We start from the raw sequence: 57,425 nt of genomic DNA, 5'->3' as shown, positions 1-57,425 counted from the left end.
ACCTTCCAAAGCTATGCCAAGATCATGCCCCGGATTGAAGCGATCATCCGCACGGTCGAGGCGCGCATCCGCCCGGTGTTGATGACTACCATCACCACCATGGCCGGCCTGACCCCGATGATGCTGGGGATCAGCCTTGATTTCGCCAATGGCGGCTACAGCGTCGACAGCCCGACGGCGCTGTGGTGGAAGCAATTGGCCACCGCCGTGGTGTTCGGCCTTGGCGTGGCGACCATCCTGACGCTTTTGCTGACGCCCGCGTTGCTGGCGCTGCGTGTCTGGATCGAGAAGGGCGCCTATCGCGGCGCGCTGGGCCTGCGCTGGCTGCTTTCGAAGCGTGGCAGCGCCGCGCGGCGGGACCGGGCGCTGGAGAAGAAGCTGTCGGGCATTCGCGATACCGAACTGATCTGGGATGCGGGCCTGCCACCGCTGCGCCCTGCGCCCGATCTGCAACCCGAACTGCCGCTGCGCGCGGCGGAATAGGGAACTGGCCGCGCCCGCTCAGGTCGCGGCCAGTTTCGCAATCAGCAGCCCGGCAGCGGCAAGGCCGCCCAACCCCAGCCCGGCGATCAGCCCGTCGCGGACCAAAAGCGCGCTGGCCATCAGGCTGATGACAATCGCCAGCGACGTGGCCGAGAAGGGGATCAGCTCGAAGAAGGGCATGATAAGCCCGCAGACCATGCAGATCAGCAAAAGCAACTGACGCCCCGGAAATCCGAATACCCATTCCGCCCGCGTGACGGTCTTGCGGTCGATAAAGGCGGCGGCGCCATCCAGCTTGGAAATGGACCATTCCAGCCGCGCGGTCGAAAACTCGCGCCGCAGGATGAAACCGGGCAGCCAGATCGTGCCACGCCCCAAAAGCATCTGTGCCGCGATCAAGGCAACCGTCAGCCCGCCCAACGAAGACAGGCCCGGAATACCACTGAGCGGCGAGACAAGGATAAGCGCCGGCATCAGCAGCAGCACAGGTTGACCGCCTTGGTCCATGGCGCGCAGGATCTCGGCGAAACTGACCTTGGGCGCGTCGGTCACATCGCGCAACCGGTCCAGAATTTCCTGCAACGGGCGGTGTGCAAGGGGGTCGGCGGCGGCGATGGCCTTGGCGGAATCGTTCCGTGCGGGGTCCATTTGGTCCGGTCTTTCGGGTTGGTCGAACATGTCGCGCCGGTCTTTCCGTGTAATGCGCGGAAAGCCCGCATGAAACTGATTGCCGTTAAGGCACTATCCAATGGGATATGGGGGCAAAATGCTGCAAAGCAAAGGCGATAGTGAAGCGAGTTCGGCTTGGGTCACGCCGTCTTGAACAGCGTGGCAACAACTGCCCTTTGCCCCTTGCATCAAATCTCGCGCAGGAAAACCGGGCGATCCGGGGTCGATTGCTCTGGGTCATAGGCGTAGCCGCCCGTGTCGAACTCGCGCAACTCTGCCGGGTCGGTCAGGCGGCGTTCAAGGATGAACCGCGCCATCGCGCCGCGCGCTTTCTTGGCGTAGAAGCTGATGACCTTCGGCTCTGCCCCGTCCTTGCTGTCCAGAAATTGCGGCGTAATCACGCGCGGGCGCAGGGCACCCAGATCCACCGCGCCGAAATATTCCTGAGAGGCGCAATTGACGATCACTTCCGCCCCCGCATCCTTGGCCGCGTCATTCAAAGCCATGGAAATACGGTCGCCCCAGTAATCATACAGCGATTTGCCGCGCTCCGTCGCCAAACGGCTGCCCATTTCCAGCCGGTAGGGCTGCATCGCGTCAAAGGGCCGCAGCAGGCCATAGAGGCCCGACAGGATGCGCAGATGCCCCTTGGCCCAGTCCAGCGCATCCGCATCCAGCGACCTTGCGTCCAGCCCCGTATAGGTGTCGCCCGCAAAGGCGTGGATGGCGGGGCGGGTGGCCTCTGGTTCCGGGTCGGCCGCAAAATTCTCGAACCGTTCAAGGTTCAGGTCCGCCAGCTTGTCGCTGATATGCATCAGCTTCTTCAGCCCCGGCGCGCCCAGATCCTTGGCCACATCCGCCAGCGCCACCGCATCCGCCTGAAAATCGGGGCGGGTGGTGGCATCGGGGCGGGCGGTCCAGTCCAGTTTCTTGGCGGGCGAGAGGATAACGAGCATCGGTCAATCTGTCCTGTTTGGGCTTGCCCCTTACCTAGCGATTGTGCCGCCCGTGTCCAGATGGGCGAAATGGTTGCCCTTGCCCGCGCCCGCCCTTAGATATTGGGCAACCCAACACGAAAAGGCCCAAGATGCTGTCGATCCTTCAGATACTTTTGCTTGTGCTGAACGTGGCGCAATTCATCATCATCATTCATATCATCCTGAGCTGGCTGATTAATTTCAACGTGCTCAGCCTGCGCTCGCCGATGGTGGCGTCGATCTGGGACGGGATGAACCGGCTGGTCGAACCCGTCTATCGCCGCATTCGCCAGTTCCTGCCCGATCTGGGCGGGATCGACCTTGCGCCGCTGGTGGCCCTGCTGGCCATCTATGCCCTTCAGATCGTCATCACCAACAATGCAGCCATCTTCCTCTGACGAGGCGGACCCGCATGCGATCCTGAAACAGGTTTTCGGCTTTGACGGGTTTCGCCCCGGTCAGGCCGAGATCGTCGCCTCTGTCGCGGCGGGGCAGGACACGCTTGCGCTGATGCCCACGGGCGGCGGCAAGTCGCTGTGCTTCCAACTGCCCGCCTTGTGCCGCGAGGGGCTGACGGTCGTCATCTCGCCCCTGATTGCGCTGATGCGCGACCAAGTCCGCGGCTTGCAGGAATTGGGCGTGGCCGCGGGCGCGCTGACATCCGGCAATACCGAGGCAGAGCGCGACGCGGTATTTGATGCCATCGACCGGCGGGAATTGAAGCTTCTCTATATCGCGCCAGAGCGGCTGGCGTCGTCGGGGACGGTGGACCTTTTGCGCCGCGCGCGCTGCACCCTGATCGCGGTGGACGAGGCGCATTGCGTCAGCCAATGGGGCCATGATTTCCGCCCCGATTACCTGCGCATTGGCGATTTGCGCCGCACGCTGAACGTGCCGATGGCGGCGTTTACCGCCACCGCCGACGCGGAAACCCGCGCCGAAATCCTGAAACGGCTGTTTGATGGGCGAAGCCCCAATATCTTTCTGCGCGGCTTCGATCGTCCGAACATCACGCTGAACTTCACGGTCAAGGACAGCCCGCGCAAGCAAATCCTGTCATATGCCGCCGCCCGGCGCGGGCAGTCCGGCATCGTTTATTGCGCCACTCGTGCCCGGACCGAAGCGCTTGCCCAAGGTCTGCGCGACGCGGGCCACAATGCCCGCGCCTATCACGGCGGGATGGAGGCCGACACCCGCCGCGCCGTCGAGGAGTTGTTCCAGCGCGAGGATGACCTGATCGTGGTCGCGACCGTGGCGTTCGGCATGGGGATAGACAAGCCCGATATCCGCTGGGTCGCGCATGCGGATTTGCCGAAATCCATCGAAGCTTATTACCAGGAAATCGGTCGCGCGGGGCGCGATGGCGCGCCCGCCGACACCTTCACGCTATATGGCCCCGACGACATTCGCCTGCGCCGCGCGCAGATAGACGAAAGCCTTGCCCCCCCCGAGCGGCGCGAAGCCGACCATGTGCGGTTGAACGCGCTTCTGGGGCTGGCAGAGGCCACGGCCTGCCGCCGGCAAGTGCTGCTATCCTATTTTGGCGAGGCGTCGGACCCCTGCGGCAACTGCGATCTATGTGCGCGGCCGGTCAAGCTGTTCGACGCGACAACCCCCGTGCGCAAGGCGCTGTCGGCCATGTTGCGCACGGATGAGCGTTTCGGCGTGGGTCATCTGGTCGACATTCTGACCGGCAATGCCACGGAAAAGGTCCGTGCACGCGGGCATGACCACCTGCCCACCTTCGCCGTGGGGCGCGAGCTGAGCCGCGCCAAGTGGCAGGCGGTGTTTCGCCAGATGATGGGGCGCGATCTGGTGCGCCCGGATGCCGAGCGCCACGGGGCCTTGCGCATGACCGAAGCCGCCCGCCCCATCCTGCGCGGAGAGGCCGAGATCACCTTGCGCGAGGACACGATCACCACCGCCCGCGACGGGCCAGCGGTCAAGGCGCTGGTGTCGGACGAAGATGCGCCGCTTCTGTCGGCGTTGAAAGCCAAGCGCCGCGCATTGGCCGAAGCGGCGCGCGTGCCTGCCTATGTCATCTTCACCGACCGCACCTTGATCGAGATGGCGGAAACCCGCCCCGACAGCATGGACGCGATGGCGCGCATCTCTGGCGTTGGGGCGACGAAGCTGGACCGCTACGGGGCCGAATTTCTGGCCGTTATCACCGGGGCCACGCCCGACGCCCAACACCCCCAGCGCCGCAAGCTGGCCGGACGTGAGGCGGGTGCCTTGTTCGATGAATTGGCCGAGCTTGCGCGCGGGTTGGAACGTGGCGACGATGGCACCGGCAAACTGCTGACGCTCTCGCCCGCGACCCTGCGCGCGATTGCCGAGCGGCGGCCTGCCACCGAGGGCGAGCTGGCCCGCATCAAGGGCATGGATGACGCGCGCCTAGACCGGTTCGGCGCGGCGATCCTGACCTGTCTGCACAGCCTATGACGTCGGGGCGGGGCTTGACCCTGCCGCCCAAGCGCGCGACGCAAGGCGTTGAAAGGACAGCCCATGTATCCCATCCTGCGCTTTGCCGCCCAAATGCTGAAATACCGCAACGCCCCGCGTTTGGGATTGCTAGACACGCATGTCTCGCACCATCGGTGCTGGCCGTGGGATCTGGACCCGTGGATCGAGTTGAACAATGGCCGCACGCTGACGCTGTATGATCTGGGCCGCATCCCGATGGCCATGCGCACCGGGCTGGGCGATGTGCTGCGCGCGCAAGGCTGGGGTATTACGGTTGCGGGCAATTCCACGCGCTACCGCAAGCGCATCCGCGCGTTCGAGCGGTTCGAGATGCGCAGCCGCTGCATCGGCTGGGACGCGCGATTTATCTACACCGAGCAATCCATGTGGAAAGGCGAGGACTGCGCCAACCACATCCTGATCCGGTCCGCCGTCACAAGCTCCAAGGGGATCGTGCCGCCCGCGCAGGTGCTGGAGGCGCTTGGATATGACGGCCCTACGCCCGATTTGCCCGATTGGGTGCAGGCCTGGATCGCGGCGGATGCCACCCGCCCATGGCCGCCAAAGCCCTGAGAAATGATGCATCAGAGTTGATTGATTTACAATCATTCTAAAACTTGATCTGGGTCAAGGCTGCTCACGACTCCTCACATTATGGTGATCTCAGACGCGCGAAAGTTTTGCGGCAGGTGCCGCAGAACCGTCAGGAGATGACCGTTAATGGAGGCCAACATGACCCCCCGCACTCTTCCCCGGCTTGGTGCCACGGCACTTGCACTGGTGCTTGGCGCAACTGCCGTTCATGCCGAGGATATTGCCGAATACATGGATTTCTTCGAGCCGCTACCCTACCTGCCGCCAATTCCGGCAGATAACAGCATGGATCAGGCCCGGATCGACCTGGGCCAGATGCTGTTTTTCGAGCCGCGGATTTCCGCGTCGGGCGTGATTAGCTGCGCAACCTGCCACAACCCCGCGCTGGGTTGGACCGACCGGATCGACCGCGCCGTGGGCCATGCGGGCCAGGTCGGCAACCGCAACACGCCGACCGTTCTGAATTCGGGCTTTCTTGGTGCGCAATTCTGGGATGGGCGCGAGCCTGATCTGGAAGGCCAGTCGCTTGGCCCCATTCAGGCCGATGTGGAAATGAACATGTCGCTGGAAGAAGCGATCCAGCGCCTGAAGGAATTCGAGGTCTACCAACAGCATTTCGCCGCTGCTTTCCCGGAGGACGCCGACCCGATCCGCGCCGAGAACGTGGCCCTGTCCATCGCCGCTTTCGAGCGCACGCTGAACACGCCCAATTCGCCGCTGGACCGCTTCCTGCGCGGCGATGTGCAGGCCATGACCGACCAGCAGGTCGAGGGTATGAAGCTGTTTGTCGATGCCGGTTGCGTGGCCTGCCATAACGGCCCGGCCTTTACCGACAGCAATTATTACCGGTTCGAGTTGCCCAGCTCGAAGGACGAGGGCCGCTTCCTTGTCACCGGCGACGAGGCCGACAAATTTGCCTTCCGCACCCCGACCCTGCGCAACGTGGCCGTGACCTATCCGTATTTCAACAACGGGTCAGTCGACAACCTGCACGACGCGGTGAACCTGATGGCAGAGCAGATGCTGGGTCAGGAATTCACCGAGGAAGAGAACGACGCGATCGTGGCCTTCCTGAATGCGCTGACGGGCGAGATGCCCGAAGTGGAAATTCCTGCGCTGCCATAAGGCGCAGGTGCTTACCGGGTGCGCCGTCTCCCAGCGGCGCGCCCATGTCTTCCAAAACCTCCGACCGCCCTTCGCGTCCTCCCACGCGGGGGCGGTTTCTTACAAAAGCGGGCTCGCCAGCGCGATCACGTTGTTGCGCAGCCGCCGCCAGAGCGGCCAGCCTGCCACATCGGCGCGGGTGATCGGATGTGCCCTGTCGATATAGGTCTGCTGTCGCGCATCCAGCTCGGCGGTGACATCGGGGCAGGCCAGCAGCAGCGAGTTTTCATAGTTCAGGTCAAAGCTGCGATGGTCCAGGTTTGCCGTGCCCAGCATGGCGAATTGTCCGTCCACCGTCACGATCTTGGAATGGATCAGGCCGGGATGAAACAGGTGCACGCGCACGCCCGCGTGCAGCAATTCGGGCAGCAGGCTTTCGCTGGCCGCGCCCACGATGGCGCTGTCATTGCGCGCGGGCAGAATAAGGTCCACCGCAACCCCGCGCTCTGCCGCCGAGCAGATGGCCACATGCAGTGCCTGGTCGGGGACGTAATAGGGCGTCGTCATCACCAGCCGGTCGGTAGCTGCATAGAGCATGGCACATAGCGCGTCAGAGGGCGTCGTTTGCACGTCATCCGGCCCGGACGAGATGACCTGAGCCGTCACCGTGCCGCTTGGATCGGGGGGCATCGGTTCGGTCAGGACCGCGCTCAGGTCTTCGGCGTGGTGGGTCATCCAGTCATGCACGAACACGGCTTGTTGCTGGCGCACGACCGGCCCTTCCAGCCGCACCAGAATATCCACCCATGGGGCGAACCGCCGCTTGATGGCAAAGGCCGCATCGGCGCAATTGCGGCTGCCAACCCATGACAGGCGATTGTCCACGACCACGATCTTGCGGTGATTGCGCAGGTCGATGCGACCGAAGAGCAGGCTTATCAGCGGGTTGCCCAAGGGTGCTGCACGGTCCAGCGCCACACCGGCCGCCCCCATCTGCCGCCACAGGGCCGAGCGGATCATCCGCCGCGCGCCATGGTCATCGACCAGCACACGGCAGGCCACCCCACGCCGCGCCGCCGCGCAAAGCGCCTGTGCCATGCGGGTGCCGGTGTCATCGGGAAGCCAGATGTAATAGAGCACATGCACATGGTGCTGTGCCGCCTCGATGGCCGCGATGATGTCATCCATCATTGCATCGCCTTCGGGCAACAGGGTCAGCCGGTTGCCGCCCACGGGAGGGAACTGGCTGGTGGCGTGCCCGGCGGCAAAGGCGGGCCGCGCGGGGCCGCTGGGCTGCACGAGCGGGCCGCCTTGCCCGATCTGCGCGGCGTTCAGGCGGTTGCGAATCTCTCGGATACGTTCGCGCTGGGCGCGCGCCATGCGGATTTCGCCAAACAGTGCATAGGCCGCAAGGCCCACCACCGGCAGCGCGAGGATGATCGTCACCCATGCCAGCCGCGCCGAGGGCGTCAGCCCCGGACGCAGCAGCGCACGCACGACGAAAGCCGCCTGCGCGATGAACATCAATATGACCCAGACAGAGGGCATGACCGCTCCAGGTTGAGGACCAGCGCCCCCGGTTTCGCTTGAAGCCGAACCCAAGGGGCTATCTACTGTCAAAATATAGGATTGTTTTCACCCGGATGGACAGGGCACATGCCGTTTTCGCAAGCGCAGGACCGATATATCGCACCCGCAAGGCTGCGCCCGCAACTGTGGCGGCTGGTGCTGGGGGTCGGCTTGATCCTTGTGATCTATCTTGCATGGATGGCCGCGATCGGCTTCGCGGTGACGCTCGCCGTGGGTCTTGACGATGCGCCGCTTGTCATGGGGCAGGTCGGGCTTGGGGCGACGCCGCCCTCGATCATGGTGCTGTTGTTCACCTTCGCGGGGCTGGTGCTGGGCACCTTCGCGGCGGTGCGCTGGGTGCATAAACGCCCTGTCGCCAGCCTGTTCGGCCCGCGCGACGTGCTACTTCGCGATTTCGCCGTGGCGCTTGGCCTGTTTCTGGCTGTGTCGGTGCCGGGGGTTGTCTGGGTTTTCGCGTCGGGCACGCTGTCGCCGGGGGTGCCGGTGCAGGTCTGGGCGATCTACGCGATCCCGGTCCTGCTGGGCCTGATCGTGCAGACCGGTGCCGAGGAGATCGTCTTTCGTGGCTATCTGCAACAACAACTGGCGGCACGCTTTGCCGCGCGCTGGGTGTCCTTCGTGATCCCGTCCGTGCTGTTCGGCCTGTTGCATTACGCGCCCGACCAGATGGGCCAAGGCGCGTGGCTGTTGGTGGGGCTGACCGGCTTTTTCGGGCTTCTGATGGCGGATCTGACGGCGCGCAGCGGCTCTCTTGGCATGGCCTGGGGGCTGCATTTCGGCAACAACACGCTAGCGATCCTGATCTTCACCACCGGAGAGGCGCTGGACGGTGTCGCCCTTTTCCGGTTGCCCTATTCGCTGGCTGACCCGTCCAGCCTGCTGGGCCTGCTGCTGGTGGACCTGTTGGGCCTCGTTCTGATCTGGGCGCTGTTGCGTCGCTGGTTGCGGGGTCGCTGATTGCATTTGCCGAGGGCTTTGCTTATTTCAGGCGCAAAGCGCCCTCGCAGGATTGCCCGATGAACTGGATCACCAACTACGTTCGCCCCACGCTCAACTCGTTCTTCACCAAGCGCGAGATGCCGGAAAACCTGTGGGAGAAATGCCCGTCCTGCGGCACGATGCTGTTTCACCGCGAACTGACCGACAATCAGCAGGTCTGCACCAGTTGCGGCCACCACATGGCGCTGACCCCGCGCGCTCGTTTTGCTGCCTTTTTCGACGGGGGCTTGTATCAGGAACTGGACGTGCCGGCGCCGGTGGCTGACCCGCTGCAATTCCGCGACCAGAAGAAATATCCCGACCGGATGAAGACCGCCCAGAAAAACACGGGCGAGAAGGAAGCGATGCTTGTCGCCGAGGGCGAGGTGCTGCGCACCCGGCTGGTGGCCGTCGCGCAGGATTTCAGCTTCATGGGCGGGTCCATGGGCATGTATGTGGGCAACGCGATCATCGCGGCTTGCGAACACGCGGTCGCGCGCAAACTGCCGCTTGTGCTGTTTTCCGCCGCGGGCGGCGCGCGGATGCAAGAGGGTATCCTGTCACTCATGCAGATGCCGCGCACCACTGTCGCCATCGACATGCTGCGCGAGGCCGGTCTGCCCTATATCGTGGTCCTGACCGACCCGACCACGGGCGGCGTGACCGCAAGTTATGCCATGCTGGGCGATGTGCAGATCGCAGAGCCGGGCGCGCTGATCTGCTTTGCCGGGCCGCGCGTGATTGAACAGACCATCCGCGAAACCCTGCCAGAGGGGTTCCAGCGCGCCGAATACCTGCTGGAACATGGCATGTTGGACCGCGTGACCCCGCGCAAGGAACAGCGGGCAGAGATCGCGACCATCCTGCGGATGCTGACCGGGCAAAGCGCCGTGGTGCATGGCGATCTACCGCCGCCGGACGCGCCTGTGCAGGCTGGCTGAGATGAGCGCAGGCTCGGACGCGCTTTTGGCGCGGATGATGGAATTCCATCCCAAGATCATTGACCTGACGCTGGACCGTGTCTGGCGTCTGCTGGCGGCGCTTGACCATCCCGAACGCCGCTTGCCCCCGGTGATCCATATCGCCGGAACCAATGGCAAGGGCAGCACGCAAGCCATGATACGCGCGGGGCTGGAAGGGGCGGGCCTGTCGGTCCATGCGTATACCAGCCCGCATCTCGCGCGGTTTCACGAACGCATTCGGCTGGCGGGCAATTTGATTGACGAAGCGGCACTTAGCGATGTGCTGGACGAATGCCTGCGCGCCAATGGCGAGGGCGCGATCACCTATTTCGAGATCACGACCTGCGCGGCGCTTCTGGCATTCGCGCGCACGCCTGCTGATTACACGCTGTTGGAAGTGGGCCTTGGCGGGCGGCTGGACGCCACGAATGTGGTCGATGCGCCCGCGCTGACCGTCATCACGCCCGTCAGCATGGACCATGAGCAATATCTGGGCACAACCTTGGCCGCGATTGCAGGCGAAAAGGCCGGGATCATTAAGCGCGGCGTGCCTTGCGTGGTGGCTGGGCAGGCCGATGACGCGCTGGAGGTGATCGAACACCGCGCCGCGCGTCTGGGTGCGCCGCTTCTGGTGCAGGGCCAGCATTGGCATGTGGCGAGCGAAGCAGGGCGGCTGGTCTATCAAGACGAAACCGGGCTTCTGGACCTGCCGCTGCCGCGCCTCGCCGGGCCGCATCAGGTGCAGAACGCGGGCACGGCGATTGCCGCGCTTCGGGCTCTGGGCCATGGCGCCGGGGCCGAGGCGGCTGTCACCCGCGCCGAATGGCCCGCGCGGATGCAACGCTTGCGCCACGGGCCGCTGGTCGAGGCACTGCCCGGCGGCACGCTGTGGCTGGATGGCGGGCATAACCCGGCGGCGGGGCAGGCGATTGCCGCAACGCTTGCGGAACGCGGCGATCGCCCGCTGTGGATGATCTGCGGAATGCTGAACACCAAGGATGTGACGGGGTTCATGCAACCGCTCGCGCCGCATGCGCGCAAGCTGTTCGCGGTGTCCATTCCGGGCGAAGCAGCCACGCTCAGCGCCGAGGCGACGGCCAATGCCGCGCGCAAGGCAGGGATTGACGCGGTCGAGGCGGAAAGCGTTCTGCAAGCGCTGCGTACCATTGCCGCCGAGGACGCGACGGCGCAGGTGTTGATCTGCGGCTCGCTTTACCTGGCCGGGCAGATCCTGCGCGACAACGGCTGATCCGGCATTTTCGCCGGACATGAAAAAAGGGGCCGTGGCGGCCCCTTTTCCATGTGAATTTATCGCGGCTTACTGGGCGCCGAACTGGGCCAGGTAAGCATAGATGTTCTCGGCGGATCCGCGCAGACGGTGGTTCATGTTCGACCGCGCGCGTGCATCGCCGGTCACTTCGCGCAGGTAGCCGGTCGGGTCATTCACATAGGCGACGAAGTTTTCTTCAGTCCAGGTGATCCCGGCTTCGCCTGCGGCCTGCATGGCCGACGAGTAACGGCTGTAGCCGTCATAAGAGCCGGCAACACGGCCAGCCACGCCCCACAGGTTGGGGCCGGTGGGGGCGACGCGGTGGATCACATCGCCATCGGGCGAGGCAATGCCATGGCAGCTTGTGCACTGGCGGAATTCGGATTCGCCAGCAGCGGCATCGCCGGTGGCTTGGGCGTTCGCCCCAAGAGGCAGGGCGCAAAGGGCAACAATCGTGGCGGCTTTCAGCTTCATCGGGTTCTCTTTCCTCGTTGGCTTTAAGTCGTCGGGATACGGTTGAATACCGAACAACCACCGCACCATACCCGACAATTCCGGTTTCACAATCCACTAAATATAAAATTATGAATATACCTTTTGCGCCGCGCGTCCGGTTCCGTCGCAGATGCGCGCTGGAAACTCTGCTGTCCAGCCTGTATCGGTTCACATGTGCAACAAGCCGACAGAAGGGGCCGGGCATGGATATTCGCGCGCTGATGATGGGGCTGGCCTTCGCCTTCATGTGGTCCTCGGCCTTTGCCTCGGCGCGGATTATCGTGCAGGCCGCGCCGCCGCTGATGGCGCTGTCGCTGCGTTTCCTGATCTCTGGCCTGATCGGCATCCTGATCGCGCGGGCGCTGGGACAGACTTGGCACCTGACGCGGGCGCAATGGCGGGCGATCTTCATCTTCGGCCTGTCGCAGAACGCGCTCTATCTGGGGCTGAACTTCGTGGCCATGCAGACGGTCGAGGCGTCCTTGGCCGCGATCATCGCATCCTCTATGCCGCTACTCGTGGCCTTTGCCGGATGGGCCTTTGCCGGTGAGCGCCTGCGCCCTATGGCCGTTGCCGGGCTTGCCGCCGGGTTCGGCGGCGTCGCGCTTATCATGGGCGCGCGGCTTGGCGGCGGGGTGGACCTGTATGGCGTGGCGCTCTGTGTCATCGGGGCAATTGCCCTGACAGTGGCCACATTGTCGGTGCGTGGGGCATCGGCGGGGGGCGGCAACCTGCTGATGATCGTCGGGCTGCAAATGCTGGTTGGTGCTGCGCTATTGGCTGGCCCCGCTTTAGCGCTAGAGACTTTCGACGTGGCCTGGTCCTGGCAGCTTGGCGCGGCCTTCAGCTACACGGTGCTGATCCCCGGATTGGCCGCGACATGGGTCTGGTTCCTGCTGGTGGGCCGCATCGGCGCGGTGCGCGCCGCGACCTTCCACTTCCTGAACCCGTTCTTCGGGGTGGCCGTGGCGGCAGTGCTGCTGGGCGAAAGCCTTGGGTTGTATGACGTGCTGGGCGTGGCCATCATCATGGCGGGCATCTTGGCGGTTCAGCGCGCGCGGGTGGCCGAAAAGCTGGGTTAGGGTCGCGCCACGCTGCAATCCATGCCCCGCGCCGACAGGCGGGCACAGGCGCGGTCGGCCTCGCCCTCTGTCAGGCCTGCGAAGCTTGCCTCAAACCGCCCACTGGTCTGGCGAATCCGGCTGATCCCGCTCGACAGCGCCTGCGCTTCCGCCATCTTCACGGTAATCAGGCTGCGCTCCGCGTCGTGACGGCTGTTGAATGCGCCCAGAGAGATGCCCCATAGCCGCGCATCGTCCGAGGTCGAGACCCGGCTGATGATCTGGGTCGCAGGCGCGTGGAACGATTCGGCGATGACGGCGGTGTGAAACTCTTCATCCGTCGCTTCAGAGCGGGTCAGGATAATGCCCGACTCCTCGATCACAGGGGGCGCGACCGTCACGTCCAGATCCACGTTCATGTCCAGCGCACTGTCGGTTGCGCCGGGCAGGAAGGATTCGGGCGCGCCGGTCCACAGCATGTCTGCCGGTGGGCCTTCGTTCTGGGCGACGATCAGGGGCGCGGGGGCGGTGGCCTCTGCCAAGGGCGCGGTTTCGAGCAAGATCGCTTCGGTCTGGACAGGTTCGGACGCTTCCGCGACGCGCGTTGCCGCCGCTTCCGGGGCTGGGTCCGGTTCGGGCAAGGGGGCGGCTTCGGCCAAGAAGACCGGGATCTCTTCGGCGCTCTCTTCGGGCTGGGCCGCGGCCTCTGCCTCGGCAAGGTCCATGGCGGCGGCGTCCGCGTCTTCCAGCGCGTCCAGATCGGCGGGGTCGGCAATACCGAAACCCGCAGCTTCGGCCACGCTCAGGTCAATCGCCTCTGCGACCGCTTCGGGGCGTGGCGGGGGGCTGATGTCCAGCTCTTCCGGGGCCAGCTCTGTCAGGGTCAACTCTTCCGCCGTTTGCGACACCGACAGGTCCACCCCCTCGACCACGGCGACCAGCACCTCTTCGGGCACTTGCGGAGCGGGGCGGGCGCGGGGGCGCAAACTGGTGCGCACGGCGGTGACAATGCGAATCGTCTTGGCACCGGCATTGGGGTCGTCATCGCCGTTGCGCGGTTTCTCGGCCACCAGCGTGGCGCGGCCCTGATAGGCCGGGGTCGCGGGCGGACGCACGGCTACGCGCGATTTCGCACGGCTGAACCCCAGATCCATCAATTCCGCCACGCGGGCGTTGCGCGCGGCGGTCGAACTGCCGCCGAACATCGTGGTGATGATATGCTTGGACCCGCGCTGTGCCGAAGCGGTCAGGTTGAACCCCGCCGCGCGGGTGTATCCCGTCTTGATCCCGTTTGCACCTTGATAAGCGTCCAGAAAGCGGCGGTTGGTGTTGGGCACGTTGGCCACGCCCGCGAAATCGGACCGGCGCGAGAAGATGTTGAAATATTGCGGATAGTCGAAGAACAGCTGACGGCCCAGGATGGTCATGTCGCGCGCGGTCGACATATGGCCGGCTTGTGTCAGACCATGAGGGTTCTTGAAGGTGGAGTTGTTCATACCCATCGCGCGGGCCGTGCGGGTCATGCGTTCGGCAAACGCCTCGACGCTGCCGGAAATCCCCTCGGCGATGACGACAGCCGCGTCATTGGCCGAGCGTAGCGCGGCGGCACGGATCAGGTAGCGCAACGAGATGGTTTGCCCCTCGCGCAGCCCAAGGCAGACGCATTCCGTACGCGTGGCGCGGCGGCTGACCTTGAACTTCGTATCCAGCCCGACTTCGCCGTGTTTCACCGCCTCGAAGGCAATGTAGAGCGTCATCATCTTGGTCAGCGACGCCGGGTGCAGCCGTGTGTCATGGTTGCGGGCATGGATCACCTCGCCATTGCGGGCATCCATCACCATTGCCGCATAAGGTGCTGCATGGAGGGGTGCTAGGGAAACCCACAACACCCAACCCAGCACCAAAATGCCAAGCCCGACACGTCGCATGAACTGCGCCTGCATCTCGTTGCCTCTGTCGTTTTGTCCCGCTGGTTTTAAGGATGCGGGTTATTTTCTGCTCATGTTAAGCGTAGCACGAACGCCACGCAGGGAAAAGGTTGTTTATTCAACGCCTTTCGCTGTGTTCTTAATGCAAGCTTGTGGCAGGTTTAGGGGCATGTTGGCTTGCGCCCGCAATATTCTGCGTCAGCAGCCGTCGATCCAGCCCACCAGCTCGGGCAACTCGCCCAAATGTCGCAGGGTCCGAAACCGATCATGATCGAAGGGGGGCTCTGCCTGTTCGATCTCCCATTCCAGCCCATGGGGCACATGCACGCCCCACGCGCCTGCCATGATCGGCGCGACCACGTCCGAGCGCATCGAATTCCCGGCCATCAGCGCGCGTTCGGCCCCATCGCCATGGCGCGCGAAAATGCGGGCATAGGTGTCGGGCGTCTTTTCCGACACGATTTCGATGGCGTCGAACAGGTCGCCCAGACCCGATTGCGCCAGCTTGCGTTCCTGGTCCAGCAAATCGCCCTTGGTTATCAGCACCAAACGATGCGACGGCGCAAGCGCGCGAATGCTTGCTTCGGCATGGGGCAGCAATTCGATCGGGTGTCGCAGCATCTCTTGCCCGGCACTCAGGATGTCGGAAATCACCGAAGCCGGCACGCGTCCATCCGTCACCTCGATGGCGGTTTCGATCATCGACAGCATGAAGCCCTTGATGCCATAGCCATAGCGCGCAAGGTTGCGGCGTTCGGCGTCCAGCAGGCGCGCCATGAGGGTCTCGCGCTCGGTATACGCGGCCAGAAGCCCCGCGAAATGGTCCTGCGTCAGGCGAAAGAAACGCTCGTTATGCCAAAGCGTGTCATCCGCGTCGAAGCCGATGGTTGTGATCCTGTCCATGTCGGTGCCTGATCGGTTCCTGCGCAGCGCGGGGTTTTCAGAGGGGTGACTCGGTCTATATTGGCCGCTATATCAGCCTGCACAAACCTAGCGGAAGAGCCCGATGCATATTGCACCGACCATGACAGATGGCGATGGCGTCGAAAATGATGGCGCGGTCGTCACCAAGACCAAGACGCGCACGCAACGCCCGCCGATGTACAAGGTCATGCTGCTGAACGACGATTACACGCCCATGGAATTCGTCGTGCATGTGCTGGAGCGCTTCTTTGGCATGTCGCACGCCATGGCCTTCGACATCATGCTGACCGTGCATAAGAAGGGTGTTGCGGTGGTGGGCGTCTTCTCGCATGAGGTGGCGGAAACCAAGGTGGCGCAGGTGATGGATTTCGCGCGCCGCCACCAGCACCCGCTGCAATGCACGCTCGAGAAAGAATAAATCCGCTTGTTGCCTCATAACCCCGTGACATTGGCCACACCGGCCCCGCGCGCCGACCGACTGGTGCGCGCGGTGGAAGATGGCCTGATCCTGCCCGACGGCCCCGTGACCGTTCTGCGCCCCGCCGCGGGCGAGCGGTTCGACCCGATCGACCCCGCGCGCCTGCGCATAGTGCAGGGCTACCGGCCCGATCATGACGCGTTGGTGCAGGCGGGCTACAGCGTTGGAACCGTCGCGGAACCTGCGCCCAGTGTGCTGGTCTGCCTACCACGCGCGAAGGACCACGCCCATTTGCTGATCGCGCAGGCCGCCAGCCTTGCGGGGCAGATGGTGCTGGTCGATGGGCAAAAGACCGACGGGATCGATTCGATCCTGAAAGCGCTTCGTGCGCGGGTGGCGGTCGAAAGCCTGTCGAAATCGCATGGCAAGCTGGTCTGGTTCGACCCGCGCGGCGTGGATTTTTCCGATTGGGCCTTGGGCGCGCAAAGCGTGCAGACCCGGTTCGGCCCGATGGCAACCGCGCCGGGCCTGTTTTCGGCGGATGCGGTCGACCCCGCATCAGAGATGCTGGCCGAAGTGCTGCCGGCGGATTTGCCCGCGCGGATGGCCGATTTCGGGGCGGGGTGGGGGTATCTGTCCGCCGCGATCCTGTCGCGCAACGGGCCAGAGGTGCTGCACCTGGTAGAGGCAGAGGCCGACGCCCTCGCCGCCGCACGCGCCAACATCACCGACCCCCGCGCGCAATTCCATTGGGCCGACGCGACCGCGTTCAGCCTGCCCGACTCGCTTGGCGGCATTGTCATGAACCCACCCTTCCATGTCGGGCGCGATGCGCGGCCAGAGCTGGGTTTGGCGTTTATTTCGGCAGCGGCGCGGGCGCTGGGCACGCGCGGGCAGTTATGGCTGGTTGCGAACCGCCATTTGCCCTATGCACAAATGCTGGAAGAGCGGTTCGCGCATCTGTCGGTTCTGGCCGAAGACACCCGCTTCCGCGTCTGGCACGCCAAGCAACCGCGCAGGGGAAAACGATGAGCTTCTCGATTGCCGGCAAGACCGCGATCATCACCGGATCGGCCAATGGCGTGGGTCTGGCGATTGCCCGCCATTTCATCGACCAGGGCGCGAATGTCGTCATGGCCGACCGTGACGAGGCGAAGCTGAAATCCGAAGTGGCCAAGCTGTCGGGCACGGATGAGCAGGCGATCTTCTTCGCGGGCGACCTGCGCGAACGTCTGACCATCGCCAATCTGCTATCGGCCACGGTCGATGCCTTCGACCGGGTGGATATTCTGGTCAATGCCACGCGTCAGTGCATGTCTTGCGACCCGCTGGACGACCAGAGCGACACGGTCGAGGAAGCGCTTCAGCAAAACCTGTTGGCCAGCCTGAAGCTAAGCCAGCTTGTTGCCAAACGCATGATCGCGCAGGCCGAAGAGGTCGAGGATAAAAACCGGATGGCCGGGTCCATCGTCAACCTGTCCTCCATCGCCGCGCGGCGCACCCAGCCCGAATTGATGTCTTACTCCATCGCCTCTGCCGCGCTGGACCAGATGACACGGTCGCTGGCGGTGGCGCTGGCCTCTGCGCGCATCCGGGTGAATGGCGTGGCGCTCGGGTCGGTCATGAGTGCCAATCTGAAAGAGCAGATGAGCACCAATGACGATTACCGCGACAGGATTTTGCGGCAAACGCCCATGGGCCGCATCGGTGCCGCGTCAGAGGCGGCGGAAGCGGTGCAATTCCTGTCCTCGGACGCGGCGGCCTTCATGACCGGGCAGATCGTGACCATCGACGGCGGGCGCACGCTGCTGGACCCGGTCGCGGTGCCTGCGCATTAATTGCTTTCCCATGCGATGAAACTGACAAGCTGGTTGCAGGCCTCTTGTCGGCTGATCCAAACGGCGGTCGTGTCAAAGGTCGTTTGCACCGCCTTCCGCGCCCGGTCGAGATCGGCATCTGTCGCGCCGAGGTTGCGGGCCAGCGTGACGTTTCGGTTGGCGTCTTGGCGCATTTTCTGCGCGCCATCGTAGCCGCCTGCATAGCCCGCACATTGGCGTGCAGCGATTTCGGCACCGGCTGCAAGCCTTGCATGTCTTTCCATGGGGTTAGCTGGCGGTGGCGGCGCACATGCGACAAGTGCAAGACAGCAAATAACCAAACCCGAAATCCTGTAAAACGGCACCATGCCCATCCCCATCAGTTACACTGCACGTTCTGTGTGGTGCAAAATGGTTAAGGAACCGTTTCTTTCGGCACAGATGGCCGTCAGCCGTCCAGGCGGGGGTTTTCCGGGAGTGCCGTTGCCGGGTCGACGGCGATGCGCGACAGCGGCCATGTCAGGTCGACCAGCGCGCCATGCAATTCCGGCGCGCCGGGAAGGGTCTTTATCACCCCGTCGCAATTCAGGAATTCCAGCCTTGCGCCGGTGCGCTCCAGCAAGGTCTTGGCGATGAACATGCCAAGACCCATGCCCGAATAGCCGGGGCGGCGCTTGAAGCGGTTCGGGTCGCGCCCGCGCCCGATGAACGGCTCGCCGATGCTGCCCAGAACCTGCGGCGAAAACCCCGGTCCGTCATCGACGATCCGGATGCGCAAGGTCTGCTTGGTCCAGCTTGCATCGACCCAGACCTGGTCTGTCGCGAAATCGACCGCGTTCTGGATCAGGTTGCGCAGCCCGTGGATCAGCTCTGGCTGGCGCTGGATCAGCGGTTGCGTCTGGCTGCCCCCGGCACCGGGTTGCACAAGGAAATGCACCGTTTTGCCGCGGTTCATATGCGGCTCTGCGGCCTCTGCCAAAAGCGCCTCCAGCGGCGCGCGGCGCATCAGCGTGTCATCCTTGCCGCTGCGCCCCATGGAATGCAGGATTACCCGGCAGCGCTCGGCCTGTTCAACCAGCAGGCGCGCATCTTCGGCCAGTTCCGGGCGGTCTGCCAGATCGTCGGCCAATTCGGCGCTTACCAGTTTGATAGTGGCAAGGGGCGTGCCCAACTCATGCGCGGTCGCAGCCACCACACCGCCAAGGTCGGTCAGCTTCTGCTCGCGCGAGAGCGCCATCTGCGCGGCCAGAAGCGCGTCGGCCATGGAATTGGCCTCTGCCGCGACGCGCTGGGCGTAAAAGGTCTGAAAGGCAATGCCGATCACGATTGCCACCCAATGCCCGAAGGTCAGGATGAAAGACACGTCCAGCACCGTGCCATCGGCAAATCGCAAGGGCCGGTAGCTGACGCTGACAAGCGTAATCAGCGCAATCGCCACCAGCGACAACAGCAAAGTGGACCGAAGCCGCAGCGCCATCGCCGCCACCGCAACGGGGGCCATGATGAGCAGCGCGAACGGGTTGGTGATCCCGCCCGTCAGGTATAGCAGCAGCGACAATTGGGCGATGTCGAACAGAAAGGTCAACGAGGCCTCTGTGTCGGTCAGGCGCTTTGCCGCCGGGTATAGAAACAGCGACAACAGCACCGTGACCCCCGCCGCGCCGATGACCAGCGCCACCAGCCCGTTGTCGAACCGCAGCCCGAAGGCAAGCTGGCCGACCACCAGCGCGCCGACCTGCCCCACCAGCGCCAACAGCCGCACATAGGCCAGCGTGCGCAGCCGGACCCATTCGGTGCGGGTGTCTTGGGTGATCTCTCCGAAGGTGGGGTCCATGGGGGCGCGATGTCACATATTGGGGAAAGGGGATTGTTACGCGGCGCGGGCTTTGGCATCAAGCGGCAGAGTTGCAAACGGGGTAGTCCATGCTGAAACGGTATTCGCTGATGGCCGCGGGGTTTCTGGCCCTTGTGCTTGGGGGTTTGGGCGGCATGGTGTTGTTCGCGCCGGACGACACGCAGTTCGGGCAGTGCCGCGAAACCTCTGTCGCGGGCGGCAGTGGCGCGATCGGTGGGCCGTTCAGCCTGACCGACCACACCGGCCAGCCGGTGACAGAAGCCGATTTCGCGGATCGCCCGGTGCTTTTGTATTTCGGCTACACGTTCTGCCCCGATGTCTGCCCCTATGACAACGCCCGCAACGCCGAGGCCGTCAACATCCTGGAAGAGCGCGGCTATGACGTGACGCCGGTCTTCGTGTCCGTGGATCATGGCCGCGACACGCTCGAGGCCTTGGCCGAGTTCGTCAGCTTCATGCACCCCAAGATGGTGGGCCTGACGGGCACCGAACAGCAATTGCGCGACGCGGCGCGCGCTTATCGCGCCTATTTCGCGGTGCAGGATACGGATGAGGAATTCTACCTCATCGACCATTCGACCTTCACCTATCTGAACCTGCCGGGCCATGGCTTTGTCGAGTTGTTCCGCCGCGAGGTAACGCCGGACCAGATGGCCGACCGGGTGGCCTGCTTCATCGACAACGCGTGAGCGGGTGCGCGGGGCGCGCGGGTATCACGCGCGCCCCGTGTGCAGTTCAAATTGACCTTTTGCGCGTCGCAGCCTAACTATCTGGTAGCCCAAAGGGGAACCAGATGACCGAAGCTGCTGAACTTGACCTTGGCCCGGACCCGTCGCTGCTGATCGTCGATGATGACGAGGTGTTCCTGAAACGCCTTGCGCGCGCGATGGAAAAGCGCGGTTTCGCGGTGGAAACCGCCGAATCCGTGGCTGCTGGCAAAGCCATCGCGACAGCCCGTCCGCCCGCCTATGCCGTGATCGACCTGCGGCTGGACGACGGCAATGGTCTGGACGTGGTCGAAGTGCTGCGTGCGCGGCGCGAAGATGCGCGGATCGTGGTTCTGACCGGCTACGGCGCGATTGCCACCGCCGTGGCGGCGGTCAAGATCGGGGCGACCGATTACCTGTCCAAGCCCGCCGACGCGGCTGAAGTGGTGCGCGCGCTCCTGTCCTCGGAAGAGGTATTGCCGGAACCCCCGGAAAACCCTATGTCCGCGGACCGCGTCCGCTGGGAGCATATTCAGCGCGTCTATGAGCAATGCGACCGCAACGTGTCCGAAACCGCGCGGCGGCTGAGTATGCACCGCCGCACGCTTCAGCGCATTCTGGCCAAACGCTCGCCCCGCTGACATTGCTTGCCGCAGGTCGCGAACTACTCTTGACGGCAGACTGGCCGCAAGGACTGACATGACGCGATTGGCGCTTGAAGATATTCGCAAAAGCTTTGCCAGTGCAGAAGGGGCGGTGCCCGTGCTGCAAGGTGTCTCGCTTGCCGTGGACGGGGGCGAGGTGGTGGCGCTGACGGGCGAAAGCGGCAGCGGCAAATCCACGCTTCTGCACATCGCCGCCGGGCTGGAAGCACCCGATGCGGGCCGCGTTCTGGTGGCTGGCCAAGACATGGCATCCTTGCCCGATGCGGGCCGCGCGCGGCTCCGGCGCGGGACGGTGGGGCTGGTCTTTCAGCAGTTCAACCTTGTGCCCTCGCTGAGCGTGGGCGCAAACCTTGCCTTTCAGGCGCGGCTGGCCGGGGTGCATGACCCAGCCTTTTGCGCCGATCTTGCGGCCCGCCTTGGCCTGACGGAGTATCTGCGCCGCTATCCCGAACAGCTTTCGGGCGGCCAGCAGCAGCGCGTGGCCATCGGCCGGGCCTTGGCCGCAAAGCCCAAGGTGTTGCTGGCGGATGAGCCAACCGGCAATCTGGACGAAGCTACGGGCGACGCTGTCTTTGTCCTGATGCTGGAGCTTGCCCGCGCGCAAGGCACGGCGCTTTTGCTGGTCACGCATTCGGCGCGGCTGGCGGGCCAATGCGACCGCAACCTGCATCTGCGCGCGGGGCGTCTGGCATGACCTTGGCCGCCCTTTTGTCGCATTGGATGCGCAACAAGGTGCAACTTGCAATGTTGCTGGCGGGGCTGATGCTGGCCACCGCGCTGTGGTCAGGGGTGCAAGCCTTGAACGCGCAGGCGCGCGGGGCCTATGCCACGGCGGCCGCTCTTATGTCCGAGGATGGTGCCGCGAGCCTTGTCGCGCCCTCGGGCCAGATGGATCAGGCAGTGTTTGCACAGTTGCGGGGGCAGGGTGTGCTGGTCTCTCCGGTTGTCGAGGGGCGGTTGCGGCTGGGGGATACCCGCCTGACCCTGCTGGGGATAGAGCCGCTGACCGCGCCCCAAGGCACCGCTGCCGCGCTGGCCGATGGCGATTTGCAGGCCTTCTTCGCGGGTGCGGGTTTTGCCCATCCTGAAACGCTGGCGGACCTTGGCGATCCGCCCCTGCCGCTCAGCCCGTCAAGCGCCGTGCCGGTGGGCACGCTTCTGGTCGATATTGGCACCGCGCAACGCTTGTTGGGGATGGAGGGGCAGATCAGCCGCCTGCTGCTGACCGGCCCCGCGCCCCGGCCCCTGCCCGAAGGCTTGCAGCTTGCGCAGGCCAGCGAAGGGGCCGAATTGGCCGGCCTGACCGACAGCTTCCACCTGAACCTGACCGCATTCGGCGCGCTTGCCTTTGCCGTGGGTCTGTTCATCGTGCATTCCGCCGTGGGGTTGGCATTCGAGCAGCGGCGCGGCCTGTTTCGCACGCTGCGCAGCCTTGGCGTGCCCTTGCGCGCTCTGACACTGGCCTTGGCGCTGGAACTGGCGCTGATGGCGTTGGTCGCGGGCTTGGCGGGGCTGGCGCTGGGCTATGTGCTGGCCGCAGCCCTTTTGCCCGATGTCGCTGCCACCCTGCGCGGCCTGTATGGCGCACCGGTGCCCGGCAGCCTGCAATTCAGCCCTGCTTGGGCGCTGGCAGGTCTGGGGATGGCTTTTGCCGGGGCCGCTTTGGCGGGTGCGCAGGCACTCTGGCGGCTGTGGCACATGCCCGTGCTTGCCCCCGCGCAGCCGCGCGCTTGGGCGATGGCCACGGGCCGCGCGATGCGCTGGCAAGTGGCGGGGGCGCTGGGCTTGGGCGGCTTGGCGGTGGCGCTGGCCTTGCTGGGCGATGGCCTGTTCGCGGGCTTCGCGCTTTTGGCCGCAGCCCTTTTGGCAGCGGCCTTGCTGACGCCACCGCTTCTGGCGCTTGGCCTGCGTGGGGCATCGCGCTTGGCGCAAGCCCCGGTCGTGCAATGGTTCTGGGCCGATAGCCGCCAGAACCTGCCGCGCCTGTCGCTGGCACTGATGGCGCTGATGCTGGCGCTTGCGGCGAATATCGGCGTGGGCACCATGGTCGCAAGCTTTCGCGCGACGTTTATAGACTGGCTGGACCAGCGCCTTGTGGCCGAGATGACCATCACCCCCCGTGACGCGGCAGAGGCGCAGACGCTCGAGGCCTTCATCGCCCCGCGCGTGCAGGCCGTTCTGCCCCTGCGCCGGGTCGATGCCACGCTTGTAGGCCAGCCCGGTGCTGTCTACGCCATGCGCGACCACGCCACCTTTCGCGACAACTGGCCGCTGATCGCCCAAGTGCCAAATGTCTGGGACCGGCTGGCGACAGAGGAGGGCGCGCTCATCAACGAACAACTCGCCCGCCGCGCGGGTCTTTGGCCCGGCGACAGCATAGCCCTGCCCGGTGCGGGCGATGTGCCCATTCTTGGCGTCTATCCCGATTACGGCAACCCGCTGACCCAAGCCATCGTGACAGAGAGCTGGTTCGACCGACTGTTCCCCGGCACGCCCACGCGGCAACTGGCCATCCGCACGGATAACCCCGCAGGCACGCGCGCGGCGCTGCTGGACGAGTTCGGGCTGAGCGCGCAGGCCATCACCGACCAAGCGCAGGCCAAGCAGCTTTCGCTGGCCATATTCGAGCGCACCTTTCTAATCACTGGCGCGCTGAACGTGCTGACCCTGTCTGTCGCGGCGCTGGCGCTGTTTGCCACGTTGGTCACTCTGTCGGGTCTGCGGCTGGTGCAGCTTGCCCCCTTGTGGGCTATGGGCCTGACCTTGCGCCAATTGGCGGGGCTGGAACTGGCCCGCGCGCTTATGCTGGCCGGTCTGACGATGGTTCTGGCCCTGCCTGTGGGGCTGATGCTGGCGCAGGTGCTGTTGGCGGTCATCAACGTGCAGGCCTTTGGCTGGCGTTTGCCCTTGCAAGTCTTCCCGGCCGATTGGGCGCAGCTTGCGCTTTGGGCCGGGCTTGCGATGCTGGCGGCAGCCGCTTGGCCCGCATGGCGGCTATGGCGCGGGGGCGGCGGGCCGTTGCTGAGGGTGTTTGCCTATGAACGTTAAGGCCCTTCTCCTTGCGCTCTGCCTTGCCTCGCCCGCCCTTGCCCAAGGTTTCGCGGGCCTTGGCACCGATGCGAGTGGTTTCGCAGTCCCAGAGCAGGATCGCACGCTTGAATTTCCGCGCGACCATGGCGCGCACCCGCAATACCGCATTGAATGGTGGTATCTGACGATGACTTTGCAAGGCGCGGATGGCCGGGATTACGGCGCGCAATGGACGCTCTTTCGTTCAGCCCTTGCCCCTGAAGAGCGCGAGGGCTGGGCCAGCCCGCAGGTCTGGATGGGCCATGCGGGCCTGACCACGCCCGACACCCATTTCGCCGCAGAACGTTTCGGACGCGGCGGTGTGGGGCAGGCGGGGGCACAGGCCGCGCCGTTTCGCGCCTATATCGACGACTGGCATATGACCAGCACCGCGCCCTCGGGCGCAGATGCCCTGTCCGCCCTTTCGGTCGCAGCCACTGGCCCCGATTTCGCGTATTCTTTCGACCTGACGGCGCAAGGGCCGCTCGTCCTGCACGGCGACAAGGGCTATTCCGTCAAATCCGCCGCCGGGCAGGCGAGCTATTACTACTCGCAACCCTTCTACACCGTGACCGGCACGCTTGACTTGCCCACCGGCCCGGTCGAGGTGACAGGCCAAGGCTGGCTGGATCGCGAGTGGTCAAGCCAGCCCTTGGCCAGCGACCAGGAAGGGTGGGACTGGGTGTCGATCACGCTCGATGACGGGCATCGCCTGATGGGGTTTCAGCTGCGCGGGGCCGACATTTTCACCGCCGGCACATGGATCACGCCCGATGGCAGCGCCACGTCCCTGCCCGATGGCGCGCTGCAATTCACGCCCCTTGGCACAGCGACGGTCGCAGGCCGCGAGGTGCCGGTGCGCTGGCAGATCGACTGGCCCGCCCGCGACATGCGCCTGGTGACAGAGCCGGTGAACCCACAGGCCTGGATGGACCTGACCGTCAGCTACTGGGAGGGGCCGATCCGCGTCAATGGCACCCACACCGGGCGCGGCTATCTGGAAATGACGGGCTACTGACGGGCCTGATTGCGCGCAAGACAGCCTTGACGCCGCGTTGCGCTGGACCAAGCGCCCTTCGCGCGGCTAGGGTTTCGCACCAGTCGGAGGAACCCCCATGTCGTCCTATCCCCATATGCTCGCGCCGCTCGATCTGGGCCACACCACGCTGAAAAACCGCGTGCTGATGGGGTCCATGCACACTGGGCTGGAAGAACGCGGCGATTGGGGTCGCGTGGCCGAGTATTACGCCGAACGCGCGCGCGGCGGGGTGGGGTTGATCGTGACCGGCGGCATGGCGCCGAATGCCGAGGGTGGGGTCTTTCCCGGCGCGGCGGGGCTGTTCACGCCGCAGGACATCGCCAACCACCGTCTTGTCACCGACCGCGTCCATAGCGAAGGCGGCAAGATCGCGATGCAGATCCTGCACGCGGGCCGCTATGCCTATAGCCCCGATTGCGTCGCGCCCTCTGCAATCAAATCGCCCATCAGCCCGTTCAAGCCGCGCGAGCTGGACGAGGCAGGCATCGAGAAACAGATCGCCGACATCGCCACCGCAGCCGCCCGCGCGCGCGAGGCTGGCTATGACGGGGTAGAGGTGATGGGGTCCGAGGGCTATTTCCTCAACCAGTTCCTCTGTGCCGCCACCAACCAGCGCACCGACCGTTGGGGCGGTGCCTATGAAAACCGGATGCGCTTGCCTGTCGAGGTCGTCAAACGCGTGCGCGAAGCCGTCGGCCCCGATTTCATCGTGATCTACCGCATTTCGCTGATTGACCTTGTGCCGGGTGGGCAAAGCTTTGACGAGGTCGTGCAACTGGCCGACGCGATCGAGCGCGCGGGGGCGAGCATCCTGAACACCGGCATCGGCTGGCACGAGGCACGCGTGCCCACCATTGCCACCTCGGTGCCGCGGGCCGGTTGGGCATGGGTCACGCGCAAGCTGATGGGGCAGGTGGGGATACCTGTCATCACCTCGAACCGGATCAACACGCCAGAGATGGCCGAGGAACTGTTGGCGGGCGGGGCAGCCGACATGGTGTCGATGGCGCGCCCATTCTTGGCCGATCCCGATTTCGTCGCCAAGGCCGCCGCAGGGCGCGCGCGTGAAATTGCCCCCTGTATCGCCTGCAACCAAGCCTGCCTGGACCACACCTTCCAAGGCAAGATTTCCAGCTGCTTGGTCAACCCGCGCGCCTGCCATGAGACAGAGCTGCGCTACACCCCAACCGATGCCCCCAAACGCGTGGCGGTCGTGGGTGCTGGTCCGGCCGGGTTAATGGCGGCGCTGGTGGCGGATCAGCGCGGCCATGACGTAACGCTTTACGATTCAGACGCCCAGATCGGCGGGCAGTTGAACATGGCGCGCGTCATCCCCGGCAAAGAGGAATTCCACGGGTTGGTCGACTGGTTCCAGACCATGCTCGACGCCTCGCGCATCGACCTGCACCTGAACACCCGCGCCACGCCCCAGATGTTGGCAGGCTATGACGAGGTCATCATTGCCACCGGCGTCACCCCGCGCGATCCGCAGATCGCGGGCCAGGACGCCCCCCATGTGCTGCGCTATATCGACGTGCTGCGCGGGCAAGCGCCGGTGGGCGCGCGGGTGGTCGTGGTCGGTGCGGGCGGCATCGGGTTTGATGTGGCGGAATACTTGGCGCATCAGGGGCCGAGCGCCGCTCTGGACCTTGGCCTGTGGCAACGCGAATGGGGCGTGACCGATCCGGCCAAGGCCCCCGGCGGGCTTGCGCCCGACGGCCCGCAACCTACGCCACCCGCGCGCCAGATCACGCTGGTACAGCGCAAACCCGGCAAACCCGGTAAGGGCTTGGGCAAAACCACGGGCTGGATTCACCGCGCAAGCCTTGCGGCCAAGGGTGTGACCATGCTGGGCGGCATGAGCTATAAGCGCATCACGTCCGAGGGGCTGGTGGTGGAAAGCGACGGGGCAGAGAAAACGATCCCCGCCGACACCATCGTTCTGTGCACCGGCCAAGACCCGTTGCGCGACCTGGCCGATGCCTTGCCCGATGCCCATATCATCGGCGGCGCGGATGTGGCCGCCGAACTGGACGCGAAACGCGCGATTGACCAAGGCGCGCGGCTGGCGGCAAGGCTCTGAGCTACATCTTCATCTTGCCATAAACGCGCATTGCTCTGCGCGGCCTAGCGCAATTCCAGCTCGACCCGCGCCGCGCGGCCTGTTGCGTCGACCACCGACAGGGTGACGTAGCCGGGGCCGGTCACGGGAAGATGCGCCTCTCGCTCGAAACTGCGGGTCAGGACAGGCGCGCCATTGGCGAACCATGTAAAAGGGGCGCGGCCCCGGTCCACACGTGCCATCACCCGCCCGGCCACCGGGCGCAGCGCGGCGCCTGCGGGCGGGAAGGCCAGCTGCGGCGCGTCAGCATCCGTCGCCAGTTGCGGGCCGAAGCGGCGCAGGGGCGGCGGCAGGTCGACATGGGCCACGTCCAACGTTCCGGGCGGCGCGGGCGGCAGTGGCGCGGGGCGCGGGCCAAGCCGGGCGAACGTTTCGAACAGCACCGGCGCGGCCGCATCCAGCCCGAAAGTTCCCGGCAGGGGCGTGCCGTCTGCGCGTCCGATCCAGACGCCCGCCACATGCTGCCCGTCGAACCCCACCGCCCAGGCGTCGCGGTGGCCGTAGGACGTGCCTGTCTTGAACGCCAAGGGCCAGCCCGGCAGATGCGCGGGGCGCGGCGCGCGCGCAAGGATTTGGCCAAGATGCCATGCGGCCTCTGGGCGGATAACCTGCGCACCTTGGGCCACCGGGCCGGGGGCGGTCGTAAGTGTGACCGCTTCGCCCCTGCGCGCGATACCCGCGTAAAGCTGCACCAGCCCTTCAAGCGAAACGCCCACGCCCCCCAAGGCCACCGCCAGCCCCGGCTGGCCATCAAGCGCGGTGTCCACCCCGGCGGAGCGCAAGGCACTCATCAGGCGGGCGGGGCCGAGGGAGTTGGTCATCTCGACCACGGGCAGGTTCAGCGACAGTTGCAGCGCCTCGCGCACCGTCACGGGGCCGCGAAACCGCCCGTCGAAATTCTGCGGGGCATAGCCGCCGAAACTGGCGGGCCGGTCATTGACCAGTGTTTCAGGGTGCGCCAACCCGTCCGAGAAGGCCAGCCCATAGACCAGCGGTTTCAAGGCCGATCCGGGCGAGCGCATGGCGCGGGTCATATCGTTGAACCCCCCGCGCGCATCGTCGCCATAGGCCCCGCCGATATGCGCGCGGATGCGGCCGGTTTGCGCATCGGCTACCACAAGCGCAAGGCCCGCGCGCGGGGGCAAGTCGCGCAGCGTGTCGCGGGCCAGTTCCTCTAGCGCGGTTTGCAGGGAGGCATTTAGCGTGGTGCGGTGCAGCTTTTGTGCCGGGAGCGCGGCCACAAGGCGGTCCGCCAAGTGCGGGGCGAGCGCGGGGAAGGGGCGGCGCGCGGTCGGGATTGCCTCGCGCTTGGCCGCCTCTGCTTCGGCGCGGGTCAGCACGCGGGCAGTGACGGCGCGGTCGAGCACGCGGTCGCGGGCCATGCGTGCGGCGGCGGCATCGCGGTCGGGGCTGCGGCGGGCAGGGGATTGCGGCAAAGCGACAAGCAGCGCGGCCTGCGCGGGCGTCAGGCGTGCGGGGTCTTTGCCGAACCACGCGAAGCTGCCCGCGCGCAGCCCCTCCAGATTGCCGCCCATGGGTGCCAGGTGCAGGTAAAGCGACAGGATCGCGTCCTTGTGCAACTGCCGCTCCAGCGCCAGCGCCACCCGGATTTGTCGCGCTTTGCCCGCCCATGTGCCGGTTGGCCCGTCTTCCAGCAGACGCGCGACCTGCATGGTCAGGGTGGATCCGCCCGATACCATGCGCCCGGCGCGCGCCGATTGCCAAAAGGCACGCACCATCGCCACCGGGTCCACACCCGGATGGGTATGGAAGCGGCGGTCCTCATAAGCCAGCAGAAGCGCCAGATAGGTCTGATCCACGCGCGCGGGGTCTACCGCCAGCCGCCAGCGGCCATCGGCCACGGTATAGGCGCGCAGAAGGGTGCCGTCTTCGGCCAGAACCTCTGCCCCCGTTTCCGGGGTCAGGGGCGGCAGGTCGGTTGCATCCACCCAAGCCTCCAGCGCGAGCCAGCCCGCGACGGCAGAAGCGGCAACAAGGCCAAGCACCCATCTCATGGTGCGATGGTCAGACGGCCCGTGCCGGTTATCGCGCGCAGGCTGGGGCGATACATGTCCTCGACCTGCGCCGCCGGGTGATGGAACTCGCCCGGCGACACCGCGCGCACCGCATAGGCCAGCCGCAAGGTGGTGTCCGATGTCCAGTCCACGGCGGCCAGAAAGCGGTCGCTGCGGGCTTCGGTCATTTCGGCAAAGCCATGCAGGTTCAGCCAATCCAAGGCGCGGATATCCCCCTCGCGCAGCAGGTTCGGATTGTCGATCTCTAGGCCCGCCGGCAGCGCGTCATCCACCATCAGCCGTCCACCGCTGATGCCCCGGTCTGGGCGCACTTCCAGCACCGCAATCAGACGGTCGCCCACGCGCAAGTCGTTCAGGCTGGCGGGATCGCCTTCGGGGGTGAAGTAGCTGCGCGCGATGGTGTAGCCGTTGCCTTGGGCGGGCGGGGCCACATCCGGCACCCCGAAGGCCGTGATGGTCACGGTGGTCGCCGCTTGCCCTGTATTGGTGATGGTCCGCGCGCTGCCATCGTATAGCTGCACCACGTTGCCCGCGACCGCGCGCCCGTCCACGCTTAGCCCGCTGCCATCCGCGTCAAGCGCGACGGCGGCTTGCAGCGACCAGGCAGCTTCCTGCGTGGACAGCTCATGCACGTCCCCGCGTTGCGAGATTTGGCGCGCCAGCAGCACGCGGTCCACCGCGCCGCTGCCAGCTTCTGACGCAAGCGCCAAAAGCCCCGCGCGGTCGCGCAGGCCGGTGCCGTAGTCGCGGCGATACCCTTCGGCCCCGTCGCTGCTGGCAAGGCTGGCGGCTTGGCGGAACATGGCATCGGCGCGGGCCTGTTCGCCATAAGCCGCCAGCGCGCCACCCAGTTGTGCGGCGGCAAGGGGGGTGTCGAACTTCTCGGCCAGCGTGTCGGCGTAATAGCGCAGATCGCCGATTGCCGCCTCGCCCGCGCGCGCCAGAACGTAAAGCGCATAGGCAATGGCGGGTGCGTTGTCATACAAGTCGCCCGCCTGCGCGACCTCGTTGCGCAGGTTGTCGAGCGCCATGCGCAGCGCGGTATCGGGCAGCTCTGCGCCTTGGCCTGCCGCGCGGGTCAGCACGTCGGTGACATAGGCATCAAGCCACAGGTCATAGCCCCCCGCCGACCACAGCCCGAAACTGCCGGTGCGGCCTTGGCGCGTCAGGATGCGGTCGATCGCGGTCTGGATTCGCGTCTGCGCGTCAGGCGCGGTGACAAGGCCAAGTTCAACCGCAGCGCTGGAGGCCAGCAAAAGCGGTTGGATGCCAGAGGCCAGCTGTTCCGTGCAGCCATAGGGGTAGGCGGTCAGGCGCTGCATCAGGCCGGGCAGGTCCAACGCCGCGCCTGCGCCCGCGACGAGCGTGGCGCGCGCGCCATCGCGCAGGCCGTCGAGCGCGTTCGCGTCGAAGCGGAAGCTTTCGCCCGATGCCAGCACGAATTGCGACGAGCGCGCGATCTCCGGGTCGGTGCGCTGCACTGTCAGCGTCAAATCACGCGTCAGCACCCGGCCATCGGGCGTGGTCAGCGCCACGCTGTATTCGTGATCGCCCAGGCTGGTGGGGGCGAGTGCCAGATCCAGCACCGCGCGCCCGCCCTCTGCCAGCGTGACGGTTTGCGGCACGTTGCCCAAACCGTGGCCGGTGACGCGCAAATCCATCTCGCCCGCCGGTCCCGTGGCGTGTGTCAGTTCCAGCCGCATCCGGCTGGTGTCGCCCGGTGTCAGGAAGCGGGGCAGGCTGGGCTGCACCACGACCGGGTCGCGCACCAGCACATCGCGGCTCGCTTGGCCCACGCGCGTATCGGACCACACAACCGCCATCAGCCGCACCGTGCCGTTGAAGGCGGGCAGGTCAAAGCCGATGGTGGCTTGGCCGTTTTCCAGCGTGATCGGGCCCTCGAACAGGGCCAGCAGTGCTTCGGTCGGTGCGGGTCCGGCGCGGTCGATGCCCGACGCATCGCCACCCGAGCGCACTTGCCCCATCGCCCCGGCCCGCGCGTCGATCAACCGCCCGTATATGTCGCGCAGCGCGACGCCAAGGCGGCGCTGGCCGAAATAGTGTCCACTTGGGTCGGGCGCGTCGAAATCCGTAAGCGTCAGGATGCCAAGGTCAACGGCGGCGAGGGTCGCGTAAACCGGGCCATCGCTTTGAGCGCTGAGTGTCACCTCCATGCGTCCGCGCGGGTCGGCGGCCTCGGGCGCGTCCAGCGTGACCGCCAGCGCCTTTGCACCGGGGTCAATCGCGGCATGGGCCAGCCCCATGCTGCGGGCGGGCATCTCTTCCACAGCGTCGGCCCCGCGCAGCAGGCTGGCGGTGACATAAGCGCCGGTGCCCCAGTCGTCGGTCACGGGCAGGGTGATCTCTGACTCTCCCGTCAGTTCCACCAGTTGCATGTCGATGACACGGTCCGACAGCACGCTGACCAGCGCCATCCCCTCGCCCGTCAGGCGCAGGCGGGCGGTGTCGCCGGGGCTGTAGCTGTCACGGTCCAGCGCCACGGCCAAGCGGTCGGGCGTGTCGCGCCCGGCACTCGCCCCATACCAGCCTGCGGCGAAAGGCACCGACGCGCTGGCATAGGTGGCACCGTCATGGGCCACGCGCAGCTCATATTGGCCCCAATCGAGCGGCACGGTGATCTGGCCTTGCCCGTCCAGCGTGCCTGTCGCGATGCGGTTGCGTTCGGTGACAGGCTCCCACATCCACTGACCATCGACGCTATACCATTGATAGCGTGTCTCTATCCGGTCCACCTGCCACGCGAGCGCGCCCGCCATCGCCTGCCCGTCGGGGGCGACAAGGGCAAGGTCGAACAGGGCTTCGGCCCCTTGCGGCAGCGTGTCGTCAAAGCCGGGGCGAATGCCGATCATGGGCTGGGTTGCCGTCACGGGGGCCGAAAGCGTGCGCTCTACAGGGCGCGCGGCACCGTCCAGCAGCGTGGCGACAATGTCCAGCGTGTAAGGGCGCGCGTCAAAATCGGCGTTCTCGAAAATCAGGCGGGTTTGCAGGCGGCCATCGGCATCGGTCGTGGCATCGCCCAGCGGAAAGCGTTGCGGGTCTACGCGCTGGTCATGGCGGCCAAAGACATAGCCCGCCCACCCCTCGCGCGTTGTTGCAGGCCGCAGGATGGCGCTACCGGACAGATCAAGCCCGCCCGCCGCCGCGCCGAACAGGTGGCGCGCCGCGATTTGCAGGCTGGGCGGGTTGAGCGGGTCCACCGCGCCGCCATCGGAGAGTGACAGGTCGAAATCTATGCGTTCCGGCAGGAAATCCTCGACCAGCAGGCGCGCGCTGGCCAGTGCGGGGGCGTCGGGGTCCGACAGCAAGTCCAGCCGCCACGCGCCGCGCGGCACATCGGCCCCAAGCGGCAGCGCAAAGACATGGCCGCCTGCGCGGTCGTCGGTGCTGAGCGCGCGGGAATATTCCACCCCATCGGGCCGCATCAGCCGCGCGATCACGGGCAGGCCGGGCAAGGCCGCCGCGCTTGCGTCACGGGCAAGGGCGGTTGCGTGGATCACCTCTCCGGGCCGATAGGCGCCGCGATCGGTGGCGATGAACATGTCGATCGGGCCAGGTGCGGCGCGCCCCTCAACCCCGCGATCCGATAGGTCGAATTCCGGGTCTTCCAGCGACAGCGCGGTCGTGTCGTCGCCCTGTGCCACGGTAATCAGCGCGGGCGCGGCACTGCCCGTGCCTGCGGCGAGGGCCGCCGGGAAAACCGCCATGCCCTGCGCGTCGGTCATAGCCTGCCCCAGCACCCGGTTCGATCGTGCGACCAACGCGACCTCTGCCCCCGCCACCGGCTGCCCGGTCGAGAGCGCTTGCACCACCACATGCAGCCCGTCGCTGCCCGACAGGCTGGACAGCCCCAGATCGGACACCATGAACCATTGCGAGGCGGGCGACACGTCATAAGGGTCGCGCCCCGGCACTGCGGCTTGCAGCAGATAGGCACCGGGGGCGAGCGCCCCGGCTTCGGCCAAGGGCAGGCGCGAGCGGGTTTCGCGGTTTAGCGCGCCCTCCAGCGTGGCGCTGCCCTGCCAGACCAGTTCACCCAGCTCAGAGGTCAGGATCTCGGCATCCCAAGTGTCCAGCGCTTGGGCGAAATTGCCGTTGCGAATGGCGGTCACAAGGTTGCGGTCGGAAATGCGGTAGAGCGCAAGGTCCAGCGCATCGGTATTCACGGTTTCGACCGGCAGCGCGCGCGGGCCGGTCGCGGGCAGCACGTAGCCGCGCCCCGGAAAGCGCACCAAGGGCGCGCGGTCGCGGATATAGACCGCCAAGGGCACATCGCGCGCCAGCGTGTCGCCACCAGCCGCAGGCAGGCCCGCGCGCAGGCGGATTTCATAGCGCGCACCGTAATCGACGCCGGTCAGGCAAAGCTGGCTGTCCTCGACCTCTACCGCCAAGCCGGTCGCGTCGCCCGCAAGGAAGGGGGCGTAATCGCGGCTGGCGACCAACGGTTCGGAAAACCGCGCGCAGATGCGCGGGGTGGCGGTGTTGCTGTCCACGTCATGCGACAGCAGGCGAAAGCCGTATTGCTCGCGCAGCCGCGCAAGCGTATCGGGCGCAATGCCGGGGCTGCGGGCCTCGGCCAGACGGAGCGCGGCCAAGGCATCCTCGCCCCGGAAACGTTTTTCCAGCGCATCGGCCAGGACCACAAGCGCGGGCGCGGGTGTGTCCATGCGCAGCGCGGCATTGGTGGCAGCAAGGATTGCTTGGTTTTGCAGCTCTGCGCGCGGTTGGTTGTCGCGCGCGGCTTGCGCCAGAAGCGCTTGAGCATGGGCCAGCCATGCCGTGCCCGATTGGGCAACGGTCACGGCAGCCCCGCTGAACAGAACGGCCCGCTCGCCGGTCGCGCCGTCCAGAAGCGCCGCTTCGGACAGTCCATTGGCATAATAGCGTTCCGCCATGGTGTCGGCCTGCGCGCGCGCAAGGTCCAGATCGCGCGCGGACAGAAAGCCCAGCTCTGCCCGCGCCCGGCCCGCTTGCGAAAGAGCGGCTTGCGGCATGGGCGTGATCCGCCCCGACAGCGCGCCCTCAAAGGCGATCGGGTCGCCCGGTTGCGATTTCGGGAAACACGCGCCCGCGCGCTGGTTAAAGGTGAACGCCGTGCACTCCGGGTCGCGCAGGCAAGCCGCGTGGCATTGCGCAAGGTTGGTGTTGAAGATCGGCGTCAGGTCGCCGCCCGGCAGGTCGGTATTGTCCAGCATGGTCGCAAAGCGCGGCGGCAGGGGGCCGTCCTGCTGCGCTTGGGCGGGCAAGCCAAGTGCGAGTGCCGCGCCCAAGATCAACCCGGTCAGGGCGGTTTTGCGCGTGCGCGACGTATTTTTGGCAAGATGAAGCAGATGCAGCATGGTGGCCCCCCGGCGCTGGATTTCGATCCAGTCTAGCACAGGGGGCGCGATCTGGCACCTGATGCGTGGCGCGTCTAGCTGCCGTCATCCCAGATTTCGGGTTGCCACAGGGCAGGCGTTCCGCAGATGGCCGGGTCCGGCGCGGGGATCTTCGCCTTGCCGTCATAAGGGATCTGCCCAAGGATATGCTGGATCACGGCAAGGCGCGCGCGATACTTGTCCTCTGACCGGATAACGGTCCAGGGGGCGGCGGCGGTGTGGCTGCGCTCGAATGTCTCGGCAATGGCATGGGTGTAGCTGTCCCATTTGCCCAAGCCTTTCACGTCAATGCCCGACAGCTTCCAATGCTTCATCGGATCGCCCTCGCGTGCCAGCAGGCGGCGCAGTTGTTCGGCGCGGCTGACATTGAGCCAGATCTTGATGAAATGGATACCGTCCTGCACCAGCAGGTTCTCGAACCCCGGCAACTGGTCAAAGAATGCGGCGCGCTGGGCGGGTGTGCAAAAGCCGAAGACATGTTCGACCATTGCGCGGTTGTACCAGGATCGGTCGAACAGAACCATCTCGCCGCCCGCAGGCAAGCGGGTGACGTAGCGCTGGAAATACCATTCGCGCGCCTCGCGGTCGGTGGGTTTGGGCAGCGCTTCGACCTTCAGGATGCGGTGGCTCATCACCTCGGCGATGCGGTTGATTGACCCGCCCTTGCCAGCTGAATCGCGCCCTTCGAAGATGACCACAACCCGCGCGCCAGTGGTGCTGATCCAGTGTTGCAGTTTCATCAGCTCCAGTTGCAGCGGTTCCAACGCGTCCTTGTAGTCGTCCTTGTCCATCCAGCGCGGATAGGGGTAGTCGCCAGCCAGCGTGTCGCGTTTGCGGGCGTCCTCGACCGTTTCGCGCAGCGCCTTGGGCGCGTCATTTTCCATGTAGGCCGTGACCTGACCGGCAAGGGGCATGGGGATGTCGGACATGGGGCGTGCGCCTTTCGCATGGGATATTGTCGCCAGCAAATGCCGAACCGGGGCGCATTGCAAGGGATGTGTTGCGAAGGGCTGGAGCGGGCAGCGGGAATCGAACCCGCACCAAGAGCTTGGAAGGCTCGTGTGATACCATTTCACCATGCCCGCGCTGCGCGTGGGGTAGCGCAAGGGCGGGCGTTGGTCAAGCGGGCTGGGTGGGCAAAAGGGCGGCCCATGTGGACCGCCCCATCGCAAACGCCAAGGGTTTCGATCACATCGGCGGGATGCTGAAGAACATCGTCTCGCCCGAATGGTCATCGACGCCGTCATTGTCGGTCGAGACCCACATCGTGCCATCCGCCGCAATCGCCAGCCCTTCGACCTTGTCCAGCACGTAACCGCCGGTTGATGTGAGATAGGGCAGCAGGTCGACCACAAGTTCCTTCTCCAGAACGTTAGGCGTCTCGTCAAGTGCGACCATGCTGACACTGTCCAACGCGACGCGGGTGATGTGCTTGGTAACAGCGGCGGTGGCGTGCTGGTTGTCGCGTTCGACGAAATACAGGAACCCGTCATGTGCCACGATTTCCGACAGGCCGACCCAGCCGGTGGCGGGGGCTGTCAGCGGGTAGTGGGCGACCGACCATCCCTCGGTGTCCAGATTGTAGCCTAGCACCTTGGCATGGTTCGCCGGATCGTCGCGCCATTCGCGCTGCACGGCGATATAGAGCATATCATCCACACGGGTGATGCCTTCGAAGCCAAAGCGGCGCTCAACCGCCAGCAGCTCGTTCGGGAGCGTGATATAATCCTCGATCGCGCCATCCGCGCCCACATGGTAGATCGCGTGCGGCACCAGACGGTCCAAGCGGCCCTCGGATGCGACCCAAAATCCGCCTTCGCCATCCAGCGCAATGCCTTCCATGTCCATCAGTTGCGCGGGCGCGCCTTCGCGGGTGATGCGAATGGCATCGACAATGCGCGCGGGCGTCTGGCTGACGTCGATATGGAAGATCGTCGGCTGCATGCCATAGAAGCTGTCGGACACGGCATAGATCGTGCCATCCTCGGCCATGACTTGGCCAGAGATCGCGCCCCAACCCGTCAACTCGTCCATGCCTGCGCTGGTCAGGTGCGGATAGGCGGCGGGTGCGTCCTGATACTCGTAGATCATGACATGCGCCGGGGCCGCTCCATCTTCGCGACCGTCGAATTCGTTGGCAGTGGCCAGCAGGTTGCGGCCGGGAATGGCAATCGCGCCTTCGGGAGAGATGCCAGAGGGCAGCAATTGCGCCAGCGCGGGCGCGGTCGGATCGGTCATGTCATAGACGCCGATGACAGAAGCGCGTTCGGCCAAGATGAACATCATCGGCGTGCCGCCGAATGTGCCGAATTCCATGCCTTCGGGTTCCACGCCCTTGTTGGCCGAGCGTTCTTCCGGGTAGTGGCCGATCTGGACGATGGCATGTTCGAACGCGGTGCCAGCCTCGAACAGTTCTGTCCCGTCGCGGTGGAACACGGTGAAGCCACGGCTGCCGCCATCCATGTCGCCTTCATTGGCGATGACGACATGGTCCGTGTCGATCCACTGCACGGCATCGGGTTCGCGCGGAATGTCGGTCAGGGTTTCGGTGAAGAGAAGCGCGCCCTCTTCGGTCGCGTCAACGCCTTCAAGGCTGACCGAACCCGCCGGGAAATTGCTGAGCACCTCGCCCGCGCTGGATACGACCACGATATGGTTGTTTTCCTGAAGCGTGATGACAATCTCGCCATTGGCGTTCACGTCCACGAATTCGGGTTCCGGGTCTTCACCAGCCACGTCGGCCAAGCCCGTCAGGTCCACGCGGATTTGGGCTGCGCAATCCATGCTGCTGCCATCGCCCAAGGGCTGGATCACCAGATAGCCGGCAGGCATTTGCGGCACGCGGCCATCGCCTGCATCCTCATCGCGCTCGTTTTCAATGGCGACGGTGATGAAGCTGCCATCGGGGGCCACGGCGGTGCTGTCGGGTTGGCCGCCCAGATCGCAAGACGCGACCACATCGCGAGAAACCGCATCAATCGCGTGCAACACGCCCGACGGGTTGGTGAAGCTCTCAGAGGTATTCTCGGCCACGAACACGGTCTGGCCAAGGGCTGACACGGCGGTCGGTTCGCCATTCGGCGGCGCGAAGGTGCCAGCGGCCTGCGGGTTCGCGGGGTCGGTGATGTCGATGAACCCGATCACGCCCGCCGGGCTGTCGGAATAGACCAGCGTCATGCCGTCGCCCGTGGCGGCGATGATCTCGGCAGAGGTTTCTTCTGCATCGGGAGTGTTCAGCGCGACAGGGAAGGACGCGATACGGTTGAAGTTCGATTGCGCCAGGGCCGGGGCGGCAAGCGCGCCGGTGGCCATCAGGGCAAGGATAGACACACGATTGAGAAAAGGCTCCATCGGGTGAGTGATGGAGCCTTCGTTAGTGTGCGCCTGTAACGGCTATGTGACGCAAGGTCAGTAGCGGTAGTGTTCCGGCTTGAACGGGCCTTCGACCGTCACGCCGATATAATCGGCCTGATCGGGGCGCAGTTCCGTCAGCTTCACGCCGATGCGGGCCAGATGCAGGCGGGCGACCTTTTCATCCAGATGCTTGGGCAGCAGGTAGACGCCGGGCTTGTATTCGTCGCCCTTGGTCCACAGCTCGATCTGCGCCAGAACTTGGTTGGTGAAGGATGCCGACATCACGAAAGACGGGTGGCCGGTGGCGTTGCCAAGGTTCAAAAGGCGGCCTTGGGACAACAGGATCATGCGGTTGCCCGAGGGCATTTCGATCATGTCCACCTGGTCCTTGATGTTGGTCCATTTGTGGTTCTTCAGGGCAGCGACCTGAATTTCGTTGTCGAAATGGCCGATATTGCCGACGATCGCCATGTCCTTCATCTCGCGCATATGCTCGATGCGGATCACGTCCTTGTTGCCGGTGGTGGTGATGAAGATGTCGGCGGTCGAGACCACGTCTTCCAGCGTCACGACCTCGAACCCGTCCATCGCGGCTTGCAGCGCACAGATCGGGTCGATCTCGGTCACTTTCACGCGGGCACCTGCGCCACGAAGCGACGCGGCAGAGCCCTTGCCCACATCGCCATAACCGCAAACAACGGCGACCTTGCCGGCCATCATGGTGTCGGTCGCGCGGCGAATGCCGTCGACCAGCGATTCCTTGCAGCCATACTTGTTGTCGAATTTCGACTTGGTGACGCTGTCGTTCACGTTGATCGCGGGGAAGGGCAGTTGGCCGTTCTTGTGCAGGTCATACAGACGGTGCACACCCGTGGTGGTTTCTTCGGACACACCCTTGATCGCGTCGCGCGTCTTGGTGAACCAGCCGGGGGTCTCCGCCATGCGCTTCTTGATCTGCGCCTTGATGACCGCTTCTTCCTCGGATTGCGGGACGGGGATGATGTCTTCGCCTGCCTCGGCCCGCGCGCCCAGCAGAACGTAAAGCGTGGCATCGCCGCCATCATCCAGGATCATGTTCGCGCCCTCAGCGAACATGAAGGATTTGTCCAGGTAATCCCAATGCTCTTCCAGCGTCTGCCCCTTGACGGCAAAGACCGGGATACCCGCTTTCGCGATGGCCGCCGCGGCGTGGTCCTGCGTCGAGAAGATGTTGCACGACGCCCAGCGCACATCTGCCCCCAGCGCGACCAGCGTTTCGATCAGAACGGCGGTCTGGATCGTCATGTGCAGCGAGCCGACGATCCGCGCGCCTTTCAGCGGTTTGGAGTCGCCAAATTCCTCGCGCAGCGCCATCAGGCCGGGCATTTCGGTTTCGGCAATATCCAGTTCCTTGCGACCGAATTCGGCCAGCGCGATGTCGCGGACAACGTAGTCTTGCGCCATATGCCCAAGCTCCTTGTGGTGAAAATAATCGACTTGGCGCGCAGATAGCACTCCAAGGCCACAGCGACAATAGCGCGTCCTGACGCGTGGGTCGGGCGCGTCGGCAGGATCACGCCATCCTGACAGAGTTTCGAGTTGTCGCGCGGGGTTCGATCTGCGACAACACCAACAAGCTGGATCGAAACTGGCAGCACGGTGGACCTTTTGGTCAAGTTCGAAGTGGGTAAACATGTGCGACCAGCCAAGCGGTTGGGGCAAGCACTGGGTGTCTGGCTGTTGCTGGCTGCGCCAGCATGGGCGTTTTCCGATCTGCAATTCCGTGTTCAGGGCGGCTCTGAGGAGTTGCGCACGGCGCTGGAGCGCGCCTCTCTGATCCGTCAGGCGCAGGCCCAGAACGTGGTCGACCCGCTAGAGGTGTTCTCGACCGCGCGGGCCGAATATGGCCGGTTGATCGGGGTGTTCTACGAGCAGGGCTATTACGCCCCGCAAATCTCGGTGCGCGTGGATGGGCGCGAGGCGGCGGATATCTCGCCGCTCGACCCGCCTGCGCAGGTGCGCGAGATCGTGGTCGAACTGGTCCCCGGTCCGGCCTTCGAATTCGGGCGCGCCCAGATCGCGCCGCTGGCCCAAGGCACCGTGTTACCCGAAGGGTTCGCGCCCGGTGCGCCCGCGCGCAGCACCGCGATCCGCGAGGCGACGGGCACCGCGATCGACCAATGGCGCGCGCAAGGCCATGCAAAGGCAGAGCCGACCGGGCAAGCGATCACCGCCAACCACCCCGCGCGGGCGCTGGATGTGGCGATCACGCTCACCCCCGGCCCGCGCCTGACTTTCGGCGCGCTGCGGCCCGACGGGCAACAAGCCGTGCGGCCCGAGCGCATTGTCGAAATCGCGGGCCTGCCCACGGGCGAAGTATTCGACCCCGAGCAAATCGACCGCGCCGCACAGCGCTTGCGTGCGACGGGCACCTTTTCCTCGGTCGCGCTGCGCGAGGCAGAGGCGGCCAATGCCGATGGGTCGCTGGATATTGCCGCCAACGTGGTCGAAGCGCCGCCGCGCCGCATTGGCGCGGGCATCGAATACGATACCGAACGCGGCGGCAAGCTGAGCGGCTTCTGGCTGCACCGCAACTTTCTGGGCGGGGCCGAGCGCTTCCGCATAGAGGGCATGGTCGATGGTCTGGCCGCGCGTGCCGGTGGTCTGGATTACAGCCTTGGCATCGAATTCTCGCGCCCGGCCACGTTCACGCCCGACACGACCCTGACCTTCGAGCTGCTGGCCGAAACCGAGAAAGAGCCGGATTTCGAGGCCCGCCGTGTGCGCGCCGATGTCAAGCTGGTGCACCGCTTCAGCGATGATCTCAGCTTTTCGGGCGGCTTGGGTGTTTTGGCGGAACGCGCCGATTTCGGCCCCGCGCTGGGCATTCGCCGCGATTACCGCCTGCTGCTCTTGCCTTTTGATGCGACCTATGATCGCCGCGATGACGAACGCAACCCGCGTTCCGGCTACTATCTGAACGCCAGCCTGACGCCGTTTTACGGCACCGGGGCCACGGGCGCGGGCGCGCGCGGTACGGCGGATGCGCGCGGCTATTATCCTGTGGGCGAACGCGTGGTTCTGGCGGGCCGTGCCCAACTGGGTGCCGTCTATGGCCCCGGCCTGTTCGCGACCCCGCGCGACTTCCTGTTCTATTCGGGCGGCGGCGGGTCGGTGCGGGGGCAGCCCTATCGCAGTTTGGGCGTGACCACCGGCGGCGTGTTCTCGGGCGGGAAGGGCTTTGCCTCGACCACGCTGGAGCTGCGGATGCAGGCCACCGACACCATCGGTTTGGCCGCCTTCGCGGATGCCGGCTATGTCTCTGCGGGCACGTTCACGGGGGCTTCGGCATGGCACGCCGGCGCGGGGATCGGTATTCGCTATGACACGGTCATCGGCCCGTTGCGGCTGGATGTGGGCTTCCCGGTGCGTGGCACGACGGGGCGCGGTGCGCAGCTTTACCTGGGCATCGGGCAGGCGTTTTGATGCGCCGGTGGTGGATCGCGATCCTGCTCGTCCTTGGACTGGGCGTTGCCGCCGTTGCGCAAGACACGGGCCTTCCGGGGGCCGAAGAAAGCGATGTGGGCTTTCTGACGCGTATCCTGCAAGACAGCCTGTCGGACCGTGGCCGCGCCGTGCGGATCGTGGGCTTTCAGGGCGCACTATCCTCGCGCGCGACCTTTGACGAGATGACCATCGCGGATGACGAAGGCATCTGGCTGCGCATAAGCGATGCGGCGCTTCAGTGGAACCGCGCGGCGCTGTTCCAGCGCCGGATCGAAATCTCTGAGATTTCGGCGGCGAAGGTCGAGGTGTTGCGCACGCCCGTCGCCCCGCCTTCGGACGAGCTGGTGCCGTTCCAGCGGTTCGAATTGCCCGATCTGCCTGTGTCGGTCGAACTGGGGCAACTGGCGCTGGCCGAAGTGTCGCTTGCGCCCGAATTGCTGGGTCAGGCCGTGCGCGCCGGGGTCAGTGGGCGCGCCGATCTTGAAGGGGGTGCGGGTGCGGCCACGCTGGTGTTAGAGCGGCTGGACGCGGTGGAAGGCCGCTTCACGCTCGACGCCGCCTTCTCGAACGAGACGCGCAACCTGTCCCTGTCGCTGGAAGCCGTGGAAGCGCCCGGCGGCATTGCCGTATCGCGGTTGAACGTGCCGGGCCTGCCTTCGGCCGAGTTGCGGGTCGAGGGCGATGGCCCGATCGAGGATTTCGCCGCCGATATTCGCCTTGCAACCGATGGCCAGCCCCGTGTGGAAGGGCGGTTCGAATTGCAGACGGCACAGCCCGGTGTGAAGCAGGCGGTCGCGCTGAACCTGACGGGCGATCTGCGGCCCTTGCTGGCCGAAGCCTATCATCCGTTTTTCGGCGATCAGAGCACCTTCACCACCCGCGCCCGTCGTTTCGACGATGGGCAATTGTCGCTTGATGCGCTGAGCGTGCGCACCCAGACCCTGTCGGTCGATGGTCGCGCCCGCGTGGGGGCCGAAGGCCTGCCCGAGTTGATCGATCTGCGCGGCACCTTGGTGGACCCCGAAGGCGACCGCGTGCTTTTGCCCTTGGCCGGGGCCGATACCAGTGTGGAAAGCGCCGATCTGCAACTGACCTTCGACGCCGCGCGCAGCGAGGACTGGGAGCTGTTGCTGGACCTGATCGGCTTCGACAACGGCGATTTCGCGGTCGAATCCCTGTTCGTGAATGGTTTGGGGCGCATCACCTCGCAGGCCTTTGGCGAAGACCGCGACACCATTGACGCGCTGGTCGATTTCTCGACCCTCGGCTTGTCGGCCCGCGACGAAAACCTTGGCGCGGCAATCGGGCGCAACGTGAACGGCTCGATCGCCTTCATCTGGCGCGAAGGGCAGCCCTTCCTTATGCCCGGCTTCCTGCTGGAGGGGCGCGACTACGCGCTTCAGGGTCGTGCACGTCTGAACGAGGGCCGGGTCGAGGCCGATATCCGCGCGGCCTATACCGATATTTCGCGCCTGTCCGGTTTGGCAGGGCGCCCCTTGAGCGGCGCGGTCGACGCCGAACTTAGCGGCCTGTTTGGGCCAGAGCGCGACCGTTTCGACCTTACCGCTACCCTGACGGGCCGGGATCTGGCGCTGGACCAGCCGCAACTGGATGCGCTTTTGGCCGATGACAGCGTGATTACCCTATCCGCCGTTGGCGCGGATGGGCAGATCACCCTGCGCGAGTTCCGGGCCGAGGCGCAGACGCTGAGCGTCGATGCGTCGGGGCAGCTCTCGGCAGAGCTTGTGGACCTGTCAGGCCGTGTGGACATGACCGATCTGGCCGTCCTTGGCCCCCAATATGGAGGTCGGATAGAGGCTGATCTGTCCTTGAGCGGTCAACCCGACACCGCAGAAGTTGCGCTGACCGCGCGCGCCCGCGATCTGGCGCTTGGCCAGCCCGATCTGGACCGCGCCTTGCGCGGCGAAACCCGGCTTGACCTGTCGGGCCAGCGCGACGGGATGGCGTTCGACCTGACGCGGCTGGACCTGACCAACCCGACGCTGAACGCGCAGGTCGCGGGCCGGATTGATCCCGGCGCTTCCGTGCTGGATGGCGCTTTCGCCTTGCCCGACCTAGGGGCGGTGCGCCCGGCGTTTCGCGGCGGGATCAGCGGCACGCTGGGCCTGCGCGAGGACGGGCAGGATCGCCGCGTGTCGCTCAGCGCGGAAACCCGCGATCTGGCCTTCGGCGCGGCCGCCGCCGACCGCGTTCTGGCCGGGCGCCATACCGTGCAGCTCGATGCGATCGCTGGCCCCGAGACGGTGCTGCTGGAACGGTTGGTCATCGACGGCCCCGCGCTGGCGGCGACTGTGTCAGGACAATTGCGCGACGGGCGGCCCGACCTGGCCTTGCAGGCGCGTCTGGCCGATCTGGCACTGGTCGCGCCGGGTATTGCCGGGGCGCTGTCGCTGTCGGGCCAAGCGCGCGACACGGGCGATGCCTATGCGCTGAATATGACCGCCAATGGACCGGCGGGGCTGAAAGTGTCGGTGGATGGCACCTTGTCGAAAACCCTGCAATCCGACCTGCGCATTGCCGGAACGACCGACATTGCCCTTGTCAACCCGCGCATTGAACCACGTTCGGTGCAAGGTCCGGCGCAGTTCGACATGGCGTTGCGGGGTCCGCTACGTCTGGAATCTCTCAGTGGCACGGCAAGTTTGAGCGGCATCACAGTGGTCGCGCCTCGCCGCGCCTTGCGCTTGTCGGGCGTCAACGCGCGCGCCGATCTGGCCGGTGGGCGGGCGCAGATCACGCTCAGCGGGCAATCAGCGCAGGGCGGCACGATCGCACTTGACGGCGGCATCTCGCTTGTGCCGCCTTTCGATGGGGCGTTGCGCGCGCGGCTTGATGCGTTGCGCGTGGTCGATCCGCAATTGTTCGAAGTGTCCGTCACTGGCGATCTGGGCATTTCCGGTGCGCTGACGCGCGGCCCGACCGTGGCCGGGCGGTTGCAACTGGACAGCATGGAATTGCGCATTCCCCGCGTGGGGCTGACAGGGCCGGCCTACATACCGCCCAACATACGCCATGTGGGCGAAACCGCTGGCGCCGAAACCACTCGCGCCCGTGCCGGTATTTTCGCGGGCGAAACCCATGGCCGCGTGCGCTACCCGGCCAGCCTGGACCTTGAAATCGACGCGCCCAACCGGATCTTCATCCGGGGTCGCGGGCTGGATGCCGAGCTTGGCGGCAACCTGCGCCTGACTGGCACCACCGCCGATGTCATTCCCATCGGGCAGTTCAACCTGATCCGGGGGCGTCTGGACCTGCTGGGCAACCGCTTTGCCCTGAATGAAGGCTTTGCCAGTTTGCAGGGCGATTTCATGCCTTTCGTGCGGCTCATCGCCTCTACCGAGCGCGAGGGCGTGAGCGCGCGCATCGTGTTGCAGGGCCGCGCGAACGAGCCGGAAATCCTGTTCGAATCCAGCCCGGAATTGCCGCAGGAAGAGATCGTCTCGCTGCTGCTGTTCGGGCGCGGGTTCGAGACGCTCAGCCTGTTTCAGGCCGCGCAGCTGGCCTCTTCGCTGGCCACGCTGTCGGGGCGGTCCGAGGGGATCTTGGAGCGCCTGCGCCGCAACGTGGGGCTGGACGATCTGGATGTGCGCGCCGATGAGGATGGCGAGGCCACTCTGCGTCTTGGCCGTTACCTGACAGAGAATGTCTATACCGATCTGGAAGTGAACCCGCAGGGCGACAGCGAAGTGTCGATCAATATCGACCTCTCGCCCTCGCTGACCGCGCGCGGACGGGTGGACAACGACGGGCGCTCCAGCGTCGGGCTGTTTTTCGAGCGGGACTATTAAGGGGGGCGCCATGTCTGTTGACCTGTCATCGCTGCGGGGCAAGGCGGTGCTGATTACCGGGGCCAGCCGGGGTATTGGCGCGGCGGCCGTGCACGCTTTCGTGCAGGCCGGGGCACAGGTCGGCATGATCGCGCGCGATAGCGCCGCGTTAGAGGGGGTGGCCAAGGACACGGGCGCGTTGCCCCTTGTCTGCGACATGACCGATTTTGCCGCCGTCGCGGATGCGGTCGCGCAGATGCAGGACCGTTTCGGCAAGCTGGATGTGCTGGTCAATAACGCGGGCGTCATCGACCCGATTGCCCCCTTGTCGCAGGCTGACCCCGCCGAATTCGGGCGGCTGATCGACATCAACCTGAAAGGCGTGTTTCACGGGCTTCGCGCGGCCATGCCCGCGATGGGGCCGGGCGGCACGATCATCACCATAGGGTCGGGGGCCGCGCACAACCCGCTGGACGGGTGGGGCGCTTATTGCAGCTCCAAGGCGGGCGCATGGATGCTGACGCGCGTGGCCGCAAAGGAAGCGCCGCATTTGCGCATCATGAGCCTGTCGCCCGGCACGGTCGCCACCGACATGCAGCGCACCATCCGCGCAAGCGGCATCAACCCGGTCAGCCAGTTGGATTGGGACGTGCATATCCCGCCCGAGTGGCCCGCGCTTGCGCTGGCATGGATGTGCACGCCCGATGCCGATGACTGGGTCGGGCAGGAAATATCCCTGCGCGACGAAGGGATGCGCAAACGCTTGGGGCTGGGTGCATGATCGGGTTCGATGCGACGGGCGATCTGTGGACGATCACCCTCAACCGCCCCGACAAGGCGAATTCCCTGACGCCCGAGATGCTGGAAACCCTGAGCGAGATTACCGCGCGCACGGACCTGCCCAAAGCGCTGATCCTGACCGGCGCGGGGCGTGTGTTCAGCGCCGGGGCCGATCTGGACGCGGCGCGCGCGGGGCTTGCGACGTCGCCCTTGTGGGAACGCTTGTCGGGCCAGATCGCTGGCTTGCCTTGCCTGACCATCGCGGCCCTGAACGGCACGCTGGCGGGCGGCGCGTTCGGCATGGCGCTGGCCTGCGACCTGCGGCTGGCGGTGCCGGGGGCGAAATTCTTCTACCCGGTGATGAAGCTGGGCTTTCTGCCGCAACCCTCGGACCCGGCGCGCATGGCATCACTGATCGGTCCGGCACGGGCCAAGATGATCCTGATGGCAGGGGCCAAGATCGGCGCGGACGAGGCGCTCTCATGGGGCCTGATAGACCGCATCGCCGCGCCAGAGGCGTTGCTGGGCGATGCCCGCGCCTTGGCCGCCGATGCTTGTGCGGCCACGCCCGCGCATATTGCTGCCATCAAGCAGCTTGTCGTGCCGGACTAGGCTAGGCTAGGTCCATTCTTCCGGCTAGAACCACTTTCATGCAACGTTTGATCGCCCTTCTGACCCCGTTTGCGCTGGCCCTTGTGCTGGCGCTTGGGTCCGTGGGATTTGCGCGCTCGCACAATGCAGGGGCGGGCGTTGACCAATATGTCATCTGCACCGGCTACGGGCTTGTCACCATCTCGGTGGACGAAAACGGCAATCGCGTGGCCGATGGCGTGCCATGCCCCGACAGCATTGCGCTTTCTGCGGCCTTGCCCGACCTTGCCCCGGCGCTGGCGGTCCAGCGGCTGACAAGGTCGGCCGTCACCCTTGTCCGCTCGGCGGCGGTGCACCACCCGCAAACCACCAATTCCGCGCACGCGGCCCGTGCGCCCCCTGTCCCAGTCCTTGCCTGATCCTGACATATCAACGCAAAGACAAAGGACATGACATGAAACGCTTTGCAGTCGTGGCGGCAACCGCCGCTTTCTTCGCCCTGCCGGTTTCGGCGGATATCATCATCAATGACGCCTATGCGCGCGTGGCCTCGCCCATGGCGCAATCCGGCGCGGCCTTCATGGGCATTCAGAACACCGGCGCGGAGGATGACCGCCTTGTCGCCGCGCGCTCTGACGTGGCGCAGCGGGTCGAGTTGCACACCCATATCGCCGATGGCGACATCATGCGCATGGTCGAGGTCGAGGAAGGCTTCGAAATTCCCGCAGGCGACACGCATATGCTGGAACGCGGTGGCCATCATGTGATGTTCATGGGCCTGAACCGCAAGCTGGCCCATGGCGACGAGGTTGCCGTCACGCTGGTGTTCGAGAAGGCGGGCGAGATGGAGGTCATCATCCCCGTCGATCTGGAACGCAATGACGTGACCGGCGCGATGGGCGGCATGAAGATGGACCACGGCAATATGGGTGGCCATGGCGCCATGCAGATGAACCACGGCCAGCAGCAGTAACGGACATGGGGCGCGCGCGCGGCTAGGCCCTGCGCGCGCTTTGCCATAAGGGCAGGAAGCGCCCTTGGATTCCCACGTCTTGGGATGACATATCTATGATTTGGCAAAGCTCGCTGTGTTGCTACGTTCTGACGTATGGGTCGCCAAGACGCCCGCCCGTCAGCAGAGGAGACGACAGATGAGCCAATACCTGTTCCAGCGCCGTCACGTGCTTGCGGGCACAGGCCTGATTGCCGCGAGCGCGCTGACCGGGCTGAGTTTGCCGGCACAGGCGCAATCGCTTGCCCCCACCCGGACCATGCGCGGCGGCGCGAATAACTACCTGCCCGGTGCCCCGATCGTGGACCGTATTGGTGGCGGTGGTTTCTGGATGACCGGCACGGTGCGCCGAGCGGGCGATGGCGCGCCCTTGGCAGGCCAACGCATTCAGATTTGGGCGCACACGACCGAGGGGCATGAACGCGACCCTCATAGCCACGGGGCGACACTGACGGACGAGAACGGTGAGTTCCGACTGGAAATGCCGCAGATCGTGCCCGCCTTTGGCCAGCCGCATGGGCATCTTGCCTATGACAGCGGCGCGTTCAAAACCGTGTTCCTGCGCCCGGTCATGGCCAGTGCCGACCTGACCACGCTGGAAGCGCATTTCGTGCTGGAACCGGCCTGACCGCGACATGGTGAACCAAAGGCTTCGCGCGGTCCTGATCTGGGCCGGGGTGCTGGCGGCGATTGCCCTGCCCCTGCTGGTTGCTGCGCGCAGCCCCTATTTGGCATGGCGCGATCCGGTCTACATCGCGTCGGGCTTCGCAGGCATCCTTGGCTTCGGCCTGTTGCTTTTGCAGCCGCTTCTGGCGGACGGACGGCTACCGGGGCTGAGCGTGCCCCGTGCGCGCCGGGTGCATGGGTATGTGGGCCTTGGAGTGCTGCTTGCCGTGCTGGTGCATATTGGCGGCCTGTGGCTGACAAGCCCGCCTGATGTGGTCGATGCGTTGCTGCTGCGCTCGCCCACGCCGTTTTCGGTTTGGGGCGTGTTGGCCATGTGGGCGATTTTCGCAGCCGCGGCCATTGCCGCGCTGCGCCGCAAGTTGCACGTCCGCCCCAGCCTGTGGCGGATGCTGCATATCCTGTTGGCGGTGCTGATCGTGGCGGGCACGATCCTGCACGCTCTGCTGATTATCGGCACCATGGGCACAGTCACGAAATACATGCTGGCCGCGCTGGTCGGTCTGGCTACCGCGTGGCTGCTTTATAACCGCCGCGCCCAGTTGCTTTTACGTGGGCGCCGGTAGCGTCACGTCTTCTTCTTGAAGCGCGGCTCGGTCCGGTTCCACAGCCGTTTGATATTGTCGCGGTGCTTGTAAAAGACCAGCAGCTTGGCCACGACCAGCACCCCCACCACGGGCAAATAGCCCAGGAACCCCGCATAGATCGAGGACATGCCGCAGGCCGTCAGCCCCGCAAGCGACGAGTAGCGGCTGGCCTTGAAGGTCACGATCCATGTCGCGCAGGTGGCCAGCCCCACGGGCCAGGCCAGCGCCAGCGTGATGCCGATGAAGGTGGCAACGCCCTTGCCGCCCTTGAACCCGATATAAACCGGGTAAAGATGGCCGATGAATGCGGCAAGCGCCGCCATCTGCGCCGCGTCCGGCCCGATCAGCCAGCCCGCCAGAAGCGCCGCGATCGCGCCTTTCAGCGCATCCAGCGCGAAGGTGGCGATGCCCGCGGCCTTGTTGCCCGTGCGCATGACATTGGTGGCCCCGATATTGCCAGAGCCGATAGCGCGCAGATCGCCCAACCCCATGACGCGGGCAATGACCACGCCGAAGGGGATAGAGCCGACGAGGTAGGACACCAGCCCCACAATGCCGAGTAGCCAAAGGGGGGTCACAAGTTCCGGGATCATGCGGGCACCTCTTGCGCGCTGAATACGCATTGACCGGCGACATAGGTGGCCAGCACGCGGCCTTCCATCCGGGCACCGTCATAAGGGGTGTTCTTGGATTTGGACGCCAGTTTGAACCGGTCCAGCACGAAAGGCGCGTCGGGGTCGAACAGGACCAGATCGCCCGGTGCGCCTTTGGCCAGACGTCCGCCCGCCAGCCCGAGGCGCTTGGCCGGGTTCAGCGACAGCGCGCGCCAGATCAGGGGCAGGGGCAGCCCTTCGGAATGGTAAAGCCGCATTGCCGCCGGCAACAGGGTTTCCAGCCCAACCGCGCCCGAGGCCGCTTCCTCGAACGGCAGGCGCTTCGATTCCTCGTCCTGCGGGGTGTGCATGGAACAGATGACGTCGATCAGCCCATCCGCCACAGCCTGCACCATGGCGCGGCGGTCATCCTCGGACCGCAGGGGCGGGGTGAATTTGAAGAAGCTGCGGTAGCTGCCCACGTCCAGTTCATTCAGCGTCAGGTGGTGGATGGAAATGCCTGCCGTCACATCCAGCCCATTGGCCTTGGCGCGCTCCAGTGCGGGCAGGGTGCGCGCGCAGGTGACTTGATCGGCGTGGTAGCGCACGCCGGTCATTTCCACCAAGCCCATGTCGCGGTCGAACCCCATCCGTTCTGCCATGGGTGACACGGCGGGCAGGCCGCGCAGCGACGCGAATTTGCCCGATGTGGCGCAAGCGCCGCGCGACAGGCCGGGGTCTTGCGGGTGGCCGATGACCAGCGCGCCAAGCCCGCGCGCATAGGCCATGCAGCGCGACAGAACCTTGGTGTCGGTGCTGACGCGGTCGCCATCGGTAAAGGCTACCGCGCCCGCATCCAGCAGAAAGCCGATTTCCGCCATCTCGCGCCCCTCGCGCCCGCGGGTCAGCGCGGCCATGGCGCGGATGTTCACAGGCGTGCGCGCGGTGGCGCGGCGGGTGACGTATTCCAGCACTTCGGGCGTGTCGATGGCCGGGTCGGTGTCAGGGCGCATCACGATGGTGGTCACGCCCCCGCGTGCCGCCGCCAAGCCCGCTGTGCGCAAGGATTCCTTGTGCTGCGCGCCCGGCTCGCCTACCTGCACGCCCATGTCGACAATGCCGGGGGCCAGGCATTTGCCGCCGCAATCGACCGCCTGCGCGCCATCGGGGCAGGGGGCATCCCGTTCCACGATCTGCCCGTCCTTGACCAAAAGCGTGCCGATATCATCGGTGCCGGTCTCGGGATCAATCAGCCGCGCGTTGTGGAACCAAAGCATCAGACGCCTTCCTTTTGGGCAATCGTGTCGCGCAACAGCGTGGCGACGGCAGAGGGGTTCACCAGCAGGCTAAGCGTATGGCTGGCCTTGTCGGTGCGCAGGGTCAGCTGCGTCAGCCAAACGCGGATGCGGCGAATGTCGGACAGGGGAACCGAGGTTTGTGCGTCCAACACAAGGCGGCGGTCGGTCAACCAATAGGTGGGCATGGGCCGCATCAGGCGCTGCGCGGCAATCGGGCCGAACAGGAAGCCCAGTGTAATCAGCGTGCCCAGTGACGACCCGGCCCCCGCCGCGCCGCGTGCGCTGTCATAGAGGAAGAACACCGCCGAGAAGACCAGCAGCCCCAGCGTGCCCAACAGCGCCTCGAACAGGATCGCGATCTCGCGATCCTGAGGCACGAGGGCCACAAGCGTTTCGCCGGGCTGCAAGCTGATCTGGGCCACCTGTCACGCCCCCTTGCGTTTCGCGCGTTTCTGGCGGGCGGCCTCTATGTCGGCGACAACCTCTTCGGCGCGGTCGATATGCTTTATCAGGTATTTGTCGCCCGCCTTGGTGATGATCTGAATATCGCCCATCAGGCGGCGCACGGTTTCCAGTTCCAACAAATACACGCTGCGCCCGCCCGGCCCGATCAACCGAGTGTTGGTCAGCCGCCAGCGGAACTTCATCTGCTCGGTGTAAAGCCACGCGCCGCGAACGGCCAAGGCCAGCACCGCACCCAAGGCGCCAATCGCGGCATAGGGCGACCCGATTGCCCAAAGCACCACGCCCGCGCCGACCATGCCCAGCACGCCCAGAACCCCATGGTCGCGCCAGTAGCGGCCCTTGTCAGAGCGGATTTCGCGCAGCATCTTCTCGCCCGGTTCCAGCGGGATGTCGTCGGTATCGGGGCGGGTTTCGATCTGTTCATTCATCGGCAATCCTCCGCAAACGGTCGCGTTCACGGCGGCGGCGCAGGTTTTGCGCCAGAAGGTCCATCGCTGCCATGCGCACCGCGACGCCCATTTCCACCTGTTCCTGAATGACAGAGCGGTTGATGTCATCGGCAATCGCGCCGTCGATTTCCACGCCCCGGTTCATCGGGCCGGGGTGCATGACGATGGCGTCATCCTTGGCATAGGCCAGCTTCTCGGCATCGAGCCCGTAACGGTGAAAATACTCGCGCTCGGACGGAACGAACCCGCCATCCATCCGCTCGCGCTGAAGCCGCAGCATCATCACCACATCGGCGCCTTCCAGCCCGGCTTTCATGTCGTCGAACACCTCGACGCCGAACTCCTCGACCCCTTTGGGCATAAGGGTTCCGGGGCCGACAAGGCGGACGCGGTTTTCCATCTTGCCCAGCAGGATCAGGTTCGAGCGTGCGACCCGGCTATGGGCAATATCGCCGCAAATGGCCACGGTCAGGCGGTGCAGCCGCCCCTTGGTGCGGCGGATGGTCAGCGCATCCAAAAGCGCCTGCGTGGGGTGTTCATGCTTGCCATCGCCCGCGTTCAGAACCGCGCAAGTCACCTTTTGCGCCAGCAGGTCCACCGCGCCGGAACTGCCATGACGCACCACCAGCAGGTCGGGATGCATGGCGTTCAGCGTCAGCGCCGTGTCGATCAGCGTCTCGCCCTTCTTCACGCTGGACTGCGCGACGGACATGTTCATCACATCCGCGCCCAGCCGCTTGCCTGCCAGCTCGAAACTGGCTTGCGTGCGGGTGGAGTTCTCGAAGAACATGTTGATCTGCGTCATGCCTTCCAGCGCGCGGGCGTGCTTTTCGGCGCTGCGGTTCAGCGCGACATACTGCTCTGCCAGGTCGAGGATGGTGGTAATCTCGACCGGGTGCAGATGTTCGATGCCCAGAAGGTGATCTTGGGTAAACGTCATGGGCCACTCGCGCGATGGGTCAGCGCACCGGGTATAGAAACCAAGGGTCCATGCGGCAAGGGCAAAGCGCGCGCTTTCCCTTGGCGCGTGGGCGCGCTACCTGTGGGTCATGGAATCGGCTTGGCAACAGGACTGGCATCTGGCGCGCGCCTATCTGGCGTGGCAGGCAGAGCTTGGCGCGACGGAAGCGATTTGCGACGCGCCGGTCAATCGTTACGATCTGCCCGACAAGTTGGCAAAACCGGCTGCCAAGCCTGTGGCGGCAGCCCCCGTGCCCATGCCCGAGCAGCCACAGGTGGACCCGGTCGCAGAGGCGCAGGCCATGGCGCAAGCGGCCCCCGATCTGGACGCGCTTCACGCTGCCATGGCCGCCTATGAACACTGCGAGTTGAAACGCGGCGCGCGCAACCTTGTGTTCTGCGACGGGGTGGCGTCCGCGCGCGTCATGATCGTGGGCGAGGCACCGGGCCGCGACGAGGACCGCGTGGGCAAGCCCTTCGTGGGCGAAGCCGGCCAAATGCTGGACCGTATGTTCGCCGCCATCGGCATGGACCGCGCCGCACCCGACCCGGCCCGCGCGCTGTACATCACCAACGTGCTGCCATGGCGCCCGCCGCAAAACCGCGACCCCTCGACCGAGGAACGCGCGATGATGCGGCCTTTCGTGCTGCGCCATATCGAACTGGCCGCCCCGGACATCCTGATCCTGATGGGCCGCATTTCGGCCAGCACGCTTCTGGACCGCGATGTGCGGATCACCAAGGAACGCGGGGCGTGGCAAACCGTCTTGGGTCGCCCCGCCATGCCCATGCTGCACCCCGCCTACCTGCTGCGCAACCCGGCCGCCAAGCGAGAGGCTTGGGCCGACCTGCTATCCCTGCAAGCCAAGCTAAGAGAGGCGACATGAGCCGTATCGACCCCGACAAACCCTTCATGCCCGTGCGTTTCGCGGTGCTGACCGTGTCCGACACCCGTGCGCTGGCCGATGACAAGTCGGGCGATGTGCTGGCGGGGCGGATCGAGGGCGCGGGCCATGTGCTGGCCGCGCGCGACATTGTCCGCGATGAGCGGGACCTGATCGCCGCCAAGCTGCGCGACTGGTGCGCCGACGATGGCATCGACGCCATCCTGACCACCGGCGGCACCGGGCTGACGGGCCGCGATGTGACCGTAGAGGCGCATCGCGACGTGTATGAGAAAGAGATCGAGGCTTTCGGGACCGTGTTCACCATCGTGTCGATGCAGAAGATCGGTACCTCTGCCATCCAGTCGCGCGCCTGCGCGGGCGTAGCGAATGGCACCTATCTGTTCGCGCTGCCCGGCTCTCCGGGGGCGTGCAAGGATGCGTGGGACGAAATCCTGTCGCTGCAATTCGATTTCCGGCACCGCCCTTGTAACTTTGTCGAGATTTTTCCCCGCCTGGACGAACATTTGCGACGGAAGTGACGCCCTGCGGCGTTATAGCGGGTTGAACCGACCCTCTTCCCGGCCCGTATAGAGGGCAAACAGATTTGGAGTGACCATGCGTTTTCTGACCCGCAGCCTTTTGGGTTTGTTCTTGGCCGCCCTGTCCGTCTCGGCACTGGTCTATGCGGGGGCGACGCTTGTCGGGGCAATCCAAAGCCGGGCCGAGAATGCAGCGGGCGCGCGGGGCGACGCCCGTGAGCGGGTTTTCACCGTGCGCGCCGTGACGGTCACACCCGGCCAGGTACAGCCCACGCTTGCCGCCTTTGGCGAGGTGCGCAGCCAGCGCACGCTCGAGCTGCGCGCGCCGGTCGGTGGTCGCATCATAGAGCTTGGCGAGGGGGTCGAGGACGGGGCAGAGGTTGCTGAGGGGCAAATGCTGTTCCGCGTGGACCCTGCCGATGCCGAGGCCGCGCTTGCGATTGCCCAAAGCGATCTGGCCCGCGCCGAGGCAGAGCTGCGCGATGCCGAACGTGCTCTTGCGCTGGCTGCCGAAGATGTGGCCGCGGCAGAGGCCCAGTTCGACCTGCGCAACCGTGCGCTGGAGCGGCGCGAGGGGCTGGCAGAGCGCGGGGTCGCGACGGAAGCGGCGTTAGAAGAGGCGGAACTGGCGCTGGCCTCTGCCCGGCAGGCCGTTGTGGGCCGCAAACAGGCGCAAGCCAGCGCAGAGGCCCGCGCCGATCAGGCCCGCACCGCGCTTGACCGCCAGAAGATCACCGTGTCCGAAGCCGAGCGGCGCTTGGCTGACACCACGGTGCGCGCGGGTATCTCTGGCACGCTGGCCGATGTGGCCTTGGTCGAGGGGCGCTTGGTCAATACCAGCGAGCAATTGGCCCGCATCATCGACCCTGATGCTTTGGAAGTGTCGGTGCGCGTCTCGACCGCGCAATATCTGCGCTTGCTGGATGATGATGGGCAGCTGCGCGATGCTGGCGCGCAGGTCGCGCTGGAAGTGGCAGGCTATGAAATTTCGTCGCCCGGCCAGCTTGTGCGCGCCTCTGCCACGGTGGCCAGTGGCCAGAGCGGGCGCGAGGTATTTGTCGAACTTGCCAATCCGCGCGGCTTTCGCCCCGGCGATTTCGTGACCGTGCGCTTGTCGGAACCCGCGCTGGATGCCGTTGCGCTTCTGCCCGCCAGTGCGATCACCACGGGCGGCGAGGTCTTGGTCATCGGCGAGGACAACCGCCTGAGCGCGCGCCCCGCCACTGTGCTGCGCCGGCAGGGCGATGACGTGATTATCGAAGCCGGCGATCTGGCCGGGCTGGAGATCGTGCGCGAAACCGGGCCGATGCTGGGCGCAGGTATTCTTGTGCGCCCCTTGCGCCAGAATGCCCAAGGCCAACTGGAGGCAGAGGCGGAAGAGATGGTCGCGCTTGACCCAGAACGCCGCGCGCGGCTGATCGCGCAGGTCGAAGGCAACACGCGGATGCCCGAACAGGTCCGCGCCCGGCTGATTACCCAATTGTCGCAAGACAGCGTGCCCGCCCAGACGGTCGAGCGTTTGGAAAGCGGCGGCGGCGCGCGGCAGGGGGGCTAGGCGATGAGCGATCCTCAAACCAGTCAACGCGCGCGGCTTGCCGTTCAGGCCGTTGGCATTTTCCGCTACTTCACCCGCCACAAGACCGCGGCCAACCTGCTTTTGGTCATCATGGTGGTCATGGGGCTGGCGGCCATGCCGCAGATGCGGGCGCAGTTCTTTCCCGACGTGGTGGTCGATAACATCCGCGTCGATGTGCCATGGCCCGGTGCCGGGGCCGAAGACATCGACCGCGCGGTGGTCGAGGTTGTCAGCCCGGCCTTGCAGGCCATCGAGGGGGTGACAGAGGTCAGCGCGGAATCGCGCGAGGGCCGCGCCAGTTTCACGCTGGAGTTCGAAACCGGCTGGGACATGGCCCGCGCCAATAACGACGTGCAAGACGCGATCGACGCGGTGTCGAACCTGCCCGAGGACGTGGAAGACCCCGTCACCCAACGCTCCAACTGGTCCGACCGCGTGACCAATGTCGTGGTCAGCGGCCCCGTCGCGACCGAACAGCTTGCCCGCTTCGCCGACGAATTCGCCGCCCGCCTCTATGACGCCGGGATCACCCGCACCATCGTGCGCGGCGTGGCCAGCGCCGAGGTCATGGTCGAGGTGCCCAGCCGCAACCTGATCGAGCATGACATCACCATGGCCCAGATCGCGCAGGCCATCGCCCAGACCGTCAGCACTGACCCGACGGGCGATGTGGCCTCTGGCGCGGCGCGGGTCCGCACCGGGGTCGAACGCCGTTCTGCCGCAGAGATCGCGCAGGTCGCGCTGCGCACCGATGCGGACGGCACCGTCCTGACCGTGGGTGATATTGCGCTTGTCGAGAAAAGCGACATCAGCCGTGACCGCGCCTTTTTCGTGGGGCCGGACCCGGCGATCACGCTGCGCGTGGACCGCTCGCAGCAGGGCGACGCCATCGCCATTCAGGCGCAGGTGGCCGAGATCGCCGCCGAGATGAACCGCACCCTGCCAGAGGGCACCAGCATCGAGCTGGTCTCGACCCGCGCAGAGTTCATTTCCGGGCGCGTCAACCTGCTGGTCAGCAACGCACTTATGGGGCTGGCGCTGGTGGTGGTGCTTCTGTTCCTGTTCCTGAACGCGCGCACCGCGTTCTGGGTCGCGGCGGGCATTCCGGCGGCGATGATGGCTGCGATTGCGGGCATGTATGTCATGGGGCTCAGCTTCAACATGATCTCGCTCTTCGCGCTGATTATCACGCTGGGCATCGTGGTGGATGACGCCATCGTCGTGGGCGAACATGCCGATTACCGCGCGCGCGAACTGGGCGAAAGTCCCGCGCAGGCGGCAGAGAATGCCGCCACCCGCATGGCGCAGCCGGTCTTTGCCGCGACCGTCACGACCGTTCTGGCGTTCGGCGCATTGATCCTGATTGGCGGTCGCTTCGGCACGCTGATTGCCGATATTCCGCTGACCGTGATCGCGGTGCTGCTGGCCTCGCTGGTTGAATGTTTCCTGATCCTGCCCAACCACATGGCGCATTCCATTGCCGCGGGCCTGAAGGAAAGCTGGTATGACTGGCCGTCGCGGCAGGTCAACAAGGGTTTTCGTTGGGTGCGGGAAAAGGCGTTCCGCCCCATGATCCAGCTTGTGGTCGCCGCACGCTACCCGGTGCTGGCCGGACTTGTGGCGCTTCTGGCGGTGCAATCGGCCAATCTGGTGCGGGGCGATCTGCCGTTTCGCTTCTTCAACCCGCCGGAACAGGGGTCGATCACCGGCAATATCGTGATGAATGACGGCGCAACCCGCGCCGACACGAT

48 protein-coding genes and 1 tRNA gene (2 of these 49 running past the window's edge) are annotated in these 57,425 nt (G+C 65.6%); 30 read left to right on the top strand and 19 right to left on the bottom strand.

Annotated features, from left to right (window positions below; genetic code table 11):
- Positions 1-483 carry the end of an efflux RND transporter permease subunit gene (locus tag J1C52_RS09680; protein ID WP_227427731.1) on the top strand. 3,207 nt of this gene lie to the left of the window's left edge, so the window shows 483 of its 3,690 coding nt (coding positions 3,208-3,690); its start codon lies beyond the left edge, outside the window; its stop codon occupies positions 481-483.
- Positions 484-501: 18 nt separating this feature from the next.
- Here J1C52_RS09680 and J1C52_RS09675 read toward each other — a convergent pair whose 3' ends face one another.
- Together J1C52_RS09675 and yaaA are read right to left on the bottom strand one after the other, a co-directional pair.
- On the bottom strand, positions 502-1,131 hold the full coding sequence (locus J1C52_RS09675; protein WP_227427730.1) for an exopolysaccharide biosynthesis protein: 630 nt from the start codon (positions 1,129-1,131) through the stop codon (positions 502-504).
- Positions 1,132-1,340: 209 nt separating this feature from the next.
- Positions 1,341-2,108, bottom strand: a complete 768-nt coding sequence (gene yaaA / locus J1C52_RS09670) for a peroxide stress protein YaaA (protein WP_227427729.1) — start codon at positions 2,106-2,108, stop codon at positions 1,341-1,343.
- A 131-nt stretch (positions 2,109-2,239) separates the two neighbouring features.
- Here yaaA and J1C52_RS09665 point away from each other — a divergent pair, with 131 nt between their 5' ends.
- The 4 genes from J1C52_RS09665 (at position 2,240) to J1C52_RS09650 (ending at position 6,314) form a co-directional block, all read left to right on the top strand.
- Positions 2,240-2,527, top strand: coding sequence for a YggT family protein (locus J1C52_RS09665; RefSeq protein WP_227427728.1), 288 nt, complete (start codon positions 2,240-2,242; stop codon positions 2,525-2,527).
- Entirely contained in the window at positions 2,508-4,574 is a 2,067-nt protein-coding gene (gene recQ, locus J1C52_RS09660; protein ID WP_227427727.1) for a DNA helicase RecQ, read from the top strand. Before J1C52_RS09665 ends, recQ begins: the two co-directional genes overlap by 20 nt.
- A gap of 63 nt (positions 4,575-4,637) precedes the next feature.
- Complete coding sequence (locus tag J1C52_RS09655) at positions 4,638-5,168, top strand: acyl-CoA thioesterase (protein WP_227427726.1); 531 nt, start codon at positions 4,638-4,640, stop codon at positions 5,166-5,168.
- 159 nt (positions 5,169-5,327) lie between these two features.
- Complete coding sequence (locus J1C52_RS09650) at positions 5,328-6,314, top strand: cytochrome-c peroxidase (protein ID WP_227427725.1); 987 nt, start codon at positions 5,328-5,330, stop codon at positions 6,312-6,314.
- Positions 6,315-6,413: 99 nt separating this feature from the next.
- Here J1C52_RS09650 and cls read toward each other — a convergent pair whose 3' ends face one another.
- The gene (gene cls / locus J1C52_RS09645; RefSeq protein ID WP_227427724.1) at positions 6,414-7,841 is read right to left on the bottom strand and encodes a cardiolipin synthase; all 1,428 of its coding nucleotides are present in this window, start codon (positions 7,839-7,841) and stop codon (positions 6,414-6,416) included.
- A gap of 108 nt (positions 7,842-7,949) precedes the next feature.
- Here cls and J1C52_RS09640 point away from each other — a divergent pair, with 108 nt between their 5' ends.
- Genes J1C52_RS09640 through J1C52_RS09630 form a run of 3 tightly spaced genes read left to right on the top strand, consistent with a single transcriptional unit; the run spans position 7,950 to position 11,072 of the window.
- A complete protein-coding gene (locus tag J1C52_RS09640) occupies positions 7,950-8,840 on the top strand; it encodes a CPBP family intramembrane glutamic endopeptidase (protein WP_227427723.1) in 891 nt (296 codons plus the stop codon).
- A gap of 59 nt (positions 8,841-8,899) precedes the next feature.
- Positions 8,900-9,802 carry an acetyl-CoA carboxylase, carboxyltransferase subunit beta gene (accD, locus tag J1C52_RS09635; protein ID WP_227427722.1) on the top strand — a complete coding sequence of 301 codons (903 nt, stop codon included), beginning with the start codon at positions 8,900-8,902 and terminating at the stop codon, positions 9,800-9,802.
- The gene (locus J1C52_RS09630; protein ID WP_370633254.1) at positions 9,759-11,072 is read left to right on the top strand and encodes a bifunctional folylpolyglutamate synthase/dihydrofolate synthase; all 1,314 of its coding nucleotides are present in this window, start codon (positions 9,759-9,761) and stop codon (positions 11,070-11,072) included. Before accD ends, J1C52_RS09630 begins: the two co-directional genes overlap by 44 nt.
- A gap of 69 nt (positions 11,073-11,141) precedes the next feature.
- Here J1C52_RS09630 and J1C52_RS09625 read toward each other — a convergent pair whose 3' ends face one another.
- The gene (locus J1C52_RS09625) at positions 11,142-11,567 is read right to left on the bottom strand and encodes a c-type cytochrome (RefSeq protein WP_227427721.1); all 426 of its coding nucleotides are present in this window, start codon (positions 11,565-11,567) and stop codon (positions 11,142-11,144) included.
- Between the two features lie 224 nt (positions 11,568-11,791).
- On the opposite strand from J1C52_RS09625, the gene J1C52_RS09620 reads away from it, so the two are divergent.
- Positions 11,792-12,670 carry a DMT family transporter gene (locus J1C52_RS09620; protein ID WP_227427720.1) on the top strand — a complete coding sequence of 293 codons (879 nt, stop codon included), beginning with the start codon at positions 11,792-11,794 and terminating at the stop codon, positions 12,668-12,670.
- Here J1C52_RS09620 and J1C52_RS09615 read toward each other — a convergent pair.
- Both J1C52_RS09615 and J1C52_RS09610 read right to left on the bottom strand, forming a co-directional pair.
- A complete protein-coding gene (locus J1C52_RS09615) occupies positions 12,667-14,484 on the bottom strand; it encodes a serine hydrolase (protein ID WP_420493654.1) in 1,818 nt (605 codons plus the stop codon). The two genes, J1C52_RS09620 and J1C52_RS09615, sit on opposite strands and share 4 nt — an antisense overlap.
- A 291-nt stretch (positions 14,485-14,775) precedes the next feature.
- Positions 14,776-15,480: an HAD family hydrolase gene (locus tag J1C52_RS09610; protein WP_227427718.1), complete on the bottom strand. Its 705-nt coding sequence runs from the start codon at positions 15,478-15,480 to the stop codon at positions 14,776-14,778.
- Positions 15,481-15,601: 121 nt separating this feature from the next.
- Between J1C52_RS09610 and clpS the strand changes: the two genes are divergently transcribed.
- The 3 genes from clpS to J1C52_RS09595 are packed head-to-tail and all read left to right on the top strand — an operon-like array spanning position 15,602 to position 17,757.
- Positions 15,602-15,919, top strand: coding sequence for an ATP-dependent Clp protease adapter ClpS (gene clpS, locus J1C52_RS09605; RefSeq protein ID WP_370633256.1), 318 nt, complete (start codon positions 15,602-15,604; stop codon positions 15,917-15,919).
- A gap of 6 nt (positions 15,920-15,925) precedes the next feature.
- The gene (locus J1C52_RS09600; RefSeq protein ID WP_227427716.1) at positions 15,926-16,951 is read left to right on the top strand and encodes a class I SAM-dependent methyltransferase; all 1,026 of its coding nucleotides are present in this window, start codon (positions 15,926-15,928) and stop codon (positions 16,949-16,951) included.
- Positions 16,948-17,757, top strand: coding sequence for an SDR family NAD(P)-dependent oxidoreductase (locus J1C52_RS09595; protein ID WP_227427715.1), 810 nt, complete (start codon positions 16,948-16,950; stop codon positions 17,755-17,757). Before J1C52_RS09600 ends, J1C52_RS09595 begins: the two co-directional genes overlap by 4 nt.
- Here J1C52_RS09595 and J1C52_RS09590 read toward each other — a convergent pair.
- Both J1C52_RS09590 and regB read right to left on the bottom strand, forming a co-directional pair.
- Positions 17,754-18,104 (bottom strand): hypothetical protein, encoded by a 351-nt coding sequence (locus tag J1C52_RS09590; protein ID WP_227427714.1) that lies wholly within the window; start codon positions 18,102-18,104, stop codon positions 17,754-17,756. The two genes, J1C52_RS09595 and J1C52_RS09590, sit on opposite strands and share 4 nt — an antisense overlap.
- An 80-nt stretch (positions 18,105-18,184) precedes the next feature.
- Positions 18,185-19,570, bottom strand: coding sequence for a sensor histidine kinase RegB (gene regB, locus J1C52_RS09585; protein WP_227427713.1), 1,386 nt, complete (start codon positions 19,568-19,570; stop codon positions 18,185-18,187).
- A gap of 89 nt (positions 19,571-19,659) precedes the next feature.
- Between regB and J1C52_RS09580 the strand changes: the two genes are divergently transcribed.
- From J1C52_RS09580 to J1C52_RS09555, 6 genes are all read left to right on the top strand, one after another.
- Positions 19,660-20,280 carry an SCO family protein gene (locus tag J1C52_RS09580; RefSeq protein WP_227427712.1) on the top strand — a complete coding sequence of 207 codons (621 nt, stop codon included), beginning with the start codon at positions 19,660-19,662 and terminating at the stop codon, positions 20,278-20,280.
- A 104-nt stretch (positions 20,281-20,384) separates the two neighbouring features.
- Entirely contained in the window at positions 20,385-20,939 is a 555-nt protein-coding gene (locus J1C52_RS09575) for an ActR/PrrA/RegA family redox response regulator transcription factor (protein WP_227427711.1), read from the top strand.
- A 58-nt stretch (positions 20,940-20,997) separates the two neighbouring features.
- On the top strand, positions 20,998-21,657 hold the full coding sequence (locus tag J1C52_RS09570) for an ABC transporter ATP-binding protein (protein ID WP_227427710.1): 660 nt from the start codon (positions 20,998-21,000) through the stop codon (positions 21,655-21,657).
- On the top strand, positions 21,654-24,011 hold the full coding sequence (locus J1C52_RS09565; protein ID WP_227427709.1) for an ABC transporter permease: 2,358 nt from the start codon (positions 21,654-21,656) through the stop codon (positions 24,009-24,011). The genes J1C52_RS09570 and J1C52_RS09565 overlap by 4 nt, the downstream gene beginning before the upstream one ends.
- Complete coding sequence (locus tag J1C52_RS09560) at positions 24,001-25,050, top strand: lipocalin-like domain-containing protein (RefSeq protein WP_227427708.1); 1,050 nt, start codon at positions 24,001-24,003, stop codon at positions 25,048-25,050. The genes J1C52_RS09565 and J1C52_RS09560 overlap by 11 nt, the downstream gene beginning before the upstream one ends.
- A 97-nt stretch (positions 25,051-25,147) precedes the next feature.
- Positions 25,148-27,154: an NADPH-dependent 2,4-dienoyl-CoA reductase gene (locus J1C52_RS09555; protein ID WP_227427707.1), complete on the top strand. Its 2,007-nt coding sequence runs from the start codon at positions 25,148-25,150 to the stop codon at positions 27,152-27,154.
- A 44-nt stretch (positions 27,155-27,198) separates the two neighbouring features.
- On the opposite strand, the gene pbpC is transcribed toward J1C52_RS09555, so the two are convergent.
- From pbpC to ahcY, 6 genes are all read right to left on the bottom strand, one after another.
- Positions 27,199-29,208 carry a penicillin-binding protein 1C gene (pbpC, locus tag J1C52_RS09550; protein WP_227427706.1) on the bottom strand — a complete coding sequence of 670 codons (2,010 nt, stop codon included), beginning with the start codon at positions 29,206-29,208 and terminating at the stop codon, positions 27,199-27,201.
- Positions 29,205-34,586 (bottom strand): alpha-2-macroglobulin family protein, encoded by a 5,382-nt coding sequence (locus J1C52_RS09545; protein WP_227427705.1) that lies wholly within the window; start codon positions 34,584-34,586, stop codon positions 29,205-29,207. The genes pbpC and J1C52_RS09545 overlap by 4 nt, the downstream gene beginning before the upstream one ends.
- Positions 34,587-34,660: 74 nt before the next feature.
- Entirely contained in the window at positions 34,661-35,554 is an 894-nt protein-coding gene (gene ppk2, locus J1C52_RS09540; protein WP_255618440.1) for a polyphosphate kinase 2, read from the bottom strand.
- 82 nt (positions 35,555-35,636) lie between these two features.
- Positions 35,637-35,710, bottom strand: a tRNA-Gly gene (locus J1C52_RS09535).
- A gap of 103 nt (positions 35,711-35,813) precedes the next feature.
- Positions 35,814-37,976, bottom strand: coding sequence for an esterase-like activity of phytase family protein (locus J1C52_RS09530; protein WP_370633252.1), 2,163 nt, complete (start codon positions 37,974-37,976; stop codon positions 35,814-35,816).
- Positions 37,977-38,033: 57 nt separating this feature from the next.
- Entirely contained in the window at positions 38,034-39,422 is a 1,389-nt protein-coding gene (gene ahcY, locus J1C52_RS09525) for an adenosylhomocysteinase (RefSeq protein ID WP_227427704.1), read from the bottom strand.
- 195 nt (positions 39,423-39,617) lie between these two features.
- Between ahcY and J1C52_RS09520 the strand changes: the two genes are divergently transcribed.
- From J1C52_RS09520 to J1C52_RS09485, 8 genes are all read left to right on the top strand, one after another.
- On the top strand, positions 39,618-41,444 hold the full coding sequence (locus J1C52_RS09520; RefSeq protein WP_227427703.1) for an autotransporter assembly complex protein TamA: 1,827 nt from the start codon (positions 39,618-39,620) through the stop codon (positions 41,442-41,444).
- On the top strand, positions 41,444-45,274 hold the full coding sequence (locus J1C52_RS09515; protein ID WP_227427702.1) for a translocation/assembly module TamB domain-containing protein: 3,831 nt from the start codon (positions 41,444-41,446) through the stop codon (positions 45,272-45,274). The genes J1C52_RS09520 and J1C52_RS09515 overlap by 1 nt, the downstream gene beginning before the upstream one ends.
- Before the next feature lie 10 nt (positions 45,275-45,284).
- A complete protein-coding gene (locus J1C52_RS09510; protein ID WP_227427701.1) occupies positions 45,285-46,034 on the top strand; it encodes an SDR family oxidoreductase in 750 nt (249 codons plus the stop codon).
- Complete coding sequence (locus J1C52_RS09505) at positions 46,031-46,645, top strand: enoyl-CoA hydratase/isomerase family protein (RefSeq protein ID WP_227427700.1); 615 nt, start codon at positions 46,031-46,033, stop codon at positions 46,643-46,645. Before J1C52_RS09510 ends, J1C52_RS09505 begins: the two co-directional genes overlap by 4 nt.
- Before the next feature lie 38 nt (positions 46,646-46,683).
- A complete protein-coding gene (locus tag J1C52_RS09500; RefSeq protein ID WP_227427699.1) occupies positions 46,684-47,043 on the top strand; it encodes a hypothetical protein in 360 nt (119 codons plus the stop codon).
- 35 nt (positions 47,044-47,078) lie between these two features.
- Entirely contained in the window at positions 47,079-47,597 is a 519-nt protein-coding gene (locus J1C52_RS09495; protein WP_227427698.1) for a copper chaperone PCu(A)C, read from the top strand.
- Between the two features lie 178 nt (positions 47,598-47,775).
- Positions 47,776-48,264, top strand: a complete 489-nt coding sequence (locus J1C52_RS09490; RefSeq protein ID WP_227427697.1) for a twin-arginine translocation pathway signal — start codon at positions 47,776-47,778, stop codon at positions 48,262-48,264.
- Positions 48,265-48,271: 7 nt separating this feature from the next.
- On the top strand, positions 48,272-48,886 hold the full coding sequence (locus J1C52_RS09485; protein WP_227427696.1) for a ferric reductase-like transmembrane domain-containing protein: 615 nt from the start codon (positions 48,272-48,274) through the stop codon (positions 48,884-48,886).
- Between the two features lie 2 nt (positions 48,887-48,888).
- Here the strand turns inward: J1C52_RS09485 and plsY are convergent, their stop codons facing one another.
- The 5 genes from plsY to J1C52_RS09460 are packed head-to-tail and all read right to left on the bottom strand — an operon-like array spanning position 48,889 to position 52,652.
- Entirely contained in the window at positions 48,889-49,497 is a 609-nt protein-coding gene (gene plsY, locus J1C52_RS09480) for a glycerol-3-phosphate 1-O-acyltransferase PlsY (protein ID WP_227427827.1), read from the bottom strand.
- Entirely contained in the window at positions 49,497-50,777 is a 1,281-nt protein-coding gene (gene pyrC, locus J1C52_RS09475) for a dihydroorotase (protein WP_227427695.1), read from the bottom strand. The genes plsY and pyrC overlap by 1 nt, the downstream gene beginning before the upstream one ends.
- Complete coding sequence (locus J1C52_RS09470) at positions 50,777-51,220, bottom strand: hypothetical protein (RefSeq protein WP_227427694.1); 444 nt, start codon at positions 51,218-51,220, stop codon at positions 50,777-50,779. Before J1C52_RS09470 ends, pyrC begins: the two co-directional genes overlap by 1 nt.
- A gap of 3 nt (positions 51,221-51,223) precedes the next feature.
- Complete coding sequence (locus J1C52_RS09465; protein ID WP_227427693.1) at positions 51,224-51,691, bottom strand: hypothetical protein; 468 nt, start codon at positions 51,689-51,691, stop codon at positions 51,224-51,226.
- Positions 51,684-52,652, bottom strand: a complete 969-nt coding sequence (locus J1C52_RS09460) for an aspartate carbamoyltransferase catalytic subunit (RefSeq protein ID WP_227427692.1) — start codon at positions 52,650-52,652, stop codon at positions 51,684-51,686. The genes J1C52_RS09465 and J1C52_RS09460 overlap by 8 nt, the downstream gene beginning before the upstream one ends.
- A 109-nt stretch (positions 52,653-52,761) precedes the next feature.
- On the opposite strand from J1C52_RS09460, the gene J1C52_RS09455 reads away from it, so the two are divergent.
- The 4 genes from J1C52_RS09455 to J1C52_RS09440 all read left to right on the top strand — a co-directional run.
- Positions 52,762-53,559: a uracil-DNA glycosylase gene (locus J1C52_RS09455; protein WP_227427691.1), complete on the top strand. Its 798-nt coding sequence runs from the start codon at positions 52,762-52,764 to the stop codon at positions 53,557-53,559.
- Complete coding sequence (gene moaB / locus J1C52_RS09450) at positions 53,556-54,098, top strand: molybdenum cofactor biosynthesis protein B (RefSeq protein ID WP_227427690.1); 543 nt, start codon at positions 53,556-53,558, stop codon at positions 54,096-54,098. Before J1C52_RS09455 ends, moaB begins: the two co-directional genes overlap by 4 nt.
- Positions 54,099-54,174: 76 nt before the next feature.
- Positions 54,175-55,653, top strand: a complete 1,479-nt coding sequence (locus J1C52_RS09445) for an efflux RND transporter periplasmic adaptor subunit (protein WP_227427689.1) — start codon at positions 54,175-54,177, stop codon at positions 55,651-55,653.
- Between the two features lie 3 nt (positions 55,654-55,656).
- Positions 55,657-57,425: the 5' portion of an efflux RND transporter permease subunit gene (locus tag J1C52_RS09440; RefSeq protein WP_227427688.1), read on the top strand. Its footprint extends 1,669 nt past the window's final position; 1,769 of the gene's 3,438 nt are visible here — the first part of the coding sequence; its start codon is at positions 55,657-55,659; its stop codon lies off the right edge, out of view.

The sequence above is a fragment of the Roseibaca sp. Y0-43 genome, assembly GCF_020667835.1.
In the GTDB taxonomy this organism is placed as follows: domain Bacteria; phylum Pseudomonadota; class Alphaproteobacteria; order Rhodobacterales; family Rhodobacteraceae; genus Roseinatronobacter.
The sequence above is the reverse complement of the archived record's forward strand: the minus strand, read 5'-3'. Positions and strand labels throughout refer to the sequence as shown.

Excerpts from the sequence above, each read along its gene's own strand:
- J1C52_RS09590 (WP_227427714.1), bottom strand. The coding sequence starts at position 18,104 with ATGGTGCCGTTTTACAGGATTTCGGGTTTGGTTATTTGCTGTCTTGCA.
- J1C52_RS09510 (WP_227427701.1), top strand. The coding sequence starts at position 45,285 with ATGTCTGTTGACCTGTCATCGCTGCGGGGCAAGGCGGTGCTGATTACC.
- J1C52_RS09515 (WP_227427702.1), top strand. The coding sequence starts at position 41,444 with ATGCGCCGGTGGTGGATCGCGATCCTGCTCGTCCTTGGACTGGGCGTT.
- cls (WP_227427724.1), bottom strand. The coding sequence starts at position 7,841 with ATGCCCTCTGTCTGGGTCATATTGATGTTCATCGCGCAGGCGGCTTTC.
- J1C52_RS09500 (WP_227427699.1), top strand. The coding sequence starts at position 46,684 with ATGCAACGTTTGATCGCCCTTCTGACCCCGTTTGCGCTGGCCCTTGTG.
- J1C52_RS09640 (WP_227427723.1), top strand. The coding sequence starts at position 7,950 with ATGCCGTTTTCGCAAGCGCAGGACCGATATATCGCACCCGCAAGGCTG.
- J1C52_RS09620 (WP_227427720.1), top strand. The coding sequence starts at position 11,792 with ATGGATATTCGCGCGCTGATGATGGGGCTGGCCTTCGCCTTCATGTGG.
- J1C52_RS09460 (WP_227427692.1), bottom strand. The coding sequence starts at position 52,652 with ATGACGTTTACCCAAGATCACCTTCTGGGCATCGAACATCTGCACCCG.
- moaB (WP_227427690.1), top strand. The coding sequence starts at position 53,556 with ATGAGCCGTATCGACCCCGACAAACCCTTCATGCCCGTGCGTTTCGCG.
- J1C52_RS09505 (WP_227427700.1), top strand. The coding sequence starts at position 46,031 with ATGATCGGGTTCGATGCGACGGGCGATCTGTGGACGATCACCCTCAAC.
- J1C52_RS09455 (WP_227427691.1), top strand. The coding sequence starts at position 52,762 with ATGGAATCGGCTTGGCAACAGGACTGGCATCTGGCGCGCGCCTATCTG.
- J1C52_RS09555 (WP_227427707.1), top strand. The coding sequence starts at position 25,148 with ATGTCGTCCTATCCCCATATGCTCGCGCCGCTCGATCTGGGCCACACC.
- ahcY (WP_227427704.1), bottom strand. The coding sequence starts at position 39,422 with ATGGCGCAAGACTACGTTGTCCGCGACATCGCGCTGGCCGAATTCGGT.
- J1C52_RS09445 (WP_227427689.1), top strand. The coding sequence starts at position 54,175 with ATGCGTTTTCTGACCCGCAGCCTTTTGGGTTTGTTCTTGGCCGCCCTG.
- J1C52_RS09675 (WP_227427730.1), bottom strand. The coding sequence starts at position 1,131 with ATGGACCCCGCACGGAACGATTCCGCCAAGGCCATCGCCGCCGCCGAC.
- J1C52_RS09580 (WP_227427712.1), top strand. The coding sequence starts at position 19,660 with ATGCTGAAACGGTATTCGCTGATGGCCGCGGGGTTTCTGGCCCTTGTG.
- J1C52_RS09530 (WP_370633252.1), bottom strand. The coding sequence starts at position 37,976 with ATGGAGCCTTTTCTCAATCGTGTGTCTATCCTTGCCCTGATGGCCACC.
- yaaA (WP_227427729.1), bottom strand. The coding sequence starts at position 2,108 with ATGCTCGTTATCCTCTCGCCCGCCAAGAAACTGGACTGGACCGCCCGC.
- J1C52_RS09650 (WP_227427725.1), top strand. The coding sequence starts at position 5,328 with ATGACCCCCCGCACTCTTCCCCGGCTTGGTGCCACGGCACTTGCACTG.
- J1C52_RS09610 (WP_227427718.1), bottom strand. The coding sequence starts at position 15,480 with ATGGACAGGATCACAACCATCGGCTTCGACGCGGATGACACGCTTTGG.
- J1C52_RS09495 (WP_227427698.1), top strand. The coding sequence starts at position 47,079 with ATGAAACGCTTTGCAGTCGTGGCGGCAACCGCCGCTTTCTTCGCCCTG.
- J1C52_RS09565 (WP_227427709.1), top strand. The coding sequence starts at position 21,654 with ATGACCTTGGCCGCCCTTTTGTCGCATTGGATGCGCAACAAGGTGCAA.
- pbpC (WP_227427706.1), bottom strand. The coding sequence starts at position 29,208 with ATGAGATGGGTGCTTGGCCTTGTTGCCGCTTCTGCCGTCGCGGGCTGG.
- pyrC (WP_227427695.1), bottom strand. The coding sequence starts at position 50,777 with ATGCTTTGGTTCCACAACGCGCGGCTGATTGATCCCGAGACCGGCACC.
- J1C52_RS09485 (WP_227427696.1), top strand. The coding sequence starts at position 48,272 with ATGGTGAACCAAAGGCTTCGCGCGGTCCTGATCTGGGCCGGGGTGCTG.
- J1C52_RS09570 (WP_227427710.1), top strand. The coding sequence starts at position 20,998 with ATGACGCGATTGGCGCTTGAAGATATTCGCAAAAGCTTTGCCAGTGCA.
- J1C52_RS09595 (WP_227427715.1), top strand. The coding sequence starts at position 16,948 with ATGAGCTTCTCGATTGCCGGCAAGACCGCGATCATCACCGGATCGGCC.
- J1C52_RS09665 (WP_227427728.1), top strand. The coding sequence starts at position 2,240 with ATGCTGTCGATCCTTCAGATACTTTTGCTTGTGCTGAACGTGGCGCAA.
- J1C52_RS09575 (WP_227427711.1), top strand. The coding sequence starts at position 20,385 with ATGACCGAAGCTGCTGAACTTGACCTTGGCCCGGACCCGTCGCTGCTG.
- J1C52_RS09560 (WP_227427708.1), top strand. The coding sequence starts at position 24,001 with ATGAACGTTAAGGCCCTTCTCCTTGCGCTCTGCCTTGCCTCGCCCGCC.
- regB (WP_227427713.1), bottom strand. The coding sequence starts at position 19,570 with ATGGACCCCACCTTCGGAGAGATCACCCAAGACACCCGCACCGAATGG.
- recQ (WP_227427727.1), top strand. The coding sequence starts at position 2,508 with ATGCAGCCATCTTCCTCTGACGAGGCGGACCCGCATGCGATCCTGAAA.
- accD (WP_227427722.1), top strand. The coding sequence starts at position 8,900 with ATGAACTGGATCACCAACTACGTTCGCCCCACGCTCAACTCGTTCTTC.
- J1C52_RS09490 (WP_227427697.1), top strand. The coding sequence starts at position 47,776 with ATGAGCCAATACCTGTTCCAGCGCCGTCACGTGCTTGCGGGCACAGGC.
- clpS (WP_370633256.1), top strand. The coding sequence starts at position 15,602 with ATGACAGATGGCGATGGCGTCGAAAATGATGGCGCGGTCGTCACCAAG.
- J1C52_RS09615 (WP_420493654.1), bottom strand. The coding sequence starts at position 14,484 with ATGGATGCCCGCAATGGCGAGGTGATCCATGCCCGCAACCATGACACA.
- J1C52_RS09545 (WP_227427705.1), bottom strand. The coding sequence starts at position 34,586 with ATGCTGCATCTGCTTCATCTTGCCAAAAATACGTCGCGCACGCGCAAA.
- J1C52_RS09630 (WP_370633254.1), top strand. The coding sequence starts at position 9,759 with ATGGCGATCTACCGCCGCCGGACGCGCCTGTGCAGGCTGGCTGAGATG.
- J1C52_RS09465 (WP_227427693.1), bottom strand. The coding sequence starts at position 51,691 with ATGAATGAACAGATCGAAACCCGCCCCGATACCGACGACATCCCGCTG.
- ppk2 (WP_255618440.1), bottom strand. The coding sequence starts at position 35,554 with ATGTCCGACATCCCCATGCCCCTTGCCGGTCAGGTCACGGCCTACATG.
- J1C52_RS09625 (WP_227427721.1), bottom strand. The coding sequence starts at position 11,567 with ATGAAGCTGAAAGCCGCCACGATTGTTGCCCTTTGCGCCCTGCCTCTT.
- J1C52_RS09655 (WP_227427726.1), top strand. The coding sequence starts at position 4,638 with ATGTATCCCATCCTGCGCTTTGCCGCCCAAATGCTGAAATACCGCAAC.